Annotated in this window: 48 protein-coding genes, 1 tRNA gene and 3 pseudogenes (1 of these 52 running past the window's edge); 18 read left to right on the top strand and 34 right to left on the bottom strand. The window is 34.4% G+C overall.

Annotated features, from left to right (window positions below; genetic code table 11):
• From ACFX5E_RS12280 to ACFX5E_RS12250, 7 genes and pseudogenes are all read right to left on the bottom strand, one after another.
• On the bottom strand, positions 1-2,401 hold the 5' portion of the coding sequence (locus ACFX5E_RS12280) for a WD40/YVTN/BNR-like repeat-containing protein (RefSeq protein ID WP_379855436.1). It extends 680 nt beyond the left edge of the window; only the first 2,401 of its 3,081 coding nucleotides appear in the window; its start codon is at positions 2,399-2,401; its stop codon lies beyond the left edge, outside the window.
• Positions 2,402-2,553: 152 nt separating this feature from the next.
• A complete protein-coding gene (locus ACFX5E_RS12275) occupies positions 2,554-3,291 on the bottom strand; it encodes a LolA-like protein (RefSeq protein WP_379855435.1) in 738 nt (245 codons plus the stop codon).
• A 329-nt stretch (positions 3,292-3,620) separates the two neighbouring features.
• Entirely contained in the window at positions 3,621-5,405 is a 1,785-nt protein-coding gene (locus tag ACFX5E_RS12270) for a chloride channel protein (RefSeq protein WP_379855434.1), read from the bottom strand.
• 41 nt (positions 5,406-5,446) lie between these two features.
• Positions 5,447-6,115, bottom strand: a pseudogene (locus ACFX5E_RS12265) (DNA alkylation repair protein).
• Between the two features lie 4 nt (positions 6,116-6,119).
• Positions 6,120-7,805: a gamma-glutamyltransferase gene (gene ggt / locus ACFX5E_RS12260; RefSeq protein WP_379855433.1), complete on the bottom strand. Its 1,686-nt coding sequence runs from the start codon at positions 7,803-7,805 to the stop codon at positions 6,120-6,122.
• Between the two features lie 16 nt (positions 7,806-7,821).
• Positions 7,822-9,507, bottom strand: coding sequence for a gamma-glutamyltransferase (ggt, locus tag ACFX5E_RS12255; protein ID WP_379855432.1), 1,686 nt, complete (start codon positions 9,505-9,507; stop codon positions 7,822-7,824).
• The gene (locus ACFX5E_RS12250; RefSeq protein WP_379855431.1) at positions 9,504-10,088 is read right to left on the bottom strand and encodes an acyl carrier protein phosphodiesterase; all 585 of its coding nucleotides are present in this window, start codon (positions 10,086-10,088) and stop codon (positions 9,504-9,506) included. The genes ggt (ACFX5E_RS12255) and ACFX5E_RS12250 overlap by 4 nt, the downstream gene beginning before the upstream one ends.
• A 119-nt stretch (positions 10,089-10,207) precedes the next feature.
• On the opposite strand from ACFX5E_RS12250, the gene glmM reads away from it, so the two are divergent.
• The 4 genes from glmM (at position 10,208) to ACFX5E_RS12230 (ending at position 15,216) form a co-directional block, all read left to right on the top strand.
• Positions 10,208-11,596: a phosphoglucosamine mutase gene (glmM, locus tag ACFX5E_RS12245; protein WP_379855430.1), complete on the top strand. Its 1,389-nt coding sequence runs from the start codon at positions 10,208-10,210 to the stop codon at positions 11,594-11,596.
• Positions 11,597-11,999: 403 nt separating this feature from the next.
• Positions 12,000-12,773 (top strand): membrane metalloprotease, encoded by a 774-nt coding sequence (locus ACFX5E_RS12240; RefSeq protein WP_379855429.1) that lies wholly within the window; start codon positions 12,000-12,002, stop codon positions 12,771-12,773.
• A gap of 36 nt (positions 12,774-12,809) precedes the next feature.
• Entirely contained in the window at positions 12,810-13,391 is a 582-nt protein-coding gene (locus ACFX5E_RS12235; RefSeq protein ID WP_379855428.1) for a porin family protein, read from the top strand.
• A 337-nt stretch (positions 13,392-13,728) separates the two neighbouring features.
• Positions 13,729-15,216 (top strand): aminotransferase class V-fold PLP-dependent enzyme, encoded by a 1,488-nt coding sequence (locus ACFX5E_RS12230; protein WP_379855427.1) that lies wholly within the window; start codon positions 13,729-13,731, stop codon positions 15,214-15,216.
• A 95-nt stretch (positions 15,217-15,311) separates the two neighbouring features.
• Here ACFX5E_RS12230 and ACFX5E_RS12225 read toward each other — a convergent pair whose 3' ends face one another.
• Positions 15,312-16,181 (bottom strand): lysophospholipid acyltransferase family protein, encoded by an 870-nt coding sequence (locus ACFX5E_RS12225; protein ID WP_379855426.1) that lies wholly within the window; start codon positions 16,179-16,181, stop codon positions 15,312-15,314.
• A 116-nt stretch (positions 16,182-16,297) separates the two neighbouring features.
• Between ACFX5E_RS12225 and ACFX5E_RS12220 the strand changes: the two genes are divergently transcribed.
• Together ACFX5E_RS12220 and ACFX5E_RS12215 are read left to right on the top strand one after the other, a co-directional pair.
• A complete protein-coding gene (locus ACFX5E_RS12220; protein WP_379855425.1) occupies positions 16,298-16,936 on the top strand; it encodes a rhomboid family intramembrane serine protease in 639 nt (212 codons plus the stop codon).
• A gap of 57 nt (positions 16,937-16,993) precedes the next feature.
• On the top strand, positions 16,994-17,683 hold the full coding sequence (locus tag ACFX5E_RS12215; protein WP_379855424.1) for an SIMPL domain-containing protein: 690 nt from the start codon (positions 16,994-16,996) through the stop codon (positions 17,681-17,683).
• A 143-nt stretch (positions 17,684-17,826) separates the two neighbouring features.
• Here ACFX5E_RS12215 and ACFX5E_RS12210 read toward each other — a convergent pair.
• From ACFX5E_RS12210 to ACFX5E_RS12200, 3 genes and pseudogenes are all read right to left on the bottom strand, one after another.
• Positions 17,827-17,907 (bottom strand) — tRNA-Tyr (locus ACFX5E_RS12210).
• 173 nt (positions 17,908-18,080) lie between these two features.
• Positions 18,081-18,467 (bottom strand): annotated as a pseudogene (locus ACFX5E_RS12205) (peroxiredoxin family protein); the annotation flags it as partial.
• An 18-nt stretch (positions 18,468-18,485) separates the two neighbouring features.
• Positions 18,486-19,253, bottom strand: a complete 768-nt coding sequence (locus ACFX5E_RS12200; RefSeq protein ID WP_379855423.1) for a DUF4369 domain-containing protein — start codon at positions 19,251-19,253, stop codon at positions 18,486-18,488.
• A gap of 979 nt (positions 19,254-20,232) precedes the next feature.
• On the opposite strand from ACFX5E_RS12200, the pseudogene ACFX5E_RS12195 reads away from it, so the two are divergent.
• Positions 20,233-20,937, top strand: a pseudogene (locus ACFX5E_RS12195) (IS66 family transposase).
• Positions 20,938-21,187: 250 nt separating this feature from the next.
• Here the strand turns inward: ACFX5E_RS12195 and fumC are convergent.
• Entirely contained in the window at positions 21,188-22,585 is a 1,398-nt protein-coding gene (gene fumC / locus ACFX5E_RS12190) for a class II fumarate hydratase (RefSeq protein WP_379855422.1), read from the bottom strand.
• A 219-nt stretch (positions 22,586-22,804) separates the two neighbouring features.
• Between fumC and ACFX5E_RS12185 the strand changes: the two genes are divergently transcribed.
• A complete protein-coding gene (locus ACFX5E_RS12185) occupies positions 22,805-23,002 on the top strand; it encodes a hypothetical protein (protein ID WP_379855464.1) in 198 nt (65 codons plus the stop codon).
• 124 nt (positions 23,003-23,126) lie between these two features.
• On the opposite strand, the gene ACFX5E_RS12180 is transcribed toward ACFX5E_RS12185, so the two are convergent.
• A complete protein-coding gene (locus ACFX5E_RS12180; protein ID WP_379855421.1) occupies positions 23,127-25,589 on the bottom strand; it encodes a TonB-dependent receptor in 2,463 nt (820 codons plus the stop codon).
• Between the two features lie 74 nt (positions 25,590-25,663).
• Positions 25,664-26,026: an arsenate reductase family protein gene (locus ACFX5E_RS12175; RefSeq protein WP_379855420.1), complete on the bottom strand. Its 363-nt coding sequence runs from the start codon at positions 26,024-26,026 to the stop codon at positions 25,664-25,666.
• A gap of 96 nt (positions 26,027-26,122) precedes the next feature.
• On the opposite strand from ACFX5E_RS12175, the gene ACFX5E_RS12170 reads away from it, so the two are divergent.
• On the top strand, positions 26,123-27,037 hold the full coding sequence (locus ACFX5E_RS12170) for a CPBP family intramembrane glutamic endopeptidase (protein ID WP_379855419.1): 915 nt from the start codon (positions 26,123-26,125) through the stop codon (positions 27,035-27,037).
• Positions 27,038-27,076: 39 nt separating this feature from the next.
• Complete coding sequence (locus ACFX5E_RS12165) at positions 27,077-28,123, top strand: AMP-binding protein (RefSeq protein WP_379855418.1); 1,047 nt, start codon at positions 27,077-27,079, stop codon at positions 28,121-28,123.
• 60 nt (positions 28,124-28,183) lie between these two features.
• Here the strand turns inward: ACFX5E_RS12165 and ACFX5E_RS12160 are convergent, their stop codons facing one another.
• The 5 genes from ACFX5E_RS12160 to lpxD all read right to left on the bottom strand — a co-directional run bounded on the left by ACFX5E_RS12160 (position 28,184) and on the right by lpxD (position 34,009).
• Positions 28,184-28,606, bottom strand: coding sequence for a DoxX family protein (locus ACFX5E_RS12160; protein WP_379855417.1), 423 nt, complete (start codon positions 28,604-28,606; stop codon positions 28,184-28,186).
• 132 nt (positions 28,607-28,738) lie between these two features.
• On the bottom strand, positions 28,739-29,338 hold the full coding sequence (locus tag ACFX5E_RS12155; protein WP_379855416.1) for a hypothetical protein: 600 nt from the start codon (positions 29,336-29,338) through the stop codon (positions 28,739-28,741).
• Between the two features lie 243 nt (positions 29,339-29,581).
• Positions 29,582-31,156 (bottom strand): S41 family peptidase, encoded by a 1,575-nt coding sequence (locus tag ACFX5E_RS12150; RefSeq protein ID WP_379855415.1) that lies wholly within the window; start codon positions 31,154-31,156, stop codon positions 29,582-29,584.
• Between the two features lie 59 nt (positions 31,157-31,215).
• Complete coding sequence (locus tag ACFX5E_RS12145) at positions 31,216-32,844, bottom strand: acyl-CoA carboxylase subunit beta (protein WP_379855414.1); 1,629 nt, start codon at positions 32,842-32,844, stop codon at positions 31,216-31,218.
• 166 nt (positions 32,845-33,010) lie between these two features.
• On the bottom strand, positions 33,011-34,009 hold the full coding sequence (gene lpxD / locus ACFX5E_RS12140) for a UDP-3-O-(3-hydroxymyristoyl)glucosamine N-acyltransferase (RefSeq protein ID WP_379855413.1): 999 nt from the start codon (positions 34,007-34,009) through the stop codon (positions 33,011-33,013).
• A gap of 185 nt (positions 34,010-34,194) precedes the next feature.
• On the opposite strand from lpxD, the gene ACFX5E_RS12135 reads away from it, so the two are divergent.
• Positions 34,195-35,106, top strand: a complete 912-nt coding sequence (locus ACFX5E_RS12135) for a phospholipase A (protein ID WP_379855412.1) — start codon at positions 34,195-34,197, stop codon at positions 35,104-35,106.
• A 70-nt stretch (positions 35,107-35,176) separates the two neighbouring features.
• On the opposite strand, the gene ACFX5E_RS12130 is transcribed toward ACFX5E_RS12135, so the two are convergent.
• Together ACFX5E_RS12130 and prfB are read right to left on the bottom strand one after the other, a co-directional pair.
• Positions 35,177-35,875, bottom strand: coding sequence for an energy transducer TonB (locus ACFX5E_RS12130; RefSeq protein ID WP_379855411.1), 699 nt, complete (start codon positions 35,873-35,875; stop codon positions 35,177-35,179).
• Positions 35,876-35,968: 93 nt separating this feature from the next.
• A protein-coding gene (gene prfB / locus ACFX5E_RS12125) for a peptide chain release factor 2 (protein WP_379855410.1) occupies positions 35,969-37,064 on the bottom strand; the annotation gives its coding sequence in 2 pieces (ribosomal slippage) (positions 35,969-37,000 and positions 37,002-37,064; 1,095 coding nt in all).
• 89 nt (positions 37,065-37,153) lie between these two features.
• Between prfB and ACFX5E_RS12120 the strand changes: the two genes are divergently transcribed.
• Positions 37,154-38,179 (top strand): threonine aldolase family protein, encoded by a 1,026-nt coding sequence (locus ACFX5E_RS12120; RefSeq protein WP_379855409.1) that lies wholly within the window; start codon positions 37,154-37,156, stop codon positions 38,177-38,179.
• Positions 38,180-38,255: 76 nt separating this feature from the next.
• On the opposite strand, the gene ACFX5E_RS12115 is transcribed toward ACFX5E_RS12120, so the two are convergent.
• Positions 38,256-38,576 (bottom strand): YbaB/EbfC family nucleoid-associated protein, encoded by a 321-nt coding sequence (locus ACFX5E_RS12115; RefSeq protein ID WP_379855408.1) that lies wholly within the window; start codon positions 38,574-38,576, stop codon positions 38,256-38,258.
• A gap of 141 nt (positions 38,577-38,717) precedes the next feature.
• On the opposite strand from ACFX5E_RS12115, the gene ACFX5E_RS12110 reads away from it, so the two are divergent.
• Complete coding sequence (locus ACFX5E_RS12110) at positions 38,718-40,778, top strand: S9 family peptidase (protein WP_379855407.1); 2,061 nt, start codon at positions 38,718-38,720, stop codon at positions 40,776-40,778.
• A 70-nt stretch (positions 40,779-40,848) separates the two neighbouring features.
• Positions 40,849-41,889: a PLP-dependent cysteine synthase family protein gene (locus tag ACFX5E_RS12105; RefSeq protein ID WP_379855406.1), complete on the top strand. Its 1,041-nt coding sequence runs from the start codon at positions 40,849-40,851 to the stop codon at positions 41,887-41,889.
• A 73-nt stretch (positions 41,890-41,962) separates the two neighbouring features.
• Here ACFX5E_RS12105 and ACFX5E_RS12100 read toward each other — a convergent pair whose 3' ends face one another.
• From ACFX5E_RS12100 to ACFX5E_RS12075, 6 genes are all read right to left on the bottom strand, one after another.
• Complete coding sequence (locus tag ACFX5E_RS12100) at positions 41,963-44,035, bottom strand: hypothetical protein (protein ID WP_379855405.1); 2,073 nt, start codon at positions 44,033-44,035, stop codon at positions 41,963-41,965.
• A 260-nt stretch (positions 44,036-44,295) separates the two neighbouring features.
• Positions 44,296-45,153, bottom strand: coding sequence for an EamA family transporter (locus ACFX5E_RS12095; protein WP_379855404.1), 858 nt, complete (start codon positions 45,151-45,153; stop codon positions 44,296-44,298).
• Between the two features lie 81 nt (positions 45,154-45,234).
• A complete protein-coding gene (locus ACFX5E_RS12090) occupies positions 45,235-45,948 on the bottom strand; it encodes a YebC/PmpR family DNA-binding transcriptional regulator (RefSeq protein WP_379855403.1) in 714 nt (237 codons plus the stop codon).
• Positions 45,949-46,053: 105 nt separating this feature from the next.
• Complete coding sequence (locus ACFX5E_RS12085; protein ID WP_379855402.1) at positions 46,054-48,084, bottom strand: S41 family peptidase; 2,031 nt, start codon at positions 48,082-48,084, stop codon at positions 46,054-46,056.
• Positions 48,085-48,091: 7 nt separating this feature from the next.
• Positions 48,092-49,174: a glycine cleavage system aminomethyltransferase GcvT gene (gcvT, locus tag ACFX5E_RS12080; protein WP_379855401.1), complete on the bottom strand. Its 1,083-nt coding sequence runs from the start codon at positions 49,172-49,174 to the stop codon at positions 48,092-48,094.
• 331 nt (positions 49,175-49,505) lie between these two features.
• Complete coding sequence (locus ACFX5E_RS12075) at positions 49,506-51,041, bottom strand: S10 family peptidase (protein ID WP_379855400.1); 1,536 nt, start codon at positions 51,039-51,041, stop codon at positions 49,506-49,508.
• Positions 51,042-51,234: 193 nt separating this feature from the next.
• Here ACFX5E_RS12075 and ACFX5E_RS12070 point away from each other — a divergent pair, with 193 nt between their 5' ends.
• The 3 genes from ACFX5E_RS12070 (at position 51,235) to ACFX5E_RS12060 (ending at position 53,536) form a co-directional block, all read left to right on the top strand.
• A complete protein-coding gene (locus ACFX5E_RS12070) occupies positions 51,235-52,086 on the top strand; it encodes an NAD(P)H-hydrate dehydratase (protein WP_379855399.1) in 852 nt (283 codons plus the stop codon).
• A 294-nt stretch (positions 52,087-52,380) separates the two neighbouring features.
• Positions 52,381-53,175, top strand: coding sequence for a HipA family kinase (locus tag ACFX5E_RS12065; protein ID WP_379855398.1), 795 nt, complete (start codon positions 52,381-52,383; stop codon positions 53,173-53,175).
• Positions 53,153-53,536: a DUF3037 domain-containing protein gene (locus tag ACFX5E_RS12060; protein ID WP_379855397.1), complete on the top strand. Its 384-nt coding sequence runs from the start codon at positions 53,153-53,155 to the stop codon at positions 53,534-53,536. Before ACFX5E_RS12065 ends, ACFX5E_RS12060 begins: the two co-directional genes overlap by 23 nt.
• 209 nt (positions 53,537-53,745) lie before the next feature.
• Here ACFX5E_RS12060 and ACFX5E_RS12055 read toward each other — a convergent pair whose 3' ends face one another.
• The 3 genes from ACFX5E_RS12055 to ACFX5E_RS12045 all read right to left on the bottom strand — a co-directional run bounded on the left by ACFX5E_RS12055 (position 53,746) and on the right by ACFX5E_RS12045 (position 54,819).
• Entirely contained in the window at positions 53,746-54,045 is a 300-nt protein-coding gene (locus ACFX5E_RS12055; protein WP_379855461.1) for an SRPBCC family protein, read from the bottom strand.
• Positions 53,991-54,248, bottom strand: a complete 258-nt coding sequence (locus tag ACFX5E_RS12050; RefSeq protein ID WP_379855396.1) for an SRPBCC family protein — start codon at positions 54,246-54,248, stop codon at positions 53,991-53,993. Before ACFX5E_RS12050 ends, ACFX5E_RS12055 begins: the two co-directional genes overlap by 55 nt.
• A 61-nt stretch (positions 54,249-54,309) precedes the next feature.
• Positions 54,310-54,819, bottom strand: a complete 510-nt coding sequence (locus ACFX5E_RS12045) for a GNAT family N-acetyltransferase (RefSeq protein WP_379855395.1) — start codon at positions 54,817-54,819, stop codon at positions 54,310-54,312.
• Between the two features lie 250 nt (positions 54,820-55,069).
• Here ACFX5E_RS12045 and ACFX5E_RS12040 point away from each other — a divergent pair, with 250 nt between their 5' ends.
• Positions 55,070-55,609, top strand: a complete 540-nt coding sequence (locus ACFX5E_RS12040) for a lipid-binding SYLF domain-containing protein (protein WP_379855394.1) — start codon at positions 55,070-55,072, stop codon at positions 55,607-55,609.
• Between the two features lie 115 nt (positions 55,610-55,724).
• Here ACFX5E_RS12040 and ACFX5E_RS12035 read toward each other — a convergent pair whose 3' ends face one another.
• From ACFX5E_RS12035 to ACFX5E_RS12025, 3 genes are all read right to left on the bottom strand, one after another.
• Positions 55,725-56,108 carry a heavy-metal-associated domain-containing protein gene (locus ACFX5E_RS12035; RefSeq protein WP_379855393.1) on the bottom strand — a complete coding sequence of 128 codons (384 nt, stop codon included), beginning with the start codon at positions 56,106-56,108 and terminating at the stop codon, positions 55,725-55,727.
• Positions 56,109-56,227: 119 nt separating this feature from the next.
• On the bottom strand, positions 56,228-56,713 hold the full coding sequence (locus ACFX5E_RS12030) for a hypothetical protein (protein ID WP_379855391.1): 486 nt from the start codon (positions 56,711-56,713) through the stop codon (positions 56,228-56,230).
• Between the two features lie 151 nt (positions 56,714-56,864).
• Positions 56,865-57,419, bottom strand: coding sequence for a DUF2971 domain-containing protein (locus ACFX5E_RS12025; protein WP_379855390.1), 555 nt, complete (start codon positions 57,417-57,419; stop codon positions 56,865-56,867).
• Positions 57,420-57,671: the final 252 nt, after the last annotated feature.

Here is a 57,671-nt window from a genome sequence, read left to right as displayed (position 1 = left end):
TGTTACCATTTTCATCTTGAATTTCAAGATCCATTTTTCCTAAAGTATGACGTTTTTTTAGATAATAAATAATCTGGGCACTCGAAGATGGATTATTTCCAACAAATTCCAATTCGGTTGCCGTTGTTCCAAAATTTGACTGTTCTTCTATTACCGCTGGTTTTAAATCAAAGAAATGCAAGTCTTTATTTAATACTACTTGGTTGATTTGGCGTAGTGGACTAATATCATCCAGAATGATAATTCCTCTTCCGTGGGTAGCCATAACCAAATCATTGGTTTTCTTATTTAACTCCATGTAGTGAATCGCTACCGATGGCATTTTGTTTGTAAAATGCGACCAATTGCTTCCGCCATCAATAGTTATATATAATCCTTTTTCGGTTCCTAAAAATAATAAATTTTCATTTATATAGTCTTCTTGAATGTTACGTACAAATCCGTCCACATCAGCCGTGATTATTGATTTCCAGGTTTTACCAAAATCTGTTGTTTTATAGGTGTATGGAGTGTAATCGTTATTGGTATGTCCTTCGAAAACGGCATATGCTGTTCCTTCTCCAAAAACACTGGCTTCAATATGGTAACACCAAGTGTTTTTTGGCAATCCTGTGATATTAGCCACAACATTTGTCCATGTTTTTCCACCATCTTTTGTAACGTGAATATTGCCATCATCACTTCCTGCCCAAATGATATTTTCGTTTAGCGGTGATTCTGCAATGGTGAAAAGTGTACAATGATTTTCGGCTCCCGAGTTATCTTTGGATAAACCTCCCGAGTTTTCCTGATTCATTTTTTTAGGATCGTTTGTTGTTAAATCCGGTGAGATTTTTGTCCAAGTGCGCCCCATATCTTCGGATTTATGAACAAACTGACTTCCTATATAAAGGCGGTTTGTTTGCTTTTTGCTGACTTCCATAGGAGTATTCCAGTTGAAACGCAGTTTAGGATCTCCTTTTATGGCAAGTGGCTGTATAGTAATAAGTTCTTGACTGTCAATATTGAAACGCCAAACGCTTTCGGCTCCTTGCATTTCGCTGTAAATGATGTTTTTTGAAGGGTGTTTCACCACTCTAAAGCCATCTCCATAACCCACTCGAGTCCAGTCTCTTGCTTCAATACCACCCGGACTTTTAGAAGGGCCGTACCAAGAACCATTATCTTGTAATCCACCATATACATTATAAGGTTCATTATCGTCTATACTCACATGATAAAATTGGGAAACGGGTAAATTACTCACCATTTCCATGGTTGAGCCACCGTCCCAGCTTCTATATACACCGCCATCGGTTCCAGAATACATACGATTGCTGTCATTAATATCAAAAGTAACATCGTGAATGTCGCCATGCATATTTCCTAAACTCTTAAAAGTCTTTCCGCCATCTCGGCTAATAGAACCCATTAACCCACCTTTAACAACGATGTCAGCGTTTTTTGGATCTACCACAATTCTTGAAAAGTAAAAAGGACGTACCACCAAACCAAAATCACTGTTTAAATGTTTCCATGTTGTGCCTGCATCATCGGAACGATATAAGCCATTTTTATCACTTTTTTCAGTTTCAAGTACGGAATATAAAATATTTGAATTTGTAGGCGCAACGGCGATTGCGATTCTTCCTAATTTGCCCTGAGGGAAACCATTGTGGATTTTGTTCCATGTTTTTCCGCCATCAATCGATTTGTATAATGCAGATTGTGTCCCACCAGAACTAAATGACCATCCCGTTCTTCGGAATTCCCAAAAGCTGGCATACATGATGTTAGCATTTTTTGGATCCATAATTAGATCCGAACAACCTGTTTTTACATCAACGTAAAATTCTTTTTTCCAAGTGGTTCCGCCGTCTGTAGTTTTATAAATACCTCTTTCTTCGCTGTCTCCCCATAAGGCTCCTAATACACCCACCCATACCACATCACTGTTTTTTGGATCGATTACAATAGAGCTGATACGGTCAGATTTTGGCAATCCCATATTTTTCCAGTTCTGTCCTCCATCTGTAGATTTGTATATTCCGTCACCTACGGATACGCTGTTTCGTGTCCAGGTTTCACCAGTTCCTACCCAAATATTCTGATCAGGTTTTGATGGGTCAATGGCGATACAACCGATAGACTGAATGTGTTCATCGAAAATTGGAGCGAATGAGGCTCCGCCGTCATAACTTTTCCAGACACCACCACCAGCGGTAGCCGTATAGACTATTTTGTTATTGGTTGGATGCATTTCCAAGTCGGTAATACGACCGCTCATCAACGCCGGACCAAGATGTCTTGCGGAAATGTCACCAAATAATTCTTTTCCTTTAAGGATTACTTTTTCTTGTGCATTAATTGTTGATGACACAAAAAGAAGTAAAGTTGCTATTAATAGATTGGTTTTTTTCATACGTAGATAATATTTTTTTATAGGAATAGGTTATGCACCATGAAGAAAAATCGTTAGACACAATTTGTGTTTTAAGAAACATGGCTATTTCATAAAAAGAGTTTTAAAAAAATCCCCAACGCAGGTTGAGGATTGATTGTTATAGCTTGATATTATTGCGCTGGAAAAGCAAAAGCGCTGTCAGCAACAGTAGGGTTTAAAGTTACTTTTTTAATTTTCATATCTTGACCTCCCATATTCATGGCAAATGGAAAAAATACACCATCAACTTCTTGATAATCACTCATTGTTGAAACTGATTTTTGACCTTTCATTGGACCTTGTTTAATCTCTGTTTCTGTGGCTATTGGTAAATAATTTTCAGTGTCAAAATAGTAATAGGATATATCATCCATTTTTACACCTTCAACAGTGACTGGTTTTTTTGTGAATTTTATCTTGAAACATTCCGTACCTTCTTTAGTTTCTTTGCCTATAAATTCTGCTGCGTATCCTTTAGCTTTATAGTCTAACAATGCATCCGGAAAGTCGTTGTTGCTTAGAATAGCATTTGCCGTTGTCTCAGCATCATTTTTTTCCGCTTTCATCGTCATGAAATTAGTATTCCAAATGGTTTTACCGTCCGATGCCATTTGTGTGATTTCTTTTCCTTGTAAAGAAATTTTAACATACATCTTACCTCCAGCTAATTGTACCATTTCAACTGGAATTTCCATACCCTGAGCATTAATGGTCATTTCCATTTTAACACCTTTAAGGGGTTTTAATCTTTCTACACCACCAATAGTTGTAAAGTATTTAGAGATAACTTCATCTGCACTTTGTGCAAAAACAGAAGTACTTACAATAGAAAATAAGAATGCAACGATTGATAATTTTAATGTTTTCATAATTTTTTGTTTGGTTTATTGTGTTAGTATAAATTTATTTTAAAATGTTACAAGATGAAATGATATTCTTGTTAATTAATTTAGAGATTATAATTATGCCTAAAGATATTAAATAATAATGTATGAAAGAAAGAAAATATAATTAGAACATTATGAGATTGTTAGGGACTCAATCAACTATCATATTTCGTCGGAAAGTACATTTTTATTTAATCTTTCGATAGAAAACTTTAGAAGTTTATGTTAAATTAGGATATAAAAAAACGCCAACCTAAGTTAGCGTTTTCTATTCTGTATGTGGATCAATAATATCATTTTAATATTAAAATTTATTCAATAGTCATAGATTTTAATTTGGTTCTATAGGCCTCCAGAGCAACAGATTTAGAGATAAAACCATAGTATTTTCCGTCTTTTAGTACCGGAAGAAATACCACTTTTGCATTTTCAAATTTATTCATTACAATTTCCATACTATCATTAGGAGTAATGATTTCGATGGGTTGAATCATAATTTCTTTTATCAGCGTGTATTTTACTCGATAATGATTAAATATAATCTCTCTGATTGTATTAAAATGAACAATGCCAACCATTTTTTTGTCTTTATCAACTACAGCAAAAATAACCTGATTAGAATGTGAAATTAAATCAACTAACCGTTCTAAATTTTCGTCAGGGGAAACGGTTAAATAATCCGTTTGAATGATGGAATTAGTATCTAATGTCGTTAGAATGTTTGAGTCTTTGTTACTCGTAAACGCATGTCCTTTTGCCGCTAAACTCTTGACGTCCATGGAATGTTTTTCAAAACGTTTTGAAATTGCAAAACTGATAGAGGCAACAATCATAAGAGGAATCATCAAGTTATAACCTCCGGTAATTTCAGCAATCAAGAAGATGGCTGTCAATGGTGCATGAAACAATCCACTTAGAATTCCTGCCATCCCAACCATTGTAAAATTACTGATAGGTAACTTCGTCAATCCCGTTAGATTTAGAAATTTAGAAAAGAAAAACCCCACATATGAACCCAAAAATAGGGAAGGAGCGAAGTTTCCGCCATTACCACCACAACCTAAAGTAATTCCTGTTGCAAAAACTTTCAACATCATTGTTAAACCAACAAATATCAAAAGGGCCCAACTATTATTTCTAAAGCCGCTGAAAAGTGTATTTTCAAGTAATTGACCTGGATCACTTTCAGACAAAGTTTTAATACTCTCATAACCCTCTCCAAAAAGCGTGGGAAAAACAAAGATTATAATTGCCAATATCGAAGAGCCAAATAAGGCTTTTTTATAGGGAGATAATTTAAGTCGGCCAAAAAAATGTTCTACCCTTGCGAAGTTTCGGGAATAATAGACAGAGATAAATCCTGTAAATATACCCAGAAGGATGTAAAAAGGAATGTTGTGAAAATCAAATGTTTGTTGCTGTTTGAAAGACAATAAAATACTTTCATCTAAAACAATTACAGATACTAAGGCACCAGTAGCTGCAGCAATCATAATTGGAGTAAATGCTGAAATACTCACGTCAACAAGCAACACTTCAATTGCAAATAGTACACCGGCAATTGGAGCATTAAAAGCCGCAGCGACACCAGCCGCAACACCGCAACCAATAAGTAAGGTCCTGTCTTTATAACTTAATTTGTATCGCTGGGCATAATTAGATCCAAAAGCGGCACCAGTAATCACAATTGGGCTTTCTAAACCAGCTGAACCTCCTAAGCCAACGGTAAGCGAGCTCGTAATGATTTGAGCATACATCTGCTTTTTTGGAATGATACTCGCTTTTTTTGCAACAGTATATAAAATCTGTGAAGTTCCCTTCTCAATTGTGCCTCCCAGAACTTTTTTGACTACAAAAATAGTCAAGAGTATTCCAATTATTGGTAAAATACTATTGATGAAGCTTAATTTTAAAATACCATTAATATAAGTCGCAAAAGAGAACACCCAGTGAGCAAATGATTTTAAAACTATTACAGCAAAAGCGGATGAGATACCAACCAAAACAGCAGATAAAAATATAAACTGCTTTGGCGTTAAAATAGATTGTGCAAAAGCGATTACGATTTCTAATTTCGAGAGATATTTTTTGAACATTCTATTTTTTTAAAGAGTGCTAAAGTACAATTATTATAAGCTCAATTACTGTTTTTTAATGCTTCTTTTGTGCTCAAAGGCATTAAATTATTATTATAAACAAAATTTTTCACTTCTTCGGGATTTGACTTTGCATATTTTCTTAACGCCCAGCCAATAGCTTTTTGAATGAAAAATTCTTTAGACATTTTGTGTTTATTACATTCAACTTTTGATATGTCAAAGTTTGTCTTTTGTTTATAGTTTAATTGAAATAGAATTGCGCTTCGATTCAGCCATATACTTTCTGAATTTGAAAATCGCGCAATTACATTTTTGGTTTCTAACGGAAATTCCAAGAGATATTCACCCAAAATGTACTTTGCAATTGTATCCACACTGTCCCACCAAGCATTGTTGCTTATCAGTTTTTCAATCAGTTGAATATCTTCTTTTTTATAATTCCCCTTGAGTCCTTTTATTAAAATTTCAATGGCACAATAATGAAACTCTCGTTGTGATTTATAAAATAATTCTAATGCAATTTCTCTTGTATTTTCAGCAACCTCGTTTTTCTTTTATTTCCAAATTTCCTTGAAAATAAGTCTTCTGTCCTCGGTTTTTATTCCAAAAAAAGGAAAGTTGTTCTTCATGTATTTTGCCATCGCAAAAGCATTTTCGGCGTTACTGTTTTTTTTGAAAGCTAATTCCAGGGTGTTTATAAAACTCATCTGTCTAAAATCCAACTGCTTTATCATCTCCTCTGAAATCGGCTCCTCCTTCCAAAGTTTTATTTGGCAAAGCCAAAATCGCATCTACTTTACCAATCACTGGTGTTGTTTTTTCATTGATAAGATATCCTTTTGATTTCAAGGCTTCAAAGGTTTTACTATCGAAAGTGTTCGGTTCAAAAGTAATAAGATCAGGAAGCCATTGATGATGAAAACGAGGTGCATTTACCGCTTGCTGCATGCTTAAACGATACTCGTAAACATTTAATATTGTTTGTAAAACTGAAGTGATAATCGTTGACCCTCCCGGTGAACCCAAAACCATAAATAATTTTCCGTTTTTCTCGACAATTGTTGGAGTCATAGAACTCAACATTCGTTTTTGTGGTGCAATGCTGTTGGCTTCGTTTCCTACCAACCCAAACATATTTGGTTCACCTGGTTTGGCACTGAAATCATCCATTTCATTGTTTAGGAAAAAGCCCAATTCATCACAATAATATTTAGAACCATAACCGTCGTTTAATGTTGTAGTTGACGAAACTGCATTACCAAACTGATCCACAATAGAATAATGGGTAGTCTCCATACTCTCGTTATAATTTACTTTTCCTTCTTTTATTTCCGATGATAGAGTGGCTTTCTTGAAACTGAAATTTGACATTCTCTTTTTCAAATAGTCATCTGACATTAATTCCTTTAAGGGTATTTTTACAAAATCAGGATCACCCAGATAATAACTTCTGTCGGCATACGCCCTTCTTTCGGCTTCTACAATCACTTGAATGGCTTCTGTTGAATTATGTCCCATTTTAGCCAGATCAAAAGGCACTATCATTTTGAATATTTCAGCCAGACAAATTCCGCCGCTGCTTGGTGGAGGCATGGAGATTACCTTTAAATCCTTGTAGTCAAAAGTTAGTGGTGTTCTCCATTTAGCTTCGTATTTGGCCAAATCTTCCAAGGTGATTATCGCTCCTTTTTCCTGAAGATATTTTACTAATATTTCAGCAGTTTTCCCTTTGTAAAATTCATCTCTTCCATTTTTTGAAATCCTTTTTAAGGTAGCCGCTAATGCAGGATATTTTATAAAGTCATTTTCTTTAAAAACAGCAGAAAATAAAGAATTTGGCCCGTTTTTTTTCAATATTTCAGCTTTATAATCATTAAATCGAAGTTCTTGTTTTTTGGTAACAATGACACCTCTTTCTGCTAACTCAATTACGGGTTTCAATATTTCTTCGATAGGCAAGGAACCTAGTTTTCTATATACTTCAAATACACCTGCAATAGTTCCCGGTATCCCAATGGCGAGTGCTGTAGTTGTACTTTTTCCTTTTATAACATTTCCTTTTTCGTCAAGAAACATATCTTTCGTGGCTGCTAATGGCGCTTTTTCTCGGTAATCCAAAGAACCAATTTCGCCATTTGCTTTTCGATAGACCATGAAACCGCCTCCGCCAAGATTACCTGCAAACGGGTAAGCAACTGCAAGAGCCAATTCGGTTGCCACCATCGCATCAAAAGCATTACCGCCTTTTCTCATGATTTCGACACCTATTTTTGAAGCTTCTTCCCGTGCCGAAACTACCATTGCCTTATCAGCAAATAGTCCTGTGGGCTTTATCATTACATTTTGGGTTTTACAACCAATAGAAAAAACACTCAATAGAATAATAATTTTTTTCATTCGAAATAGTATAAATTTAAAAACCAACAGCTTTATTATCACCTCTTTTATCTGCGCCACCTTCCAGTTTGCCATTTGGAAGAACTAAAACAGCATCTACTTCACCAATGATTTCTTTGTTTTTTTCATTGATAATATATCCCTTTTTCTTCAAGTTGTTCAATAATTCTTTATCGAAAGAATTGGGTTCAAAAGTAACTTCATCAGGCAGCCATTGATGATGAAATCTAGGAGCATTTACTGCATCCTGCATGCTTAAGCCAAATTCATAAACATTCAATATCGTCTGTAAAACCGACGTAATAATCGTTGAACCTCCCGGAGTTCCTACAACCATGAAAAGTTTCCCTTCTTTCTCTACAATTGTTGGAGACATGGAACTCAGCATTCTTTTTTCGGGAGCGATGCTGTTAGCTTCGGTTCCTGTAAGTCCATATAAGTTTGGAACTCCGGGTTTAGCGCTAAAATCATCCATTTGATTGTTTAAAAAGAAACCCAATTCATCGCAATATATTTTAGAACCATAATTGTCATTTAATGTGGTGGTTACCGATACTGCATTCCCTTTTGAATCCACAATAGAATAATGGGTCGTTTGTTTGCTCTCATATCCTTTGATTTCCCCATTAGCGATATCCGAAGATTTTGAAGCTTTATCGAACGAAAAATCGCTCATTCTTTTTTCTAAATAGGCTGGATCGACTAATTCTTTTATCGGAAGCTTTACAAAATCAGGATCACCCAAGAAATAATTCCGATCAGCATACGCTCTTCGTTCCGCTTCCGTTATTACCTGAATCGTTTTTTGACTGTTATGACCCATTTGTGAAAGGTTGTAAGGCTCAATCATTTTCATAATTTGATTCAAACAAATCCCGCCGCTGCTTGGGGGAGACATAGAGGTAATCTTTAATTCTTTGTATTGAAATGTAATGGGAGCTCTCCATTTAGCCTGATATTTTTTTAGATCTTCCATTGTTACATTTCCGCCCTTTTTAGCCAAAAAAGCAACTAATTTTTGAGCAGTTTCTCCATTGTAAAATTCATCACGACCGTTTATGGCAATTCGTTTTAATGTTGCTGCCAATGCTGGATATTTGATAGTATCATTTTCCTTGTATTCTTTCGAAAACAAACTGTTACGCCCGTTAGCCTTGATGAAAGAAGCTCTGTAATCAGCTAAACTTTGCGCTTGAAATTTAGTGACAATAACACCTCTTTCTGCCAAAGCGATTATAGGTTTTAAAATTTCACTTATAGGTAAAGAACCATATTTTTTATGTACTTCAAATATTCCTGCAATTGTACCGGGTATTCCAGATGCCAAAGCAGTTTCTGTACTTTTACCTTCAATTACATTTCCATTTTTATCCAGATACATATCTTTGGTAGCGGCCAAAGGTGCTTTTTCTCTGTAATCTATAGCGCCTGTTTTGCCATTGGCTTTTCTGAAAACCATGAAACCACCTCCGCCAATATTTCCCGCCTGTGGATGTGAAACTGCTAAAGCCAGTTCAGTGGCTACCATAGCATCAAATGCATTTCCGCCCTTTTTCATGATTTCAACTCCTATCTGTGAAGCTTCCTCGCGAGCAGAAACCACCATCGCTTTTGAAGTTACTAAACCAGTTGGTTCAACAGTTTTTTCATTCGATTTGCAACCCAAAACAGTAAAGGCAAGGAGAAAAAGTATTTTTTTCATAAGGTCATTATTTTATCATTCGAAAATAGTATTAATTCTTTAAAAAACTCGGTAAACTCAGTTTCAAATTCTGAATAAAATTCCGAAAGTTCATTGGTGGCAAAACGCATTTTGGATTCATTATTAGTTCGATGATCCATTTGTGTCAAAATTCGATTGATTCCTTCCACTGTTTGATAACTCACCAGCCAATTATGTTCAATCATATAGGGCATAATTCCTTTGGTTCTTTCGGAAAGAATGTCATTATTATCATATAAAGATTGATAAAACCGATCTACAAAAATCTTTAGTTTCTCATCAGAATATTTGGCCCAGTTTTTTGCCAAAAAATGATCGTAGAAAACATCTACGATTACACCCGCATAATGATGGTAATTTTCATGCAGGCGTTTGGTGCTTTTTCTGAATGTGGGATGCGCATCCGTAAAAGTGTCAATCGCACGGTGAAGAATGATTCCTTTTTGAACATCAGTGGGATAACTTTCAAAATGTTTCCCCCGAATTCCATCGGCCATAAAATTGCCAATTTTTATTAAATCATTATCGCCAGAAAGGTATATGTGTGCTAGAAAATTCATTCGCCTAATTTAGGAATTTAAATGATGAATTTTGAATTCAAAATGACTTTTATAAACCGTCAATTATTATATTTGTGAGCAATTTAAAATTTATAATTCAAAAATTAAAATAATAATCAATGACTTTAATAAAATCAATATCAGGAATTCGTGGAACTATTGGCGGGAAAGTAGGGGATAATCTTACTCCGGTTGATGCGGTTAAATTTGCTTCGGCGTATGGAACTTGGTTGAAAAAATATATTGGTAAAGAAAAAATAACGGTAGTTGTAGGTCGTGACGCCCGTATTTCGGGACCAATGATTCACAATTTAGTAGTAAACACTTTAATTGGTTTAGGAATTGACGTGATTGATTTGGGGCTTTCAACAACACCAACTGTTGAAGTGGCTGTTCCTCTTGAAAAAGCGGAAGGTGGAATTATTCTTACTGCTTCCCACAATCCAAAACAATGGAATGCCTTGAAATTATTGAATGAAAAAGGAGAATTCTTAAACGGAGAAGAAGGCTTAAAAATTCTAGAAATTGCTGAAGAGGAAGCTTTCGATTTCTCGGATGTGGATGATTTGGGAGCCATTATGATTAATGATGCGTACATGGATATTCATATTGATGAAGTATTGAATTTGCCTTTGGTAGATGTTGATGCAGTGAAAGCGGCTAAATTCAAAGTGGTAGTTGATGGCGTAAATTCTTCGGGTGGAATTATTATACCAAGATTGTTAGAGTTAATGGGTGTTGAAGTGGTAGAATTATACTGTGAACCAAACGGTCATTTTCCTCATAACCCGGAACCTTTAAAAGAACATTTGACTGATATTTCGGAATTGGTTGTCAAAGAAAAAGCTGATTTAGGAATTGTCGTTGATCCTGATGTGGATCGCTTGGCTTTCATTTGCGAAGATGGAGAAATGTTTGGTGAAGAATATACATTAGTAGCTTGCGCCGATTATGTATTGAGTAAAACACCGGGAAATACCGTTTCTAATATGTCGTCTTCCCGTGCGTTACGCGATGTGACCAATGCACATAACGGAAATTACGAAGCCAGTGCCGTAGGTGAGGTTAACGTAGTCGAGTTGATGAAAAAAAATAATGCCGTAATTGGTGGCGAAGGAAACGGCGGAATCATTTATCCGGAACTGCATTACGGTCGTGATAGTTTGGTGGGAGTGGCGCTATTCTTAACGCATTTGGCCAACAAAAAAATGACAGTTTCTGCTTTGCGTGCTTCGTATCCGGAATATTATATGAGCAAAAACAAAATCGAATTGACGCCACAAATTGATGTGGATGCGATTCTTGTTGCCATGACGGAGAAATACAAAAATGAAGATATTACTACTATTGACGGAGTAAAAATTGACTTTGCTGAAAATTGGGTTCACCTAAGAAAATCGAACACAGAGCCAATTATTCGTATATATACGGAAGCGGCTTCACAAGAAAAAGCGGATGCTTTGGCATTACGAATCATTGACGAAATTAAAGCAGTAGCTGGAATTTAAAATCACTTTTCCTAACAGAATAAAACCCTTTCAAATTCTATTTTGAAAGGGTTTTGTTTTATCAAACTTGATTACTTATCGAAAATTAATTATTGCTTCATTCAATAAAAAATTGCTGGTTGGTGCTTATTTGCAAATGCTTTTTAGTCAGTAGATTAGAAATAATTCATTTAAAAAGTCTTTCATAATCATACTAATTCCTTTAAATAGAAGTTTGTCTAATAATGAAAACGAATAATTTTCTAATTTTTTGGGATTTAAATCCAACTGACACTTTATTTCGTAAATCAACAACGGATTTTTGATTCTATTATGTTGTCAAAAAAGTATAGCGTTAGCTGATGGAATTATTTGAGTTTTAAACTGAAGAATGAATTAATAATTAATAATTAAAAAATAAAAATTGAAAAAAATATTTGCAATACTAACAGTTGGTTTTTTCCTATTTGTATCCTGTTCAAAAGAAGATGATCCCATTGATAACTCAGTCACAGTAAATCCTAATACGAATAAACAGGCAACTGGAAGTTCATCTAATGATTTATTGTCTGATAAAACATTTAAAAGTACCATTATTGAAGTGGTATATGTAGCCGGTTTTGAACCAACAACTGCTACAATAAACAACTTCGTTGCATTTCTGGAAGCCAGAACCTATAAACCTGGAGGAATCAGTGTAATTAAAAGAGCAATTGCCTCACCTGGAAACGCTCCTTACACAATTGAAGAAATCGCAGCTATTGAAGATGCCAACAGAACAAAATACAATACTGCAAATCAAATCGCGATATGGGCATTTTTTGCTGATGGACAATCAACGAGTGACACCAGCACAAGTGTTATTTTAGGAACAGCTTATAGAAATACTTCATTTGTCATTTATGAACAAACAGTTCAAGGCTTAAGTGACAGCCCATTTGAACCCAACAGAACTTTATTAGAAACAACAGTAATCACCCATGAGTTTGGACATATTCTGGGCCTTACAAATCTTGGTGCAACATTACAAAGTAATCATGAAGATGCTGCACATCCAAAGCATTGTAATGTCGAAAGTTGCCTGATGTTTTGGTCATCAGAAACAGGTAAAGGTATTACTAATATGGTATCAGGAGGTACAGCACCACAACTGGATGCGCAATGTATTGCAGATCTTCGTGCCAATGGGGGAAAATAAAATCAATTTAATTTAATAATTCAAAACAATAATTTTATGAAAAAACAGAATTTAATAATCGCTTTATTTTTTGGGATGGTAGCATCAATAAGCGCACAAAATAGAACTACTCCTAAATCAAACGCAGGTATAAAAGGAGGTTATAATTTAGCTGCTGTAAATTATGATGGCGAAGGTGAAACAGGACAGCGTCATGGATTTCACATTGGTGTTTATGGAGAGGAATTTTTAAGCGAAAATTTTTCTATTCAACCAGAATTAATGTATTCTCAACAAGGATATGAGATAAAGAACAGTAGCGGGACCTTTACCCAAAAGCTGAATTATATCAATTTACCGGTAATGCTTAAAGCGTATCCGTCTAAAAACTTCTTTCTTGAAGCGGGTCCGCAAGTAGGATTGGCTATTTCTCATAAAGAAGAGTACGATGGTTTGTTTAGTAGTTCACAAGAATACGACCCTAATAATTTTGATTGGGGAATGAACTTTGGAGGAGGTTTTAAAACTAATTCAGGTGTAAGCTTGGGAGTTAGATACCACTTAGGTTTAGGTGATTTGTATGACCAAGGGAAAGCGCACAACAGAGTTTGGCAGTTTTCAGTAGGGTTTGATTTATAAACCCAACGGTTATAAAATAAAAAATCCTTTCAGAGTGTAAACTTTTGAAAGGATTTTGTTTTTAAGCTGAACTTGTTTTTAGTTTTTGGAGCGAATGATTGGGGCTTTTTCAGGAATAATGTTCCCGTTTTACGTTTCAATCTTTCTAGTCCTGAAACAAGTTCAGGACTAGAAAGGATTTTCACTGCAACCGGGGCTAAATTGGGAAAGATTGTTGTTTTTTTGGGCGCGGTTTAGAAATTCAAACTGTCCCGTTTCAAAAGCGGCCATCCAAATAAATTTCTAATTTCAGAAATTCCAAGAAAACCTATATCTTTGAACTCAAATTAAGAATACAATGAATACCACAGAAACTCCAACTCAATTAGAACAATACTTCCAACAGTTTCGCAAGAACATTATTGGAATCAATCAAAAATTTGAAACACCTTACGGGGAGCAACAAATTATTTATACGGATTGGACAGCCAGTGGTCGTTTGTATCGCCCTATTGAGGAAAAATTGATGAATGAATTTGGTCCTTTTGTTGCCAATACTCATACAGAAACTACTGTGTCCGGTACAGCAATGACTAAGGCATATCATCAGGCACGTCACATTATCAAACATCATGTCAATGCAAATAGTGACGATGTTTTAATAACCGATGGAACCGGAATGACAGGTGTTGTGAATAAATTCCAGCGTATTTTAGGATTAAAAGTCCCAGAAAATCTGAAAGATTTTATCACAATTCCAGTCGAAAAAAAGCCAGTTGTTTTTATTTCTCACATGGAACATCATTCCAATCAAACCTCTTGGTTAGAAACTATTGCTGATGTTGCCGTAATTCCGTCCACTGAAGATGGTTTGTTCAGTATTGAAAATTTAGAAATACTGCTTGAAAAATATAAGGACAGAAGTTTCAAAATTGCTTCAATTACTTCTTGCTCTAATGTTACCGGAATTAGAACGCCCTATCATGAAGCAGCAAAATTGATGCATCAACATAACGGACTTTGTTTTGTGGATTTTGCCTGTTCAGGACCTTATGTAAAAATAGACATGCATCCCGAAGATCCGGAAAGTTATCTGGACGCAATTTTCTTTTCCCCACACAAGTTTCTTGGCGGACCCGGGACTTGCGGTATTTTAGTATTCAATAAAAAATTATATCAGAATTTAGTGCCTGATTGTCCTGGAGGCGGAACCGTAAGTTGGACTAACCCTTGGGGAGAACACAAATACATAGATAATATTGAAGACAGGGAAGATGGTGGAACTCCAGGTTTTCTTCAAGTCATAAAAACCGCATTGGCTGTTCAGTTGAAAGAGCAAATGGGGATTGATAATATCCTGAAACGCGAGCACGAGATCGTGGATTATATTTTTGAATCATTAGGAAATATACCAAACATTAAAATTCTTGCCGGTCAACATCATGATAGGTTAGGGGTAATTTCTTTTTTTATTGAAAACCTGCATTTTAATTTGGGCGTAAAATTGCTGAATGATAAATTCGGAATTCAAACACGTGGCGGTTGCAGTTGCGCCGGAACTTACGGGCATTTTCTGTTGCATGTGGACCAGGAAACATCCCATAAATTGATTGACGAAATTACTTTGGGCGATTTAATCAGAAAACCGGGTTGGATCAGAATGTCGATTCATCCAACAACTACAAATGCTGAAATTGAATTCGTCTGTAACGGAATAAAAGCATTGGCAGAAAACCATAAAACTTGGGCTTTGGATTATGATTATAATCCTCTTACTAATGAATTTATAAACAAACAGGCAAAACCATTAGAAGATGAATTGGTAAAAAGCTGGTTTTTATTATAAGAGTTGAGGTTTTAAGAAACTAAAAAAAGCACATATTATAAACGCTATTGTTTATAATATGTGTTTTTTTTTTAACTGGAAACTGCGACTGAACACTATTTCCTGTGTTTCCATCTTTTATGGGTCCAGAAATAATATTGGGGTGCATCGTTAATTTGTTTTTCTACTTCTTTTATGAAGGTATGCGTAATTCCAAAATCCGGAACTGACTTAGGATTGTCTGTGATAGGGACGAAGGTCGCTTCATAATACCCTCTTTTGACCTTTTTTACTTTTACAAAAACGACACTCAAATCATATTTTTTTGCAATCATTTCGGCACCGGTATGCACCGGAACTTCAACACCCATAAAGGTGTCCCAATGAAATATTCTATCAAATTTTGGGGATTGATCACTGGCTAATCCATAAATACATAAAATTCCTTGTTTTTGGTTTTTTGCTATTAAAGGAATAGTTTCTCTAGTTACAACTAATTCAGCATCATATTTTGACCGAATATCTCTTATAAGTTTATCGAAATATTTATTGGCTATTTTTTTATATACTCCGATTCCGCGGAATGATGTTTTATCATTAAGCGTTATCAACCATTCCCAACTTGCATAATGGGAGGCTAATAATACAATACTTTTTCCTTTCTTTTCATATTCCTTAATAACTTCCAGATTTGTTATTACGAATCTCTTGTTCATTTCTTCCGATGAAATGGTCATGGTTTTTATCATTTCCATGAACATATCGCATAAATGCTGATACGATTTTTTCTCAATATCAAGACGCTCCTTAGGACTAAGATGAGGTAATGCTAAAGCTAAATTTTCTCTAACAGTTTTCTTTCGGTAACCAATAATATAATAGACTATGAAATAGACTATATCCGAGAGCAAATAAAAAATACGAAAAGGAAGAATGGAAACAATCCAAAGAAAAGGATAGGCTATTGTAAATATAAGAAATTGCATTCAGTAAATTTTTCTTGCAAATATAAGTCAAAAATGAATATCCATATAAATTTTGAACACTTACTAGTGAGATCTAAGAGAATCACTACATTTACAATTCACAATAAACAGACTTTATGAATGCCATTTTAATAGGAATAATAGTTGCCAATGTACTGATGAGTTATAAAGGTTTTAATGATCTTTCTTTTTTTAGAAAATATGAATTTCATGTGGGCAGTATTCGTGCAGGAGAGCAAATTCGAATGTTTTCATCAGGATTTCTTCATGCAGATTTCCCACATTTGATTTTTAATATGTTGACGCTATATTTTTTTGCACCGGTTGTTATTGATCATTTGGGGGATTTCTCTTTTGCTTTGATTTATATCGGGAGTTTGATTTTCGGAAGTTTATTGACCATGCTTTTGCATAAAAATGATTATAGCTATAGAGCAGTTGGAGCATCGGGAGCTGTGACTGGAGTTTTATATTCGGCCATTTTATTACAACCGGATATGATGTTGGGTATATTTTTCGTTATTCCTATACCCGCTTATCTTTTTGGAATTCTTTACCTGATGTATTCTATTTATGGTATGAAAGCCAAGAATGATAACATTGGTCATACCGCTCATTTTGGAGGTGCTATTGGAGGTTATGTGATTACATTGATAAAAGAGCCTCAATTGTTCGTAGATCACACCTTAATGGTAGTTTTATTAGCTATTCCTATAGTTATTCTTTTTGTGATGGAAAAGATGGGGAAACTATAAGTAATGGCACAGCTTTTGAAAGAATAGTAAAACAAAAAACAATTAAATAATATTAAGATGAAAAAAGCATTACTAGTTCTGTCGATTCTGTTTCTGACGGTATCCTATGGTCAAGAAATCAAACAAGTCCCTCAAATAAGTGTAAATGGAGAAGGCAAAGTAAAGGTTGTTCCGGATCAATCAACACTAGTTGTTACTATTGAAACAAAAGGTAATAATGCGAAAGACGTTAAAAAAGACAACGATCAAAAAATGGAAGCAGTTTTAAGGTTTGTCAAAAAAATGAACTTGGCTCCCGCTGATTATAAAACGCAACGTGTGTCTTTGAATCCTCAATACGATTATGAAAAAAAGAAACACAGTTATAATGCAACTCAAACCCTTGAGATCTTACTAAAAGATTTATCAAAATATGATGAATTAATGGAAGGATTGGTTGATCAGGGAATTAACCGAATAGATAATGTGATCTTTCAATCCTCAAAGTTGGCTCAATACCAATCTGAAGCAAGAAAACTAGCGATGAAAGAGGCAAAAATGAAAGCGGAGGACTATGTTGCTGTTCTTGGACAAAAAATAGGGCGCGCTATGACGATATCTGACAATTCACAGACTTATTATCCTCAACCCGTGTATATGGCCATGAAATCAATGGAAATGAGCGATACGAAAGCTCCAAGGGAAACGCTGGCAGTTGGCGAAATCAATATTACGGCCAATGTAACTGTAAGTTTTATTTTAGAATAAAAAATAATTCCAATAAATTGTAAAAGTCCCATCTCAGTAAAAATGAGATGGGACTTTTTTTTGGGATTATATTGAAATAAGGGCTTATTTGATTCATGTTTATTTTCACAAAAAAAACGTTTCAATTGCTTGAAACGTTTTAGTGGGGAGAGCAGGATTCGAACCTGCGAAGTTTACACAGCAGATTTACAGTCTGCCCTCGTTGGCCGCTTGAGTATCTCCCCAAGACTCAACAAGCATTGCTTATTGTGCTAACCGGGTGCAAATATAAAAACTGTTTCGAAGTTTCCAAACTATATTTACACTTAATTTTAGTATTATTTTTAAACCATTGGTATTGAATAAAATAAAAAAACCTCCACTAGGGAGATTTTTTAGTTTATTCTGTTAATTGGGCTTATTTAGCTAAAAGTTCGATAATTTTTGCTCTTAATTCGGCACCTCTTAGATCTTTTGCTACTACATTTCCTGATTCATCAAGAATAAAAGTGGCAGGAATAGATTCTACTTTATATTGTCTGGCTATTGGCTCGTCCCAAAATTTTAAATTTGAAACATGATTCCAAGTCAATTTATCTTTTGCGATAGCTTCTTTCCAAGCTTTCGCATCTTTATCTAAAGACACCCCAACGATATTAAGACCTTTTGAATGTAGGTCTTTATATATTGCTACAACATTTGGGTTTTCTTGACGACATGGACCACACCAGGAAGCCCAAAAATCAACTATTGTAACTTTTCCTAAACATTCTTTCAGGGATATTACTTTCCCTTCAGGATTAGGACCAGAAAAATCTGCTCTTCATTTAGCTTCAGCTGCTGGAGCTGGAGCAGGTGCTGGAGGAGTAGCTCCAACAGATGGTGATTTCATTTCAGTAAGTTTTGTTTTTACCGCTTTACCTGGTTTAGTATTTTTTAAAGACTCATCAAAGCTATTGTATATTTTTTCTGATTTTTTAACATCAGCACTTGGATCATTCAACATTCCTTGAATAATTAAGACAGAAATAAATGATTTTGGGTGAGTTTCTGCATAAGCTACATATTTAGCTTTTGAGGCTTCGCCAACTTCTTGTTGAATTTTGGCGAAATCTTTCATCAATCCATTGATTACAACAGTATCTTTAGCTTGCTGAGCAGCGTTCATCGCTTGCATGTTTTTCGTTTGGAAATCCATTAATTTCTTTTGAACTTGATTGATTTCCTTATTGAAAGTCACATACTCGTCATTATTATAGGTACCAGAAACTTTCGATTTTTGAATACTGTCTTTATTTACAATTATGGTAATATCTCCATTTTCTAAAATAAAAGGAATTTTATCTTGTGCACCCTCAATTTGTAATGTATGAAAAGAAGGCTCTAAAGATTTTCCTTTAATTTCAAATTTACCGTTTTCAATTTTTACAGTATCGATAGCAATCATTCCCATACCATTTTCATTCTGGGTTTCCATGATTACTGTTTTTCCATTTTCAAATCCTGCTGCAGTTCCAGAGATGGTGTATTTATCTTTAGTACAAGAAGTCAATAGCACAACAGCCGAAAGTAATAAAATTATTTTTTTCATTATTTATTAGTTAATTAAGTTAAGTCAGCAAAAGTATTTAAAAAAATAAATTATATACAATTTTAGTACTTAAATTTTTGTTATTGTTTTTTATTCTTAATAAGTATTTTGGGTCTTTAAAAAGGAATAATTAGACTTCACGAATTAAATTTAATTTGGCACTTTTATTAAATTGTTATTTTGTAACCATTCATCTTGTTTGAAAAAAAACATAGTTATGAACAATTTTGCCTTTCTGCTTTTGGAAAAACAGCTTTATTGTGAACAATTGTTGATTACTAATTAATAACTATTCGCTTGATTTTCTTTCCTTTCTGCGGGTGTTTGTTTCCTTTGCGTCAGACAAATAGAAATTGAACTCCGACAAAAAACGTGTTGCTAAATTAGAGACCAAAGTTACTCGATTAGAATCATTAGTTGAAAAATTACTTGATAAAATCGATGACTTAACGCATCGAAAAACAGCCGTAATAGGTCAGTTTCACCCTCTAAAGACGAAAATAGGCCTTTAAAAACCTAAAGTCTTCGCGCCAATCAAGGCAAAAAAGTAGGCGGACAACCCGGGCACGAAGGGAATACCTTGGAAATGATTGCCAACCCATATGTTATCATTGAACATCAACCAGAATTTTAAAATCATTGTGGTGATGATTTGTCTGATGAAACAGCAACATTTATGCTATGCAGACAAGTTGTTGACATACCACCGATTACTGCTGAATTTACTGAGCACTGTATATTTCAAAAAACTTGCCCTTGTGGACATCATACCAAAGCTTTGTTTCCTAGCGGAGTTAACTCGCCTATCAGTTATGGATCTAATATTCAAGCCACATTTGCTTATATGCACACTAGGCAATACTTGCCATTTGATAGAATGAGCGAGTTTTTCAGCGATGTTTGTAATTTAAAAATCTCACAAGGCACTCTTTGTACCTTACTCAAAGGCTTTGCCCAAAAAGCCTAACCGGCCTACGAGTTGATTGCTCAAAAAGTAGAAAATGAAAAAGTTGTTGGAGGTGATGAAACAGGTGCTAAAGTCAATGGGAAAAAGGAATGGTTCTGGACTTTTCAAAGTCAAGTTGCCACTTACATTACATTTTCAAACAATAGAGGAACTGCTACTGTAGACGAAAATTTCCCCAACGGTTTTACAAACTCCATACTCGTTCATGATTGCTGGCGGAGTTATTTTTAAATAAAATGCAAAACGCAACAGATATGCATCCCGCATTTACTTCGAGAACTTGTTTTTTTTGAAGAAGGTTATGAATCGCAATGGGCTATAAATTTTAAGGAATTGCTATATGAAGCAATCGAACTTAAACGGAATTTAACCCCAATTCAATATCTCAATCTAATACTTCAAAGGGATAAAATCATGGAACGATTGTCCATTTTGCTGCTAACTCCTGTTTCCAAAAACAGGAAGGATCTTTGTGCATTCCGCAAGCGAATACATAAATACAAGCAATATGTCTTTACTTTTTTATTCCACAACCAAGTCCCTCCGGACAACAATGCTTCTGAAAGAGCAATCCGAAATGTAAAAGTGAAACAAAAAGTATCCGGACAATTCAAAACCGAAAACGGGGCGCAATACTATGCGGTTATTCGTTCGGTAATAGATACCTGTACCAAAAACGGACAAAATATCTTTATCTTTTCCCTAAAGTTGCATTAATTAGTTGAATCTAGTCTATAAAAAACCCTTCAACATAATTTATGTTGAAGGGTTTTAATTTAGTGGACTGTTTATTACTTATGCCAAGCTACCTATTATGAATAAAATTTAGCTTTTTTGTCATTTCGAGGAAGGAGAAATGACATAACGAGAATAACTAATGAGATTTCTCCTCCGTCGAAATGACAAAATGAAATACATTGGTATTATAAAATGACAGTCCTATTAATTTATAACTCAAAATTCATAATTATTTCAAGCTTCCTACCATGTCTTCCGGTTTCACCCAAGCATCAAAATCTTCTGGCGTTACATAACCCAAACGAACGGCCTCTTCTTTTAGAGTTGTTCCGTTTTTATGAGCGGTTTGAGCAATTTCAGCCGATTTGTAATATCCAATTTTAGTATTCAGCGCCGTAACGAGCATCAATGAATTATCAACCAATTCTTTAATTCTTTTGTAGTTTGGTTCGATACCTTGTGCGCAATGTTCGTCAAAAGACATACAAGCGTCACCTAATAATCTCGCTGATTGCAGGAAGTTAGCCGCCATCAATGGCTTGAATACATTCAATTCATAATGACCTTGCATTCCACCAACTGTTATGGCAACATCGTTCCCCATAACTTGTGCGCAAACCATCGTTAAGGCTTCACATTGCGTAGGATTTACTTTTCCCGGCATAATGGAGGAACCCGGTTCGTTTTCTGGAATAATAATTTCACCAATTCCTGAACGTGGTCCTGAAGCCAGCATACGAACGTCATTTGCAATTTTATTTAATGAAACTGCCAATTGCTTTAAGGCGCCGTGAGTTTCTACAATTGCATCATGAGCGGCAAGTGCTTCAAATTTGTTTTCAGCAGTTACGAATGGATGTCCCGTAAATTCAGCAATATATGCCGCTACTTTTACATCGTATCCTTCAGGAGTATTTAATCCAGTTCCTACAGCTGTTCCGCCCAAAGCTACTTCAGATAAGTGTGCCAAAGTGTTTTTGACCGCTTTCAAACCGTAGTTCAATTGTGCTACATATCCTGAAATTTCTTGTCCTAATGTAAGTGGCGTAGCATCCATTAAGTGGGTACGACCAATCTTAACGACCGTATTAAATTCTAGCGCTTTAGCATGAAGTGTATCTCTTAATTTTTCAACACCCGGAATAGTAATTTCTACTACTGCTTTGTATGCGGCAATATGCATTCCTGTTGGGAAAGTATCATTAGAAGATTGTGATTTATTAACATCATCATTAGCTTTGATGAATTGTTCGCCTTCGCCAATGTTGAATCCTTTTAAGACTTGTGCACGATTAGCAACAACTTCATTTACGTTCATGTTGCTTTGCGTACCAGAACCTGTTTGCCAAATCACCAATGGAAATTCGTTGTCTAATTTACCAGCTAGGATTTCGTCACAAACTACAGCGATGGCATCTCTTTTTTCGATTGGTAAAACGCCTAAATCACAGTTTGCATAAGCGGCTGCTTTTTTTAGATAAGCAAATCCTTCAATAATTTCTTTTGGCATGGAAGCCGAAGCTCCGATTTTGAAATTGTTTCGGGAACGTTCTGTTTGTGCTCCCCAATATTTGTCTGCAGGAACCTGCACTTCACCCATCGTGTCTTTTTCTATTCTGAATTTCATTTCGTTGTTATTTATAAGTATTAAGTAGTTTATTCGATTTTTAGCCCCGATAAGAGTGAAAATCCTTTTATGCCGGTGTTCGGCATAAAAGATTGCAACGGATAGCGGGATTAGCTCCAAATTCTGAGCTCAAAAATACGGATAATTCCCTTTTTATAAAAATTGATTGATAGTTTTTGTTGTTTTTTATTGGTAAGAAAAGGAATTAAACCTACATTTGTGGCTACATTCAAAATTCCGGAAAACATGTTTGAATTTTCACAGTACTTAGGCTTTTTACTTTTCTTAACCGTTCTTACTATAGGATTCTGGTTGATGTTTTTTTTAGTTGGTTTCGTATCTTATTGGATAGGTGGAGCAACTTGGGAAGCGTATAAAGAGAAAAGAGCTAAAAAGAAGCAAGAACAATCAGTTTAATCTTTTTGTTAAATAAAAAAAGGACTCATTTATGGGCCCTTTTTTTTATGCTTATACTTTAGCAGTTTTATTGGATGAACTGATTTATAAAAAAAGGACCCATTTTCATGAGTCCATAATTTTGTTATCCTTGATAATCCCCTTCATTGTCATTTTGCATTTTACGTGGTTGCTTTTCTCTTTCGTTTTTTTGTTTGTTAAAACGATACGTAAATGAAAGTGTAAATTGTCTTTCTCTCCACTGCATTTCACCATAAGAATTAGCAAATTGAGGTAGGTAGGTTTCCATTATTCTTTTTCTCGAATTCAATACGTCACTGATATTGAATGAAAGTGTTCCCTTGTCTTTCATTATATCTTTGCTGAATGCTAAGTTTGCTGCAAAAACACCTAAACTTCTTCCTTGCGCATTATTTTGCGGACCGTTGTAAGTAGCATTTGTCTGCCAATCTATTTTGTATGGCAATGTAATTTTAGAGGTAACTCTAGTGAACCATGAAGTTGCCGTGTTGTCGAAATTTTGAGTTATTTCATTGTCATTGAAATCCGTGTAAACATAATTACCTTGTGTTTCATTTCTGAAGAAGTTGAAATTACCATTTAATTTCCACCATTTATATGGAGAATAATTTAACGTGAATTCAAAACCTGCTCTGTACTCTGTCGCTAAGTTAATAGGTGAGCTTATTGTTATCGGTATTCCGTTCACAAAATCCCCAGATTCTCTTCTTGCAAATTGAAATACATCAGTAGTTTTATTTACGTATAATGAAGTATTGAAAGTCAGTTTTTCCCATCTTTTGATGTATCCAAAGTCTAATGCATCAGTAAATGCCGGATCTAAATCAGGATTTCCAACAAAAATATTGATGTTACTTGATAAGTTGTTGAACGGGTTTAACATTCTTCCTCTTGGTCTTTGAATTCTTCGGCTGTAGCTTACAGAAGTACTACTTTTATCTGATAGTTCGTAAGTAAAGAAAGCACTTGGAAAAAAATTATTGTACTTTTTTGTATTGAAATCATTAGTTGCTAATTGATTGATATCAATATTAGAATCCTCAAAACGCAATCCGAAAAGCGCTGAAAATTTATTTATTTTCACTCCATATTGAGTGTAAATTGCGTTTACTTTCTCCTTGTATTCTAAAGTATTGGTGAAATTTTCATTGATCATCCCATCATTCTCAACTCTATAATCTGTAAGCAATTTTGAGAAATCACCACGGTAACCTGCTTCAAATTGACTTGCTTTTCCAAAAGGCAATACATAATCCAATTGAAGTAAATTTCTATTTTGAGTTTGATTGTTAATGGTATTGTCAAACTTTAAGACAGTCGTATTCGTTGCACGATCAGTTATTATAGCATCATTTAAATCTTCACTAGTAGAGAAAGAACCGTCAACAGTTAATTTATGACCGTCTTTTTTGAATTTTTTCGTGAAGTTTGTTGCAAATTCTACACTTTCGCTATCACTGCTTTCTTCATTGATTCTATTACGTCTGTAATCAAAACTTCCGTCTCCATTAATATTATCTTGAAAAACATTATCAATATTATTACCATTACTTTTTCTGTAATTGAATGTGTTTGTCCAGGCAGAGGTTTCGGTTAAGTACCATTCCATGCCAAAATTTCCATTGTATCCTTTATTTAATCTTTCATTTTTCCTGGATTCATTTACAGAGTTAATAATTTCATTATTATCGTTTAGATAATCCGTGTTGGTTATTGCATTTCCAGGATTGCTGCGATCGTTGTACCCTTGGGTAGTAAATAAGTTAAAGTTCTTTGACTTGTAATTTATTGTTCCGCTTAAACCATAATTTTCAGGATATCCCGCAGAGGCAATTAACGTCCCGTTTAATCCTTGGTTTTTACCTTTTTTCAAGATGATGTTCAATAATCCACCGCCACCTTCCGCGTCATATCGTGCAGATGGATTGGTAATTACTTCTACTTTTTCAATTGCATCGGCTGGAATCAATCGTAAAGCCTCAGCAATGTTTATTGCATTTGAAGGTCTTCCGTCAATAAGAACTCTTACATTTTCATTTCCACGAAGGCTTATGTTTCCTTCCACATCAACTGAAACAGAAGGAATATTGTCCAGAACATCACTTACAGTTCCACCTTTTACCATAAGGTCGCTGCCAACATTATATACTTTTTTGTCTAGTTTAATTTCAACGGTCGTTTTCTCAGATCGAATAACAACTTCATTTAATTGATTAGCATCTTCCTCTAAAGCGATTTGCCCTAGATTTGTACTTGTCTGAAGGCTTTTTTGTTTAATTTCATTCAATTTGAAAGATATGAACTCAATTTTTATATCATAAACACCTGGGATAACATCAATATCAAATTCTCCTTTTGCATTTGTAATTCCACCCGCAACAGGTTTTGGATTATTTGGATATTGAAAAGTAATAGTTGCGTATTCAAGCGGTTGTTTGCTTACTTTTTCGATTACTTTTCCAGTAATTTTAATTTTAGGTTTTGAATTGGGTCCTTGCTGCGCAAAATTTATTAGGCTAGTAAATAAGAATACAAAGGATAAGAGTTGTTTCAATTTTTTTGGCATTATAATAGTTTTAGATATGCGGTTTTAGATTGTAAAAAATGGGTTTGGTTTAAAAGCCAAATCACAAAAAAATGTTAATTAAATTTTGATGATATAATTATAAAATCAATTACGGAGTCTAATTCTCTTCCTATTATGGCTTTGTTTCCAATAATGACAATAGGTCTTTCGATAAGAATGGGATAAGTAACCATTGCTTGAATGATTTCATCATTGGTCATTTGTTTATTTTTGAAATTTTCTATCCAGATTTTCTCTTTTTGTCGGACCAATGAAATAGGTTCAAAATCTAATTTTTGAATAACATTTGCTAATTCATCAAAGGTAGGGCCGTTTTCGAGGTAGTTAATGACCTGATGTTCTTTATTGGATTCTTTTATCAGAAGTAAACAGTTTCTTGATTTTCCACATCGAGGATTATGGTATATTTGTATCATGTGATTGAGAAAAGAGAGTTTTAAATGCTCACTATCAGTGTAACAAAAGTAGAATTTGTTACTCTAATTTTAATAAAATATAAAAACAGGCAATATATGTTCATAGAACAAGGTTTCAAGTCAGAGAATAAATTTTGGAAATATATACTAGGTTCACTACTGATAATTGTTGCTTCTTTTTTAGGCCAATCTCCTTTATTAATTGCTTTATTGTATGACACTTTTGTCAATAAAAAGGCATATCCTTCTAATAATGATGATATTATGCGGTTTTTCGAGCCTAATATGACCTTGTTTTTGATATTGATTTCATTTGTTTTTGCGATGCTCGGGATTTTGTTCGTGGTGCGCTATTTGCATCATCAAACGATGCTTTCGATTACGACTTCAAGGGTTAAAATAGATTGGAAAAGAGTTCTTTTTTCATTTTCTATTTGGGCAATTTTTACGATTTTATCCACATTGGCTTTCTATTTTTCTAATCCAACTGATTTTGTGATCAATTTTAAACCTATTCCTTTTGCAATTTTGGTTTTATTAGGCACGGTCTTAATTCCAATTCAAACCAGTACGGAAGAATATATTTTTAGGGGTTATTTGATGCAAGGTTTTGCTAATCTCGCTAAAAACAAATGGTTTCCATTAATCATGACGTCTGTTATTTTTGGGGCCATGCATATTTCAAATCCAGAAGTAGCTAAAATGGGAAATATCATTTTAGTATATTATATAGGAACAGGATTGCTATTGGGAATAATCACTTTGATGGATGAAGGAATGGAATTAGCATTAGGATTTCATGCTGCTAACAATTTGGTAAGTGCTTTGCTGGTGACATCAGATTGGTCGGCCTTTCAAACGCATTCTATTTTCAAAGATATTTCTCAACCTTCAGCTGGTCTAGATGTTATATTTCCTGTTGTTGTCATTTACCCAATACTTTTATTTATCTTTAGTAAAAAATACAATTGGACGGATTGGAAAAAGAAGTTAACCGGAAAAATTGAGTAATATTCTTCTTTTAATGACTTAAATTCAAGCAAAAATAATATGAATACAATCACTTACAAAAACGTACACAATCATTTTAAACTGAATGGATTTCATTTGGATCGAAAAGATTTATGCAGAGTAGCCTATAGTTTTATAAAAGAAGGTGAAGACTATGAAAAGTCTGTCGGCGATTTTATATTGGACTGGTTTGACAATAAACCGTATATTGAACTTAATACATCCGGGACAACTGGTGCTCCAAAAATTATTAGAATTGAAAAACAAGCGATGGTAAATTCAGCCTTAGCGACAGGCGATTTTTTTAATTTGAGTCCTGGTGACAAAGCACTGCATTGTTTGCCGACTAAATATATTGCCGGAAAAATGATGTTTGTAAGGGGTTTTATTCTGGGACTTGATATGGATTTTGTAGCTCCCAGTTCACACCCGATGCTGCACAATGATACTAAGTACGATTTTGTTGCGATGGTTCCCTTACAAGCTCAAAATTCTTTGGCTGAACTGAAAAATGTTAAAAAAATGATTGTTGGCGGTGTTAAAATAAGTAAATCTTTAGAAAAAAGTCTTTCTAAGTTGAAAACGGAGACCTATGAGACTTATGGTATGACGGAGACAATCACTCATATTGCAGCCAAAAAAATAGGGGAGAAATTTTTCACTACTTTACCTAATATTAAAATTTCTCAGGACGATAGAAATTGTTTGGTGATTGATGCTCCAAATATTTCAAACGACAGTATTGTTACTAATGATTTAGTCGAATTAATAAATGAAAATCAATTTGGATATTTAGGTCGAATTGATAACGTAATCAATAGTGGCGGAATTAAATTGATTCCAGAACAAATTGAGGATAAATTATCCCATAAAATTCATTCAAGATTTTTTGTAACCGGAATTCAGGATCCTGTTTTGGGAGAAAAACTAATATTGGTTATCGAAGGCGAGAATCAGGCTTTAAATGAAAGTACTTTTGATGCATTAGATAAATACGAAAAACCAAAAGAAGTTTTTTATGTTTCAAAATTCATTGAAACACCTAATGGAAAAATAAAAAGAAAAGAAATTCAAGAAAGTCTTTAGACGAATTTTTTAAACTATAAAAAAAGCATCTTTAGTATCGAGATGCTTTTTTATGGTTTGTTATTTTTGCATTTTAAAATAGTAATCCGCTGAATGTTTTCCACTACCATAAAATAGGAAAAACACACAAATTGCTAATGTAACTAATGCTAAAAATAGATTTTGAGAATGCATTTCTCCCATAAAATTTATAATTACAGCAGCGATCAATACAGGTAACTGTGCAATTATTGCCCATCTGGTCAGTAAACCAAAAACAATCATTATTCCACCTACCATATGAGCTGGAGCAATATAATGGATAAGAAACATTCCCCCTCCAATTTTATCAATAGGGGATATTAAATCCGCCAGATATTGGATGTTGGTTATAAAAGAAATTCCTTTCATAAATAAAAAAATACCAAGTGCCATTCGTAACAAATCAATCGGTAAATAAGTGTGGGTATTAGCCCATTTATTTAATTCTTTTACGCTGTTCATAATACTTAGTTTTTAAAATGATACACTAAGTTACTAATTTTTAATAACATATGGAATTTTCTGTAAAAATAAAATGTAGTATTTTTTGCTTTAAAAATAAACGTTGAAAAGTGATATCATATCAGGGAAGTTTTATTTATAAAAACAGTAATTAAACTTGAGTCCAAGCGTATTTTCAGCATGACCATGAGCTATGAAGTTTGTTAAATTCAAAGATATATTCATTTTGTATTTAGGAATATATTTTCCTAAATACAGTCCAGAACAAGAACCGTAACGCGTGGGACCATTGAATTCATTAACAAAACCTAATCCAATTTTTGGGTCTTCGTCAGAAATTGCATAACCCACACCACTTTCGGCTCCTAAGAACCAATTTGATTTTAAGTTGACTTGTATATTAGGTTTAAGGGCAAACAGACTGAAATTTCGATATAGCGCCCTTTCTTTTACGGTACTTTCCGGAGGAACTTCCGGATGATTTTTTTTAGTGAATCGATAATCGTATTCAGCTCTAAGCCCAAACTCTGTTGTGGGTGTAATTTTCTCTGCAATCCTTAAATTGACACCAATTCCGAGCCGATGTGACCGATACATCTCTATATGAACTGGTAATGAGAGATTAATACCGGATTCTAATACAAATGAATTGTCTTGTTCTTTTTGTGCAAATGCAAACGAAACAAAGAATAACAATAGTAAAGTCATTATAGCATCTAAAATTTTTTTCATTTTTTTCTTCGAATTAAAATCTAACTAGTAGTAAAAAAAATATTTTATAAAAAAATAATGAGTAATGATAAGTTACAATTTGGGGTTTTGCATCTATAAATAGTAATCAAAGATACAAAGAATAATCTTCCAAAAGTACTGATAATCAGCTTTTTACGAAATACTTAGTTGTTGTATTAATCAAATAATTTTTAAAACTAAATTTTGAAAATCTTATAAGATTTTTTTAGATTTTTTATTAAGTTATTTTGTACTAGAAATAGTTGGTTTTATATCATTCAGAATCCAATCCATTTCCGGGTCGTTTCCTATAATTCGGTCTTGCAATGTTGGGATTATTGGTACATCAGGAAAAATACCTCTGCCGTTAATTTCTGTTTTATAATGAGGGGATATCAACATCAGACCTATCCGAATTTTTAATTCAGAGTTGGGTAATTTTACAAGTGGCATAAATCCGGCAACCGTTCCGTTATAGGCTCCTCCAGTTTCTTCCCCTACAAAAGTGGCTCTTTTTGAACCTTTTAAATTGGAGGAAATAATACTAGAAGCCGAAAAACTCATTCCGTTGATCAGAACATAAATGGTTCCTTTAAAAGAATTTTTATTTACTTTTTGAGGTTTTGTTTGAGTGGCATAAATATTTTTTCCATTCTTGTTCGCATGAACGCTCAAAAGTAAATAGGTGTAGACTATCGGAGAAAAAATAGTTTTTATAGTTTTTACGGCGAAAGAACCTCCATTAAAATAGGCCCCTCCGAATAAACTTGATTTTGATACCACTTCAGATTTATCCAAAAACACAAAAGTAGAGTCGGATAAATAAGAATATAAATTGTTGATTTCAGTTACACGACCGCCACCATTATCTCTTAAATCAAGTACAAATGTGATCGATTTATAGTTCTTAATTTTATTGAAGCTTTCTTTGTAAAAAGTTCGAAAATCCCCATTCTTAAATCCTCTAATTTTCATTACAGCAACACTGCTGTCTTTTTCTTCAAAATGCAAGTTTCGGTTGTAATTTTTCAAATCTGAATTATAACCATTAACTCTTTTCTTCTTTTTGAATGCTTTTGTTTTTGCTCTGTCAACCTCTGTTACCCTTTTTTTATCTTTCTTGTTTTGCTTATCAGTTTTGTCGTCTTTATGTCTTTTGATTGTAATTACTTTTAAACTGTCATTAAATTTAAAAGTAAATTTCAGGCTGTCTTTTACGCCATTTTGATTCGTGAAAAAGGTAGTAAATCTCTTGCCTGAACTTCGGGTTTTTAGAGTAGTATTATAACCATCGGAACTATAGAACTTATTGTATTCCTGAATTAAATCTATTGGTTTAGTTCCATTTACATCAATGACTTCGGTTCCTGGTTTTATTTTTTTGTCATACGATTTATTTTTTATTACATACAGTTTGTCATTAAAATAATCAAAATCAAATTGAGAAAATGGTCCAGTCCCTTTTTTAAGAAGTGCTTTGGTTTCCTTCTTTGTTTTTAATTTTGTAGCGGGATATACAAACGTATGACCTTGCCTTACAGCTGCAACCACAGGACTCAGTTTTTTGTAAAAATCGAGACTCGTCATTGGATTTCGAATAGTCATTTTTAAACTATCGAATTTGTAATCAAGGTCTTTTTTAGAGATATACCAGTATAAATTGGGATGTAACCGCTGTAATTTTTTATAAGTAAAATCAACATCAGATTTTAAATCTTTTTCAGAGATTAAATCGTTCAAATGTTCATTGTGTTTTTTTATGGAGGCACACTGACTAAAGAACAATAATGTAAAACCGAATAGAATTATTTTTCTCATTTTTTTAACTACGAATGTTTTTTACTGAACACTGATTACTGATTACTGAATACTGCAATTTAAACCTGAATTACTCCTAAGTTAAATTTCTTTTCAATAGGCGAGTGGTTTGCCGCTTCAATGCCCATAGAAATCCAAGTTCGGGTGTCTAAAGGATCAATAATGGCATCTGTCCAAAGTCTAGAAGCGGCATAATAGGGAGAAACCTGCTCGTCATATCTTGCTTTGATTTTGTCAAAAAGCGCTTTCTCTTTGGCCTCATCAACTATTTCGCCTTTTGCTTTAAGCGAAGAAGCTTCAATTTGTGCCAATACTTTTGCAGCCTGTGTACCGCCCATAACGGCTAATTCAGCACTTGGCCAGGCAAAAATTAATCTTGGGTCATATGCTTTTCCACACATGGCGTAATTTCCTGCGCCGTATGAATTCCCTACAATAACGGTGAATTTTGGAACAACTGAATTAGAAACGGCGTTAACCATTTTAGCACCATCTTTTATGATTCCGCCATGTTCTGATTTGGAACCCACCATAAAACCGGTAACATCTTGGACAAAAACTAAAGGTATTTTCTTTTGGTTGCAATTGGCGATAAAACGAGTGGCTTTATCCGCGCTATCCGAATAGATTACGCCTCCAAACTGCATTTCGCCATTTTTAGTTTTAACCACTTTTCGTTGGTTCGCAACAATTCCCACGGCCCAACCGTCAATTCTGGCATAACCAGTAATAATGGTTTGGCCGTAACCGTCCTTGTACGCTTCAAACTCAGAATTATCAACCAAACGATTGATGATTTCCATCATATCATATTGTTCATTTCTAGCTTTAGGTAAAATACCATAAATATCATTTTCGTCTAATGCTGGTTTTACCGCTTTTATTCGGCTGTAACCTGCTTTATCGAAATCACCAATTTTATCAACTATATTTTTTATTTTGTCTAATGCGTCTTTGTCATCTTTGGCTTTATAATCCGTAACGCCCGAAATTTCGCAATGTGTAGTTGCTCCGCCTAATGTTTCGTTATCGATGCTTTCGCCAATTGCTGCTTTGACTAAATAGCTTCCTGCCAGGAAAATACTTCCTGTTTTTTCGACAATCAAGGCTTCATCACTCATAATTGGCAGATAAGCTCCGCCAGCAACGCAACTTCCCATAACAGCAGCAATTTGAGTAATTCCCATGCTGCTCATTTGAGCATTATTTCTAAAAATGCGACCAAAATGTTCTTTGTCAGGGAAAATTTCATCTTGCAAAGGCAAATACACTCCGGCACTATCCACTAAATAGATAATTGGCAATCTATTTTCCATGGCGATTTCCTGTGCACGTAAGTTTTTCTTGGCGGTAATTGGAAACCAAGCACCTGCTTTTACAGTAGCATCATTGGCCACAACTATACATTGTTTTCCTCTGATATATCCTATTTTGACAACAACTCCGCCGGAAGGGCAGCCACCATGTTCAGCATACATTCCTTCACCAACAAATGCTCCGATCTCTATACTTTTCGCTTTGGGATCCAGTAAATAATCAATGCGTTCCCGAGCAGTCATTTTACCTTCGTTATGTAATTTTTGAATGCGTTTTTCACCGCCGCCCAATTTAACCAGGCTTAATTTTTGGCGTAATGCTGACAGTAAAAGTTTATTGTGGTCTTCGTTTTTATTGAAGTTCAAATCCATGATGAAATAGTTGTTAAATAATTAGTGCTAAATTAAAAAATTTATTGAGATAAATCTTTTAAACGCTGTTAGTTTAGAAAGAAAATCGAATGTATTATTGGTATTATAGCAAAAAAACAGAATTTAAGTTCTGTTTTTTTATGAATTTAACAATTAATAAAATTGATTATTTTTTTGAATCGGCAACCATTCTTTTTAAAATTGCCCATTGTTTTAAGGCATCACGTGCTTCGACAGCCGGATATCCCAACATGGTTTTTCCAGCAGGAATGTCTCCCGTAACACCGGAACCAGCACCTACAATGGCACCATCGCCAATTGTTGTGTGGTCTTTTATAGATGCGCTTCCTCCTATGATCACTCCATTTCCTAAAGTTACGGAACCAGCCAATCCGCTGTTTCCAGCCATAATACAAAATTTGCCTAATTTACTGTTATGACCAATCTGCACTAAATTATCAATTTTGCAACCATCACCTAAAATGGTAGAGCTGAATTTTCCTCGGTCAACGCAAGTATTAGCACCAATTTCAACACCATTGCCTATAATTACATTTCCAATTTGTGGGATTTTCACCAAACCTCTTTCAGGATCAGGGCGAAAACCAAAACCATCCGCACCAATAGTTGCATTGGGATGTATGATGCAATCGTTCCCTATGTGACAACGCTCTCGGATTACTGCTCCAGACCAAATTACAGTGTTTTTTCCTAGGGTACATTCATCGAGAATAGTAACATTTGGATATAGTGTTGTATTGTCTCCAATTACAACTTTAGGTCCTATATAACAACCTGCGCCAATTCGAACACCATTACAAATAATAGCGCTGTCATCTATAACTGCTGTCGGATGAATATCAATAGTAAATATTGGAGCTGGAGGTGCAAAAAGAGCTAAAACTTGTGACATGGCTAAGTCAGCATTTTTAACTTTTATAAAAGCCCGGTTTTCGCCTGGTTCTATTGATATGTCCTCGTTGACAACTGCAACGGCAGCCTTAGAAGTTGACCAATATTTTTCGTATTTTTTGTTTCCAATAAAAGAAATTTCGGATTCATTAGCCACTTCGAGTTGCTCCGGAGCAGTGATTTTTTGGGAAATTTTCCCGACAATAACCCCTTTTAAAATTTCATTTATTTCTTGGATTGAATAGGATTTCATTATGCGTAGATTGGATTTTGTTTATGGTATTTTTACCAAATAAAACGATTTCGAGCTGTAATTCCAAATCTTTCGGAATTCTTTAACACGTTGTAAGTGGTATTTATATAAGGAATAAAGAGAAATATGCAACAAATGACAGTTTTAAATAATTACTTTTACCCGTTAATATGCGATTATTGATTATGAAATTACCACAAATAAAGTTCTCTGTTTTTTTACTTTTATTTTCTTTTTTTACTGCAAATGCTCAGATACAAGCTTTGTTTAATAATAAAACCCAACTCCGAAACATGACGGAACGTTGGGAATTAGACACAACGGCAGTTAGAGGAACCTTTTTAGTTACGCCCTATAAACCTATGTATGTATTACCGGTTCACTGGACCAGTTCTCCTAATGAGCAGCCTATTTCCGGAAATGTAGATCCTGATTATATTGCACCCGCAGGAGTTGATTACAATAAGATTGAATCTAAATTTCAATTAAGTTTTAAGACTAAAGTTTTGCAAAACTTTTTTTGGGGACATGGTGATTTTTGGGTCGCTTATACGCAAATATCACATTGGCAGATTTATAATAATAATTTGTCGCGTCCTTTTAGAGAGGTAATTTATGAACCGGAACTGATTCTGAATTTCCCGGTTAAATTTAAACTTTTTGGATTAAATACCCGAATGATTGGTGTGGCAGTGAATCATCAATCAAACGGGAAAAGTGATCCTTATTCGCGAAGTTGGAACAGAATTATCCTTCATGCTGGCTTTGAATACAATCATTTGAGTATTTATATCAGGCCTTGGTTCATTTTGCCTGCAGCAAAAAACGACAACCCTGATATTGGAGAATATATAGGAAGAGGCGATCTGAATATTATTTATACTAGAAACGGTAATATTTTCTCTTTCGTTGGAACTCATAATTTGAATTTTAATTCAAAATCAAGAGGTAGTTCGGTATTTTCTTGGTCTTATCCCATAAAAAATAATCTGAAAGGTTTTCTTCAAGTTACTCATGGTTACGGAGAAACGCTGATAGATTACAATCATCTGCAGACAACCGTTGGTGTTGGTGTTTCTTTGATTGAATGGTTGTAAAAAAATAACTCATTTAATTATAGTAGCTAAAAGTAAATGAGCTAAACAGTTAATTTTTTTTTTGTAATCTTTAACTTATTGTAATTGGGATACTAAATTTTACACGGGCATCTTTGCCGTCAACTTTACCAGGAATCCATAATGGGCTAGTGAATAAAACTCTTAATGCTTCAACATTCATATCATAATTAAGCCCTTCTATGATTATGAAATCTTTTAAAGAGCCATCTATCTCAACAACAAAACTAACTTTTATTTGTCCTTTAGCACTATTTGGAGACTTAAAGTTTTTTCCAACATATTTATAAAACTCATTTATTCCTCCTGGGAATTCGGGTTTTACATAAAAAGGAAAAAAAGCAATTTCAGTTCCGTTTTCATCGAAACATGTACCATCAATAAATTCGCCGTTTTTATAATTTTCATTACGCTTTACTTGACCGCTTTCATAATATCGGGTTTGAACTCCCTCTTGTTTTCCTTTTGTATAAAGTAAAACAGATTCTTTATTTCCGTTTTTGTACCAATTTACGGATGTACCATTTAATATTTTTTTGCGAAAATTAGAGAATTGATCACTATTTCTAACCCTGCCATCTATATAATAAGTGATTCTTTGTGTTCCTTTTTCAATATCCTCATAAGTACTGTAGTAAGTTGCATCTTTGGCTGTAGGTAATTCTTTAAAGTGTTCGGTATAATATACTTTTTCCTGAGCAAAGAATTGTACGGAACAAAATAAGACGAATAATAAAAGTAAATTTTTCATGGGAAATCGATGATTTTGGAACAAAAGTAATAAAAAAAATCCTACAATATAAATTTTTTTATAGTGTAGGATTTTTTTTTAAATAAGGTAAATTTATTCTTCCTTTTGTCCCATCATCATCAGATAAGCTTTTAAGAATTCATCGATTTCTCCATTCATTACGCCATCAACATTGCTGGTTTCATGACCGGTTCTAACGTCTTTGACTAATTTATAGGGTTGCATCACATAATTCCTGATTTGCGAACCCCATTCGATTTTCATTTTCCCGGCTTCGATATCAGCGCGTTGTGCCTGTTTCTTTTTTAACTCAATTTCATATAATTGAGATCGTAACATTTGCATGGCACGTTGTCTGTTATCTTGTTGCGACCGTGTTTCAGAACATTGTATTTGAATTCCGGTTGGTTTATGAAATAACTGTACTTTGGTTTCTACTTTATTTACATTTTGACCTCCCGCACCACTGGATCGCGAAGTTGTAATTTCAATATCAGCAGGATTAATGTCAATTTCGATACTATCATCTACAAGCGGATATACATAAACCGATGCAAACGACGTATGACGCTTGGCGTTACTGTCAAATGGGGAAATTCGAACCAATCGATGTACACCGTTTTCGCCTTTTAAATATCCAAAAGAATAGTCTCCTTCAAATTCAAGCGTAACGGTTTTTATTCCTGCAGCCTCTCCTTTTTGGTAATTCAGTTCTTTTATCTTGTAGCCGTATTTTTCGCCCCACATCATGTACATGCGCATGAGCATTTCGGCCCAATCACAACTTTCCGTTCCACCGGCGCCTGCTGTAATTTGTACTACTGCACTCAAAGTATCACCTTCGTCCGAAAGCATGTTTTTGAACTCAATAGCTTCAATGTGGTCTTGGGTTTGCTTGTACTGCTCGTCTAATTCTTCTGTTGTAAGTTCCCCTTCTTTATAAAAGTCATAGGCGAGTTGCAACTCATCCGTCATTTCGACTGCTTTGTTGTAATCTTCAATCCATTTTTTTTTATTTCTAAGATTCTTTACAATGAGTTCGGCTTCTTTTGCGTTATTCCAAAAGTCGGGAGCAAAAGTCTTTTCTTCTTCGTTAGAAATTTCAATTAATTTGGCATCAACGTCAAAGATACCTCCTCAACGCACCAAGGCGCTCTACAATACCTTTAATTTGTTCGGTAGTTGTCATAAATTATGTAATTTTGTGGGACAAAAATAAGAAAATTTTGAGAAGAGACAAGTCGCGACTTGTCTGTAACATAAATATAAAGTAAATACATGGAAATAAATTTAGTTAGTGATACGATTACCAAGCCGTCATACGAAATGTTACAGTATATGTTTAATGCCCAAGTTGGCGATGACGTATATAAACAAGATCCCACAGTTATTGAACTGGAAGCCAAAGTTGCTGAAATGTTTGGAATGGAAGCAGGTCTTTTTTTTCCATCTGGAACGATGGCCAATCAAACGGCTATAAAATTACATACGCAGCCTGGAGAACAGTTAATAGCCGACAAATATGCTCATGTTTATCATTACGAAGGAGGAGGAGTTTCTTTTAACAGTGGGGTTTCCTGTTGTCTATTAGATGGAAATCGCGGAATGATTACAGCCCAGCAAGTTGCGGGAGCCATTAATGATCCGGAGTTTTATCACAGTCCGTTAACCAGTTTGGTATGTGTGGAGAATACAACCAATAAAGGCGGCGGTGCTTGTTATGAGGTCGAAGATTTAAAAAAAATAAAAAAGGTTTGCGATGCCAATAATTTGAAGTTTCATATGGATGGAGCCCGAATTTGGAATGCATTGGTAGCCAAAAAACAAGACCCAAAACAATTCGGTAAATTGTTTGACACTATTTCTGTTTGCTTGTCTAAAGGACTTGGAGCGCCTATCGGATCTGTTTTATTGGCTGATAAGAAAACAATTCACAGAGCTTTACGAATCAGAAAAATATTAGGAGGAGGAATGCGTCAGGTAGGCTATTTGGCAGCAGCCGGAATTTACGCTTTAGATCACAATATTGAACGTCTTAGCGAGGATCATCGTAGGGCTAAAGAAATAGCCGAAGTGTTGAAAAAAGTGAATTGGGTAGCATCGGTTGAACCTGTTGAAACCAATATTTTAATCTTTTCTTTGGCATTTAATGTCAGTGATACCGATTTGATAGAAACATTAAAACAAAAAAACATCGCCATAAGCTCGATGGGTCATGGAAAATTAAGAATCGTTACGCATCTTGATTATCGGGAAGTAATGCATACTTATGTTTTGGAAACTTTGGAAAAATTAACTTTCTAGTTTATAAAATTTGTTTAAAGTTTAAGGTTTAAAGTTTTTGCATTGTCAAAAACTTTAAACCTTAAACTTTATTTTTTTATTTGAACAAATTATCCATTCCTGGAATCATTGGCATATCCATTTTTGCAACAGCATCAAGTTCAGCTTCATTTGTTTTAGTCGCTTTTTCAATAGCTTTATTCAGAGTTAAAATCAAATAATCTTCCAGTTGGTCTTTGTCTTCCAATAAAGAATCGTCAATTGTGATTGATTTTATTTTTCTATTGGCAGTCAAAGTTACTTTCAATAAACCATCTGTACTTTGCTCATCGATAAGAACAGTATCCAAACGTTTTTTTGTATCCTCTATTTTTTGTTGGGTCTCTTTAAGTTTTCCCATCATTCCCATTAAATCCATTTTGATAAATTTTAAATTATTGAAATACGAAATTACTACATTTGAAGGAATAAGCAATGTTAAATTAGATCAAAAACGGAGGTGTTTTAAATCGGCTTTGTACTATTTTTGTAAAATCACATATTAAATAAACGTATAAAAATGTCAGAAAATATACAACCACCTGTTGCTAAAATAATTCCTAAAACGTTAGAAAATTTAGGACACTCCAGAATCGATAATTATTTTTGGATGAACGACAGAGAAAATCCTGAAGTCATCGATTATTTGAACAAGGAGAATAAATATTATCAAAAAATGACTGCGCATACCAAAGATTTCCAAAAAGAATTATTTGAGGAAATGAAAGGCAGAATCAAGGAAGACGACGAGTCAGTTCCTTATTTATACAATGGTTATTACTATATAACCCGTTTTGAAACTGGAAAAGATTATCCTATTTATTCTCGAAAAAAGGAAAGCCTTTCGGCAAAAGAGGAAATCATGTTTGATTGTAATGAAATGGCCAAAGGGCAATCGTATTTTCAATTGGGTGGTTTGAGTGTTAGTCCAGATAATAAATTAGCTATTTTTAGTTTTGATACCGTTGGCAGAAGAATATATACCATTCAGGTTAAGAGTTTAGAAACCAATGAGATTTTAGAGGATAAAATAGAAAAAGTGACCGGAAGTGCTGTTTGGGCAAATGACAATAAAACCATTTTTTATTCCAGTCAGGACGAAGTTACTTTGCGTTCGGACAAAATTTTCAAACATAAATTGGGTACAAAATCTTCTGAAGATGTTTTGGTTTATTTTGAAAAAGATGACACTTACAATGTAGAAATTGCAAAATCTAAATCTAGAAAATACCTAGCAATTGAATCGGGAAGTACATTAACGACTGAGTACAGAATTTTAAATGCAGATAATCCTGAAGGAAAATTTGAAATTTTTCAGAAACGAATTCGAGGAGTAGAATATAGTATTAATCATTATAAAGACAGTTTTTATATAATGACTAATGCAGATGAGGCCGAAAATTTCAAGTTGATGAAAACTCTTGAAACTGCGACTTCAAAAGAGAATTGGAAAGAAGTTATAGCGCATAGAGAAGATGTTTTATTAGAAGATATTGAAATTTTCGCTAATTATTTAGTCGTTGAAGAACGTTCGAATGGTTTGAACAAAATCCGAATTATGCCTTGGAGTGGGGAAGGGGAGTATTATTTGCCTTTCGAAAGCGAAACGTATACCGCATACACCACAACCAATGTTGATTTTGACACAGAAATTTTGAGGTATGGCTATCAATCAATGACCACACCCTCTTCGGTTATTGATTTTAATATGAAGACCAAAGAGAAAGAAATCAAAAAAGAACAGCAGGTTTTAGGAGGTAAGTTTGATAAAAATAATTATATAGAAGAACGAGTTTGGGCAACTGCAAAAGACGGAACCAAAATTCCAATTTCAATGGTGTACCGAAAAGAAGTAAAGAAAGACGGAAAAAATCCCCTGCTTCAATATGCTTATGGTTCTTATGGGCATTCTATGGATGCTACTTTTTCGTCGACGAGATTGACTTTGTTAGACAGAGGATTTATATATGCCATAGCTCACATTCGAGGCGGTGAAGATCTGGGAAGACAATGGTATGAGGACGGAAAGTTATTAAAAAAGAAAAATACATTCACGGACTTTATTGATTGTTCTAAGTTTTTAATTGAACAAAAATATACTTCACCAGAACATTTATATGCCGAAGGTGGCTCTGCGGGTGGATTATTAATGGGTGTAGTGGCAAATATGGCACCCCAATTGTATAATGGTGTCATAGCTCAGGTGGCTTTTGTGGATGTGATAACCACAATGCTTGATGATAGTATTCCACTTACAACAGGTGAATATGATGAATGGGGAAATCCGAATAAAAAGAAATATTATAATTATATGTTATCCTATTCGCCTTATGATAATGTGAAAAAACAAAATTATCCTAATATGTATGTTTCTACCGGTCTTCATGATTCGCAGGTGCAATATTGGGAACCCGCTAAATGGGTGGCTAAATTGAGAACTATGAAAACAAATGATACCGTTTTATATCTTGATACAAATATGGAAGCAGGTCATGGTGGTGCATCTGGACGATTTGAAGCCTTAAAGGAATTGGCCAAAGAATTTAGTTTTTTATTAGATTTAGAAGAAATTAAAAACTAATTCAAAAATTTTTGTTAAATTTGTCATGTTTCGAGGTTACGTAAAAAGAATCTTGAGTAACTATTTTTTTATGAAAGAAGAAATAAACGCTTATAATAACGTATTAGAATTAATAGGTAATACTCCACTTATTAAGCTAAATAGAGTCACCGAAGAGTTAAAAGGTAATTTCTACGCTAAAGTAGAAGCTTTTAATCCGGGACATTCTTCTAAAGACAGAATTGCTTTATACATAATTGAAGAGGCTGAAAAAAAAGGGATTTTATCTCCAGGCGATACCATAATTGAAACTACATCTGGGAATACCGGCTTTAGTTTAGCGATGGTAAGCATCGTAAAGGGCTATAATTGTATTCTTGCTGTTAGCTCAAAATCATCCAAAGATAAAATTGATATGCTTCGTAGTTTAGGAGCTAAAGTTTATGTTTGTCCAGCACATGTTTCGGCAGATGATGAGCGTTCGTACTATAATGTGGCCAAACGTTTGCATGAAGAAACGAAAGGTTCTGTATATATCAATCAATATTTTAATCAATTGAATATTGACGCACATTATAAATCTACCGGGCCAGAAATTTGGAAACAAACAAATGGTAAAATTACGCATCTTATCGCTTGTAGCGGAACGGGTGGTACTATATCAGGAACTGCAAAATACTTGAAAGAGCAAAATCCAAATATTAGAGTTTTAGGTGTAGATGCTTTTGGTTCAGTATTAAAAAAATACCATGAAACCGGAGAGTTTGACAATGATGAAATTTATCCTTACAGAATAGAGGGTTTGGGTAAAAACTTAATTCCATCTGCAACAGATTTTGATATTATCGATAAGTTCATGAAAGTTACCGATGAAGAAAGTGCTCATGCAGCCAGAGAGATTGTAAAAAAAGAAGGTTTATTTGTAGGATATACTTCAGGTGCGGTAATGCAGGCCATAAAACAATATGCAGAGGAAGGAGAATTTAACAAGGACAGTAATGTAATCGCTATTTTTCCAGATCATGGTTCTCGTTATATGAGTAAAGTGTTTAGTGATGACTGGATGAATGATCAAGGTTTCTTTGACAGCATCAATGAAGAAGAAGCTCAAAAAATAGAATTTATAAAATAAATTTAAAATTATAGATTTATAGTCCCATTTGCTGATGCAAATGGGACTTTTTTTTGACCACTGATAACACTATTTATTTCAGTAATTCAGGATTACTAAGTATTAATTCTATCTTTTTAATAGTGATTGTGATCTGACTCATTTGCAATTCTATATTTCTAAAAAAGAGACTAATATCTCTATTGACCCAACTTTCAGAAATAACTCTTGAACCCAAACTAATTCTTAAAATAGCACTTTCAATTTCATTAGTATATTTTACATGAACTGCTTGTCCAATATGACATTTTTGGGCAGCAAGTCGGATGATTTCTAAAGAGGAATCTTCAAACTGATCGGATAAATCGGAATTTAATAAAGTATACAATTTTTTGACTTTTTCAACAGATAAGACTTTATCATCTTTAAAAATAAAGAAGGGAAAAATGGTGCGGATATTTCTTATTCCAAACTCTTTACTGCTGTAACGCTTCGTTTTGGTTTCATCACCATAGATAGGCTGTAAAAAAGTGGCTTCTTTGATTGAGTCGTCAACAAAATTGCAAAACATCTCAATACCCATATTTCGGTATAAAATAGGTGTTTTGTAATACCTGTCCATTTCAACTATGGCGGCATTCCAGCGCATATAGGAACCATAGTTATAACCATCAGATAATTCATTTGAACAGAACCAAGAAGTAGGCCAATCGGAATGATTGTAATATTTAGTTAAACCTTTGGGCAATGTGTTTTTTGCAGAATGAATTAATTTATTGACACTTTTAGGCAGGATTAATGCGCCGCAATATGGAGGACCAGTGAAGAATTTACTCCCTGTTATGGTAACAATATATCCTTTATTTAAATAATTTTGTATGTCTTTTGGATCTAATCGAAGCTGTGAACCATCTACAATTATCTGAATTGATAAATCTTTAAGTGAATTTAGTTTTTTAATAAATTCATCACTAGGAGATTGATAACCTAATTTCGACTGATCCATAGTGTGCAACACTACGTGCCTGCCTAAATCTTTGGTTCTGGAAACGGCATTAAATACTTCTTCATCTAATTGAACAGAAGATTTCACCGCGCCATTTTCATCTCTAAAAGGGATTTCAATTAAATCAACATCTCTAAAACCTTCAATTTTATCGCCTTTTTTTATCGGATAATTCAAAGCTGTTGTATTTTCAAAATGATATCCTTTTAAGGCCGCAGCAACACCACTGCCAGTTTCATCAGCTGCAACTAGAATATGTGTAATTTCTTTATCGGAAATAATTTGCGTTATAGCTGCTATTTGAAGTGAAGAATCTGTTCCTGATGGGGAAAAAATTATTTCGCATTCCTCATTTAATTTGAATATTTTTCTAAGGTTGTTTTTTAGTAATGCAGAAAACTCCATAGTGGCATTTTTAAAACCATTTTTCAAACTGTTTCTAATTAATATACTTCTAATTTTATCTGTTTTATCGAAAGCAAAATTTGAAACGCTTGAGGCTGTCGAAGAGGCAAAAGTAAACGCATCAGGCCTCGGGAATGGGCGGCATCCGTACTTATTTAGCAAATGAATTTCGTCGATGTTCAATCTGAGATCTCCTCCAGACATCAATAAGTATTCTGTAGGTTTTGCCAGATTTTCAACAATTGGTTTCCAAGATTCTTTAAGTTCGTGGTCTAAATTCTTCAAGCCATGAAAAGATTGCAGCTCTTCGTAGTTTAAGGTATATTCAGTATTTAAATCGCTACTATTTTTAATTAAATTAATTAAAACATAATCAAGATTTTCTAATTTTTCTTTATCATCTTTAGGTAGTAAATTATAAAATATTCGAATCACTTCAAGTGCCGCGATATCACATAATTCAGTATCCTTTTTTTCATTAGTCAACGCTTTATACCATAGCTGCCATTCAATACCATATCTTAAATAAACTAAAGCTAATATGGGCTTGTCTAAAAAGGACGAACCAATTATAATTGATTTATTAGGTACAATTTTGAAAATAGTAGGCTCACTGGTTGAGGTGATAATATTGATGTTATTTATCTTCGGTACGGTATTAAATCTTTTTAAAATGCGAACTAAATAGTTTACATTTTCTTTTTCAAATAAACTTGTTCTTTTATATTGATTTTCAATTAGAATGTTGTTTGTCATAAATGTTATAATTTAAAGCGTTCCTTAGAACGATATTCTATATTAGGAATAGGTAACTAATTACCAAATTCAATCAGCGGCTATATTCTGTGAAAAACGGTCATAAAAAAATGATTTCCTCTTTTGTATTCTTAATGTTAATTAATAATGTTCTATTTATCAAATAATTATCCTGAAAATAGTTTAAAGTATCGCCGTTTTTTTTTGGGTTCGCATGTAATATACCAATTATATGTATGATTTAGCACAAAATTTTTTTATTAAGTGAGAACTTGAGAAAAGGTAATAAGTACAATAGCCACTATTGCTAATAGTAATCCAAAATAGTTGTAACGGCTAACTTTTTCTTTAAAAAAAACTATTCCTACGATGCTTCCTATAATAATTACGCCCATATTCATAGCAGCAAATACTGTCGATGGATTTTTAGCGAAAGCCTGATGTGCTTTAAGATAAAATAAAATATTTCCAAAATTAAACACTCCTACAAGCGCACCAAAAAGAAAATTGTTACTTTGAAATTGGGCTTTTTTAAACGCTATTTCGTAAAGAACTACTGCCAAAATTAAGATCAACGAAATTCCAAAAACAATAAATAGAGAAGTTGTAAAAGGTAGGCTTGTCGCCAAAGCGATTTGTTTGAACAAGATGTCTATTGCTCCAAAACCCACAAACACGACCGCTGGATAAATCCATTTGTTATTTAGATTGTCGGTTTTTTTTGAAAGTACTAATAACAAAGCGGGTAGGGCTATCAAAAAAGCAATCAGTTTGATGCTATTGAATTCTTCATTGAATAATAACCAAGCCGCGAGTATAGGAATAAAAAGGGAAAGGCGTTGTGCGGCATCTGTTTTTACAATTCCCATGTGCTTAATGGAAGCGGCTAAAAACAAAAATATAATTGGTAATAAAATCCCTAACGGAATATAAATACTCCAGGGAGCTGATGTATCAACTGCTCTTAAATCAGGGCTATAAAAGAAATAACAAAGCAATAGGGCAAACACATAATTCCATGAGACTATTTGGGTTGTATTTAAAGTGTATTTTCGGCCTACTTTGAAAATCACCCCTACAGTTACGCTACAGAGAATACTTAAAATAAGAAATAACATGGCTTAATTTTAAATGAATACAATGTGAGACAAAAAAAACTCCAGCCAGAGCTAGAGTTTTATATATAGTTGGAATGAAGTTTACGCCTCTTCCATAGTATGATAGACGTTCATCACGTCATCATCTTCTTCTAATTTTTCGATTAGTTTTTCTACATCGGCCATTTCAGCTTCCGTTAACGCTTTAGTGATTTGGGGTATTCTTTCAAAACCAGAAGAAAGGATTTCCAGACCTCTAGTTTCTAATTCTTTTTGTATCGTTCCAAAACTATTAAATGGAGCATAAATTAAAATACCATCTTCATCTTCAAAAACTTCTTCAGCACCAAAATCGATTAATTCTAATTCTAGTTCTTCTGGATCCATTCCATTTGCAGGAATTCTGAAGTTACAAGTATGGTCAAACATAAATTCTACTGAACCCTGAGTTCCCATTGTTCCATTACATTTGTTAAAATAACTTCTAACATTTGCAACAGTCCTATTATTGTTATCTGTAGCCGTTTCCACAAGAATTGCAATCCCATGCGGTGCATATCCTTCAAATAAAACTTCTTTATAGTTGGCTGTATCTTTATCGGTTGCTTTTTTTATAGCACGTTCCACATTTTCTTTAGGCATATTTGCAGCCTTTGAATTTTGGATAACTGCTCTTAATCTTGAATTAGCATCAGGATTTGGTCCGCCTTCTTTAACAGCCATGACGATATCCTTTCCAATTCTTGTAAATGCTTTAGCCATTGCTGACCAACGTTTCATTTTTCGACCTTTTCTAAACTCAAACGCTCTTCCCATTGCTAATTTTTTATTTTGAACTGCAAAAATACAGCTATTAGTTATTTTACCAAAATCAATTTAAATTCTTTTCGACAATTTAAGATGATTTGGGGTGTTATTTTTTTATTTTAAAGTATTAAAATCTTCAATTATAGTAATTGCTTCATTTAGATAATGATTTGTTTTCAAAGCATCTAATTGGAATTGATTATATGTTTTTTCCAAAGGATGAATAGCAAGAAGATATTTATTTAAATTCGAGTTATAAACATTCAAATCAATACTCTTCGAATTAAAAAGAATAATATCATCCCATAAGCTGGAGACTTTATTTTGTTCTTCAAAAACGGCATCAATAGTAACAGGCGTTGCTGTTTTCGGTTTGTTGACTAGAACATCTATCCGTTTATTTATCTTATTAATGGTATTGAAATAAGAATCGTTTACAATCCTTTGATTACTGTTTTTTGTTATTTGTTCAATCAAACTATTTTTAAAATACGTTTTGAATTTGATTGAAGTGTTAATACTGTCATTCTTTAAGGACGTTGGGAAATTGCTTTCTTTTTGGAATATTGTTTCATAAATTTCTGGAAGGAATACATTTGGAGATATACCTATACTCTGGTGGCTTTTTCCTGTAATTCTGTAAAATTTATTAACGGTTACTTTTACAAAATTTTCCTTGTCATTTACTTCCAAAGGAAGAATTGTTTGCATCGTCGCTTTTCCTAAAGTCCTACTTCCTATTAATAAAGCTCTATTGTAATACTGAAGCGTGGATGCGAAAAATTCACTCGCTGATGCTGAATTTCCATTTACAAGTATCACGATAGGATCTTTATAAAACATTCCTTTAAAAGGATCTTCTATTGTTGTTTGGGTTTTGTTTTTGTCTATAACAACGGAAATAGGACCACGGTCAACAAATATACCGGCAAGTTTTATAGCTTCTTCCATTGAACCTCCGCCATTATCAACTAAATCAATAACCAATCCTTTGATATTATCTTTTTGTAATTTAATTATTTCTTTTACAACATCCTGGGCGCAGCCTTTGTTGGTGTTGTCTTCAAAATCGGCATAAAAACTTGGAATTTTTATATACCCTATTTTGATCTCTTTTTCGATAATAAAACTGTAAACCGTGTTTTCTTCATCTTTGATCACTTGCTTTTCTATAAGGACATCAAAATTTTTTCCCGTCTTACGTTTCAGAGTCAACACGATGTTTTTATTAGCCTCTGACAGAATCATATTCGAAATTGACTCTAATGATGCGCAGGTAACCAATAATGTTTCCTTTTGATTTGAAATTGAAACAATTTGATCCCCTTTTTTAATTTTCCCAGTCAAAAACGCGGGACCGTTTGGATCTAAATCATCTACTATAATTTCACTTTTTTCATTTAAGCTTACGTTGAGTCCCAGTGATAAATGCTCTTTTGATAGAGAGGCTACAAAACTGGACTTAGAATCATCACTAAAATAAGAAGTGTGCGGATCGAAATAACTGCAAAAATCATTGTAAAGGTTTTCTTCGAAATCGGTGTCATTTTGCAAAATAGTATTTATCCTGCAAAGTTCATTTTGAATGATACTGTTTTTGGCTAAAGCTTCTATTGAGGTAAAATTAGCTTTAACAGAATCCAGATTTTTGCTGGTTTGCGAAATATCATCCAGAATTTGATATCTGATTTTTTTTCGCCAAACTTTCTCCACTTGGCTATCCAATAAATAAATAGGAAATGCTTTTTTATAAAACCGAATCGTATCTTTCAATTCATAATCGATTGGTTCTCGATTAATTTTTTCTAAAATTGCTTTGTTTCTCAAAAGGTCTTTTTTGTAAACGCTTGAGATTTCCATTAGAAAAGAACAATCGTTGCTTTTGATGAGATCGTCAATATTTAATCGGTATTTTTTAGAAAAGATATCGTATTCCGATTTTAGAAAAATGTTTCTGGACGGATCCATTTTATCAATAAAACTGTCAAAAACAAAAACCGATAAACTGTCGTCTACCGGTTTTGGATTAACATGCTCGCGTTGTATCAACGCATTTATTTTGGAAAGTTTTTCACAAGTGGTAGCGCTATTTTGACCAAATAGTGAAAATGTAGTCAAGAATATTACCAGTGAATATCTTTTCATTTAAAATTTATTTCTTGTAAAAAGGCAATTTTACCACTTTGGCAGGAACATCATTTTTACGAATTCTTATGAAAATATCGCTATCAACAGGACTATTTTCAACAGTTACATAACCCATACCAATTCCTTTATTCATAGATGGCGACATCGTTCCGGAAGTTACAATTCCAATTACATCTCCAGCAGCATTCACAATTTCATAATCATGTCTTGGCACCGCACGTTCTCGCATTTCAAAAGCAACCAGTTTTTTAGTAACTCCGGCTTCTTTTTGTTTTTTCAGATTTTCTGAATTGGTGAATTCTTTATTGAATTTTGTAATCCAACCCAAACCAGCTTCAAGAGGGGAAGTTGTGTCATTAATGTCATTTCCGTACAAGCAGAAACCCATTTCTAAACGCAACGTATCACGAGCAGCTAATCCAATTGGTTTAATACCAAATGCAGCACCCGCTTCAAAAACTTTATTCCAAATTTGTTCTACTTCCGAGTTTTTACAATAAATCTCAAAACCACCAGAACCGGTGTAACCCGTAGCTGAAATAATTACGTTTTCAATTCCGGCAAAATCACCCACTTCAAAATGGTAATAAGGAATAGCCGATAAGTCTAATGAAGACAAAGCTTGCATCGCTTCAACCGCTTTTGGTCCTTGAATCGCCAATAAAGAATAATCATCCGAAAGGTTTCTCATTTCCACGCCCAAATCATTATGAGCTGAAATCCAATTCCAATCTTTATCAATATTCGACGCATTTACCACTAATAAATACTGCTCTTCTTTCATTTTATAGACAATTAAATCATCTACAATTCCACCATCATTATTAGGTAAACAAGAGTATTGCGCTCTTCCGATAGTCAAAGTCGAAGCATCATTCGAAGTCACTTTCTGAATCAAAGCCAATGCATTTGGACCCGTAAGCAAGAATTCTCCCATGTGTGACACGTCAAAAACACCCACAGCATTTCTAACTGTTTCATGTTCCGCATTCACCCCTTCATATAAAATAGGCATATTGTATCCGGCAAACGGAAGCATTTTTGCTCCCAAACTTTCATGTATGTGCGTAAGCGCAGTGTTTTTCATTGTGTTTTTGTATAAAATTTGATGGCGCTAATTTATTGCTTTTATTTTGAGTGACAAGGGCGAGAGCTAGCAAAGTTTAAAGTTTCAAACGTTTTCGAAATAATACAGAATCTTCAACTAATAATTTTTTTTAGGAGCTATTTCCAGCTTTCCATTTCAAGTCCTCGTCGCGCCTAAAAAGGCTTGACTGTGGGCTTTCCATTTCACTCTGGGCTAGGGCATTTGTTTATCAATTCCTTTCTGTTTTTAAAAAATACATTACGTTTACTAAACTAAAAAAGACAAATCAAAAATAAATTTGATTTGTCTTTTTTAGCCAAAAGTGATATTCTTAATACTTTGCCGATTCTCCCGTTTTAGGCAATGAATTTTTGATAAAAACTCTAATATCTTCATTAGCCGTTTCTAAATCTTTTTTTCTTAAATACATCATGTGTCCGCTTCGGTAGCCTTTCCAGCTCATTCTGTCTTTTAGCTTTCCGCTGGGATCCATTTGCCATAAATTGTATTTCGAATTGAAATAATCACAGGCACCATCATAATAGCCAGATTGAACCATAACATTCAAATAAGGATTTTGTGCCATTGCCTGACGTAGATTTTCACCTGTTTCATCATTTGATTTATCCCAAGGATTCACGGAACCAAACATATTGTATTTAAAGTCGGTTTTATAATTCAAATCATTGCGAATATACATGTTGATTGCCGGAGTAAAGGAATGCAACCAGGAAGTAAGTTCAGCATTAAAATCAGGACCATCTCCTGCATCCTTTCGGTCAATTCCTTTGTAACGGGAATCCAGTCTGCCCACGGTAAAACCTTTATCGCGCAACAATTCTTTCCAGAAATAATTATAAGGAACGTCTAAATTGTTTTGCATAACGACTTTTTCCGAAATACCGGAATAACGTGCTATTTTTGCAGCTATTTCTTTCCTTTTCTGCTCATCAAGCGAACCGCCTTTGCTTAACGAAGGAAGAAGTTCGTTGATGGTAAAATCTTCCACTTCTGGCAGCATATTAGTCAAATCTTTATTCTGTAAATCGGGAGGTAACATTTTATGATACCATGCTGTAGCTGCGAAATACGGTAGTTTTAGCGCTCCATCAGCAGCCACGCCGCGAGTAATTCCTAATGTTGTAGGGGAAACTAATATAACGCCGTTAAGATACATCCACTGATTGTTTTGCAATTGTAGCGCCAATCCGGAAACACGGGTTGTACCGTAGCTTTCACCAATAAGATATTTAGGCGAAGCCCAACGGTTCGTGCGAGTCACAAATCCACCAATCCAATCGGCCAAGTATTTAATATCCGCATTTATACCGAAAAATTTAGTCGTTGGAATCTCTTTGCTTGTTGCTCTGGAATAAGCGGTGTTGACAGGATTTACAAAAACGATATCAGCAACATCCAAAATGGAATAAGGATTTTCTTTGATTCCATAAGGCTGCAAAGGATATCCTTCATCATCAATATTTAATAAACTAGGACCGGTGTACGCAATTTGCATCCAAACCGAAGCAGAACCGGGACCACCATTGAAAGAAATCACCAACGGGCGAGAAGCACGATCTTTAACGTCGGAACGTTCATAATACGTATAAAATAATCCTGCAATTGCTTTTCCATCTTCATCCCAAACCGGCATGGTACCTGTGGTTGCTTTGTATGGAACTCTTTGTCCTTTTATGGTCGTGGTGTGTTCAGTGACAACATTTTGATCAGGATTGAAAACAAGATTGGCAGCAGAATTATTCTCTTTTGCGACTGCTTTTGTTTCTTTAGGTGGAGTACCGGATTCTTGGGCATAAGAAGTATTTATAAGTCCGGCTAACAGTAATAAAAATAATGTTTTTTTCATTGGTTTATTTTAAATGGTAATTCTAGGATACTAAAGTATTCTTTTTTAAAAGAATAACAAAAAGTGTTGTACTTATTTATCCAATTCTGAAGCCAAATGGTATGAACCTTAAGTTTTATGGAATGGCAAATTGTAGAATTAGAATCATTAAATTCCGTTTATAATTCGTAATTTTAGACAAACAAATCCTACGATGAATCCTATTTGTATTGACAAAAACGAAATTCTAAAACGCTATAAACCCATTGATAAACACACGCACAAAGGTATCCAGGGACATGCTTTATTAATTGGCGGAAGCTATGGTAAAATGGGTGCGGCGTGTATTTCATCCAAAGCAGCTTTGAAAACCGGTTGCGGATTGGTGACGGCTTTTATTCCAAAATGCGGTTATGAAATTGTGCAAATCTCCATTCCTGAAGTGATGGTATTAACTGATGTTCAAGAAAAATTTATCTCAAATATCACTTTCGATATTGTACCGCAAGCCATAGGAATTGGACCGGGAATAGGGCAGGAACTAGCCACCCACAAAGCCTTTCATGAATTGCTGAAAACCAATAAAGTTCCATTAGTAATCGATGCCGATGCTTTGAATATTTTATCCCAAAATAAATCTTGGCTTTCTTTATTACTGCCCAAAACTATTCTCACGCCACATCCCAAAGAATTGGAACGATTAATTGGAAAATGGAATTCTGAAGAAGAGAAAATAACAAAAGCTATTTCCTTCTCAAAGAACTACCATTTGGTTATTGTAATGAAAGGCGCACCAACACATATTATCAATGGCGATATAATCTACGAAAACAGCACAGGAAATGCGGCTTTGGCCACCGCAGGAAGCGGCGATGTTTTGACCGGAATGATCACCAGTTTATTGGCGCAATCGTATGAACCGATAAATGCCGCAATTGTTGGCGTTTATCTTCACGGTCTAACTGCAGATATTGCTTTGCCTGAAACCGGTTATCAATCGTTTATCGCTTCAGATGTTATTGCGAATATTGGAAAAGCTTATTTGAGTATAGAAAATGAGGCTTAGTATTTTTATCCCATTCCCATTTGTCATTTCATTACTGGTTGTCATTTCATTTCCGTTTGTCATTCCGACGAAGGAGGAATCTCATTATAGTTTTAGGTAGTGGTTTCATTGTTAAATAGTACCGTTGCATTTATCTTGTTAAGGATTTACTTTGATGATAAAAATAGTATTTATGAGATTCCTCCTTCGTCGGAATGACAAAGTTTACCTAATCATTCTATAAAATTGTAATTAAATTCATCCTACTTATTTGTAAGTTTGTATTCAAGCAAAATAGCTTTATCCAATTTGATTATGGAAAAAATACCCCATCTTAGAACCGTAAATGTTACGCGATATATTACTCCGTTGCGGGAGGGCGGTTCTTTGCCTGCGCTCGCTGAAGCCGATGATGATTTTAAATATGTATTGAAATTCAAAGGTGCTGGACATGGCGTCAAAGCCTTAATCGCCGAATTAATTGGCGGTGAAATAGCCCGTGTTTTAAAACTAAAAATGCCGGAATTGGTTTATGCCAATCTCGACGAAGCATTCGGACGAACGGAAGCCGACGAAGAAATTCAGGATCTGCTTCAGGGTAGCCAGGGACTTAATTTGGCTTTGCACTATTTGTCAGGTGCGATCAATTACGATCCTGTTGTGACTGTTGTAGATGCAAAATTAGCTTCGCAAATTGTTTGGCTGGATGCCTTTATCACCAATGTCGACCGAACCTTCAGAAATACCAATATGTTGATTTGGCACAAGGAATTGTGGCTGATTGATCACGGCGCAAGTCTCTATTTTCATCATTCCTGGACCAATTGGAAAACGCATGCGCAAAGTCCTTTTGCACTGATAAAAGACCATGTATTGTTGCCTCAGGCTTCCCTATTGAGAGAAACCGACGTAATATTCAAAAAAATATTAACGGATGAAGTTTTACAATCCATTGTTAATTTAATTCCAGAAGAGTGGCTGCAATGGGAAGATTCTGATGAAACTCCCGAAGCCATCCGGGAAGTCTATTTCCAGTTTTTATCCATACGCTTAAACCATTCCGAAATTTTTATAAATGAAGCACAAAATGCAAGAGAAACACTTATATGAGTATGCCGTAATCCGGGTTGTACCAAGGGTAGAACGCGAAGAATTCCTCAATGTGGGTATTATTCTCTTTTGTAAAAAAGCCAAGTTTATAAAAGTGCTCTGTTCAATTAATGAAGCTAAACTCCAATTGTTTTCAGCCGATTTAGATTTGGAACAATTGCATTTAAATTTGCAGGCATTTGAGAAGGTGGGACATGGCGAGAAATCGGGAGGCCCAATCGCACAATTCGATATTCCGTCACGTTTCCGCTGGTTGACCGCTATTCGTAGTTCAGCGATTCAAACCTCAAGACCACATCCGGGTTTGTGCGATGATTTAGAACAAACAGCCCAACGCTTGTTGGAAGACATGGTGTTGTAAAAGGGATTTAAACTCAAAAATATTTTATTATCATTTGGGCGTAACCACAAACTTGAAATTTTCGGTCGTTCCTTCCTCATTTTCAAGTTTGGGGTCGGGCTTTTGGCTTTATCTTTATTTTTTAAAGAAAAAATAAAGGATACCGCCGCAATCCCTTACGCGAGCTGCCCGTAAAAAGAGAGGAATTATCGTAATCCGAACAATTACTCTTAGATTTTATTTTCTTGAAATAACGCTTCCAATTGCTCAAGACAAGCGGCAATACCTTGCTCAAAGCCCATTTTAACAATAGTTTCAATTTCTTTTTCACTGGAATAAAACATCTTGAATTCAACCAAAGTGCCTGATGCAGTTTGAGCAAAAACAATAGTTCCTTTAGAAACCGGCAGGGATGGGTTTATATTTCCGTCTTCATCACAAAAACCGTCTTTGATTTCAAAGCTTTTATGAGGCATTATGGCAATGTATTCCATCCGTCCCCAATGTTTCTCATTTTCAGGACTGACCATAGCATACAACCAATATCCGCTAACAGAAAAGTGCATTGTTTTGGTTTCGGCTTTCCACGGTCATGTGCCCACCATTGTTCCAATAAGTCACTTTCGGTATAGGCGCGCCACACTTTTTCAAGCGGGGCATTAAATGTTCTGGAAACCAGAATTGATTTTTCTTTTAAATCTTTTACAACTAATGTTTTACTATTATTTGCCATTTTATTTTGATTTAAAATTTGTTTATTGTCAGTTAATCATTTTAGTAAATGGATTATGAAATTACGCTATTTTTTTCTCTAATACAATAAATTCCAATGGTTCTTCTGAGATTGGAATATGAACATCGCTTACCGGAAAAGGTTCCCTTTCTCCCGTGTCTGCATAACCGTTGCGTTTGTACCATTCGATCAATTCTTCCCGGACGGAAATCACCGTCATTACAATTTTGGGCAATCCTAATGCCGAAGCATGAATTTCAGCCTGCTGCAATAATTTTTTTCCAATTCCGCTATTTTGCAACTCAGGCGAAACCGTCAGCATTCCTAAATATAATTGATGCTCTTTTTCAACCAACAATACACAACCTATAATCTGGTTGTTTTGGGTAAATTTTAGAATTGTATTTTTCGGGTTTTGAATGGTTTCATTCAATTCTTGTTCAGTGGTTCGAAGTCCTTCTAAAAGATTGGCTTCGGTGGTCCATCCTTTTTTAGAAGATTCACCCCGATAAGCTGAATTGATTAATTTATTTAAGTTTGAAACGTCTTCTAGTGTTGCTTTTGTAATCATGCGTACTATTGTTGTGTTTTTGTATTTGTGTTTTTCAAAGGTAGAAAAAAGGAGAACAAAATTGCATTTCGTTCTAGTTCTTGTTTGTGTCTGATTATTGGAAGATCGGACGGCATTTAGGCGATATAATTACGCTATAAATTGATTAAAAAAATGTATTATATTGATAATCAAGTTAATTTATTTTTAAATAAGAATTTTTTTTTATCTTTGAACAAGGAAAATTTACAACAATTTAATATATATAGTTATGAAAAATTTAAATATTATTTGGGTGATAGTGATGGCTTGTGTAATAAACATAACGCCTATATTCGGACAAACAAAAGTTAAAAAGAATAAAATTATTGCTGACAGCAATATAGCTAAGGCTGAGTTCATAGAAAAAGACGCTCTTATGAAAGGGATTTTTGAAAAAGCGTATGGCTATGTCATCTTTCCCAATGTTGGCAAGGGAGGATTCGGTATCGGGGGAGCTGCTGGTAACGGGACTGTCTATGAACATAACAAGATAGTTGGAATGGCAAAGTTGACGCAAGTTAGCATAGGGTTCCAGGCAGGTGCGCAAGCGTACCGCGAGGTAATATTTTTTGAGTCAAAAAAGGATTTGGACCGGTTTAAAGAAAGCCGATTCGAGTTTTCGGCCCAAGCCTCAGCAGTAGCGGCAACAGAAGGTGCCGCAGCAAATGTAAAATATACGGATGGCGTTATGGTCTTCACCATGCTGAAGGGTGGACTCATGTACGAAGCAGCTGTTGGTGGACAGAAGTTTAAGTTTAACCGATTGTAACGTACTTTTTAGCTAACGCAAACGTCTCGCTCGTGCCAGTTTAATTTGAATTATAATATTTATTTCTTCTTATTAGCGGACACGTTCGGGCGCTCGCTTTAGCGTAGGTCAGGCTTTATATTTTTTTGCAACAGTCATCAAGTTTTTCATAAGATGCAACCTCTGCTTTTATTTCATCGGCATCATAACCCAGTTTTGAAATTCCTTTTTTAATTGTCTGCAAATCTGTTTTTTGTCCGTTGTAGTAAACCGTTATCGTTCTCTTTTTTTCGTCAAGCTCATACATTTTTACGCCTTTTATTTTCAGCATATTAGTTTGAAAATTTTTACCACAAGTTTCGCATTCTTTGCAATGGTCGCAGTAGATAGAAGTTTTTATAACAACTTTTTCGTTTTTCTTTGCTTGTTGCGCATTAGATACTTGGACAGAAAATAATATCGTAAATAACACGATACTATTGAAAGAAAAGATTCTATTTATCATTTTTAGGTATTTCATTTTATATTTTTTTTAGTTTGTGTTGATTAATCGTAAGTTACTATGACTGGTCTTTCGATCCGTTTGAGTGCGTAAATTGTATTTTCCACAAAAATTACTTATTTAGGAATCAATATACATCATTTCTTTTTCGTCTCTATTAAAATGTATTTTTTGAATACGTATTTCCACGGCACGAAAAGTATTGGTATGATAATTCCGGAGAACATATAAGCCATCCCTTCTGCTGGTGAACCTTTGAGCGTGCCTGCGGACCATAAAGGATAAGCGACAACAATAAGCCAAAGTCCTTTATAGAAAATCATAAAAAGCATAATGGGTAACATTCGTAACGTATGGAATACTCCTAAAATTGCCAGCGTTGAGTAAGCTGCCCAAGTGCACCAAGCAACTGCTCTTGTTGGATCCCAAGCACCTTCATGGGTAAGAATAACGGTCCAGGAATCTGTGGCAACAAAAATAAACATTAACGCGAAAAACAACCGCATCACATAAATATTGATTCTGCGAACGCCTTCGTATTTTTCGTAGTCAGAAAGAAATATGTTTTTGATAGGGAACTTTGATCGTTTTAGCTGCTGTGGTACTTGCTCTGTTGTGTTCATCGTTTTTCTATTTGGTTTTTATTGTAGAGCCAAGGTATAAAAAAAGCTACATCCTTTTGAGTCAGTAGCTTATTTTGTTTTAGTATTTCAGTATTCTTGGGTAATTTTATTTGCTAACTCGAGGATTGTGTATATCTAAACTTATTGGTTATTATCCAATTCCGACACTATTTTCTGCTACAATACTGGATCGTTTATCATTAATAAAAATTTCAAAACTCCTTGTACTCAAGCAAGCATAATATATTTCTATTTTTTGATCTCTTGATTCATTAGCTTGAGCTATTAGTTCCAAGATTTTAGTTTTATTCCAAATCGATGCATTATGCCCAATAATAATTGCTTTTAAACTTTGAGTTCTAAATGTATTTCCAACATTTTTTTTCCTTATCACTCTGACTTCTTTTTCATATACCCAATTTAATGATTTTGTCATTAGAACTCTAAACAATTCTCTATTCCAATCTTCTAAAGTCGTGTTTCCTTCCCTGTAATTTATTTCTGGTAAATGGCTAGAATAAATTACATCTCCAAAGTGAGCTGTAAGTCCATCAAATGTTGTTAATTCTAATTCATCAAAACAATAGCAAACCCCATGATGCTTATCAGCGTAGTGACTCCACATCAATGGTTCATTTGGTGTTCTGCTAAAACAGATGATTTCAGCATTATTTAAAAAATCGTTTTTTTTATGATGAAATATCATGCTTTTCTATTTCCTATCATCTTTTGTATTTCCAGTCATGCTAATACCCGTTATACTAGCAATTTCAAAAGGGTCATTTAAAGTGGATACTTTGCTAAATCCTAAGGTGTTATGAATTAAGGTATCTTTTAGATGACTAGATTCAACTAATTAATGCAACTTTAGGGAAAAGATAAAGATATTTTTTCAAAAGAAAGGACTTTAAAGTCCTCTCTCTCGAATGGAATAAATGTTCTTTATTTGCTCCTGACC

The sequence above is a fragment of the Flavobacterium xylosi genome (genome assembly GCF_042787345.1).
Classification (GTDB): domain Bacteria; phylum Bacteroidota; class Bacteroidia; order Flavobacteriales; family Flavobacteriaceae; genus Flavobacterium; species Flavobacterium xylosi.
Note: the sequence above shows the minus strand (reverse complement) of the source record. Positions and strands in the feature narration are given on the sequence as shown.

Bases quoted from the DNA above. Each gene is read 5' to 3' on its own strand.
- ACFX5E_RS12275 (WP_379855435.1), bottom strand. From the start codon at position 3,291: ATGAAAACATTAAAATTATCAATCGTTGCATTCTTATTTTCTATTGTA.
- ACFX5E_RS12270 (WP_379855434.1), bottom strand. From the start codon at position 5,405: ATGTTCAAAAAATATCTCTCGAAATTAGAAATCGTAATCGCTTTTGCA.
- ggt (WP_379855433.1), bottom strand. From the start codon at position 7,805: ATGAAAAAAATTATTATTCTATTGAGTGTTTTTTCTATTGGTTGTAAA.
- ggt (WP_379855432.1), bottom strand. From the start codon at position 9,507: ATGAAAAAAATACTTTTTCTCCTTGCCTTTACTGTTTTGGGTTGCAAA.
- ACFX5E_RS12250 (WP_379855431.1), bottom strand. From the start codon at position 10,088: ATGAATTTTCTAGCACACATATACCTTTCTGGCGATAATGATTTAATA.
- glmM (WP_379855430.1), top strand. From the start codon at position 10,208: ATGACTTTAATAAAATCAATATCAGGAATTCGTGGAACTATTGGCGGG.
- ACFX5E_RS12235 (WP_379855428.1), top strand. From the start codon at position 12,810: ATGAAAAAACAGAATTTAATAATCGCTTTATTTTTTGGGATGGTAGCA.
- ACFX5E_RS12230 (WP_379855427.1), top strand. From the start codon at position 13,729: ATGAATACCACAGAAACTCCAACTCAATTAGAACAATACTTCCAACAG.
- ACFX5E_RS12225 (WP_379855426.1), bottom strand. From the start codon at position 16,181: ATGCAATTTCTTATATTTACAATAGCCTATCCTTTTCTTTGGATTGTT.
- ACFX5E_RS12220 (WP_379855425.1), top strand. From the start codon at position 16,298: ATGAATGCCATTTTAATAGGAATAATAGTTGCCAATGTACTGATGAGT.
- ACFX5E_RS12215 (WP_379855424.1), top strand. From the start codon at position 16,994: ATGAAAAAAGCATTACTAGTTCTGTCGATTCTGTTTCTGACGGTATCC.
- ACFX5E_RS12200 (WP_379855423.1), bottom strand. From the start codon at position 19,253: ATGAAAAAAATAATTTTATTACTTTCGGCTGTTGTGCTATTGACTTCT.
- fumC (WP_379855422.1), bottom strand. From the start codon at position 22,585: ATGAAATTCAGAATAGAAAAAGACACGATGGGTGAAGTGCAGGTTCCT.
- ACFX5E_RS12180 (WP_379855421.1), bottom strand. From the start codon at position 25,589: ATGCCAAAAAAATTGAAACAACTCTTATCCTTTGTATTCTTATTTACT.
- ACFX5E_RS12175 (WP_379855420.1), bottom strand. From the start codon at position 26,026: ATGATACAAATATACCATAATCCTCGATGTGGAAAATCAAGAAACTGT.
- ACFX5E_RS12170 (WP_379855419.1), top strand. From the start codon at position 26,123: ATGTTCATAGAACAAGGTTTCAAGTCAGAGAATAAATTTTGGAAATAT.
- ACFX5E_RS12165 (WP_379855418.1), top strand. From the start codon at position 27,077: ATGAATACAATCACTTACAAAAACGTACACAATCATTTTAAACTGAAT.
- ACFX5E_RS12160 (WP_379855417.1), bottom strand. From the start codon at position 28,606: ATGAACAGCGTAAAAGAATTAAATAAATGGGCTAATACCCACACTTAT.
- ACFX5E_RS12155 (WP_379855416.1), bottom strand. From the start codon at position 29,338: ATGAAAAAAATTTTAGATGCTATAATGACTTTACTATTGTTATTCTTT.
- ACFX5E_RS12150 (WP_379855415.1), bottom strand. From the start codon at position 31,156: ATGAGAAAAATAATTCTATTCGGTTTTACATTATTGTTCTTTAGTCAG.
- ACFX5E_RS12145 (WP_379855414.1), bottom strand. From the start codon at position 32,844: ATGGATTTGAACTTCAATAAAAACGAAGACCACAATAAACTTTTACTG.
- lpxD (WP_379855413.1), bottom strand. From the start codon at position 34,009: ATGAAATCCTATTCAATCCAAGAAATAAATGAAATTTTAAAAGGGGTT.
- ACFX5E_RS12135 (WP_379855412.1), top strand. From the start codon at position 34,195: ATGAAATTACCACAAATAAAGTTCTCTGTTTTTTTACTTTTATTTTCT.
- ACFX5E_RS12130 (WP_379855411.1), bottom strand. From the start codon at position 35,875: ATGAAAAATTTACTTTTATTATTCGTCTTATTTTGTTCCGTACAATTC.
- ACFX5E_RS12120 (WP_379855409.1), top strand. From the start codon at position 37,154: ATGGAAATAAATTTAGTTAGTGATACGATTACCAAGCCGTCATACGAA.
- ACFX5E_RS12115 (WP_379855408.1), bottom strand. From the start codon at position 38,576: ATGGATTTAATGGGAATGATGGGAAAACTTAAAGAGACCCAACAAAAA.
- ACFX5E_RS12110 (WP_379855407.1), top strand. From the start codon at position 38,718: ATGTCAGAAAATATACAACCACCTGTTGCTAAAATAATTCCTAAAACG.
- ACFX5E_RS12105 (WP_379855406.1), top strand. From the start codon at position 40,849: ATGAAAGAAGAAATAAACGCTTATAATAACGTATTAGAATTAATAGGT.
- ACFX5E_RS12100 (WP_379855405.1), bottom strand. From the start codon at position 44,035: ATGACAAACAACATTCTAATTGAAAATCAATATAAAAGAACAAGTTTA.
- ACFX5E_RS12095 (WP_379855404.1), bottom strand. From the start codon at position 45,153: ATGTTATTTCTTATTTTAAGTATTCTCTGTAGCGTAACTGTAGGGGTG.
- ACFX5E_RS12090 (WP_379855403.1), bottom strand. From the start codon at position 45,948: ATGGGAAGAGCGTTTGAGTTTAGAAAAGGTCGAAAAATGAAACGTTGG.
- ACFX5E_RS12085 (WP_379855402.1), bottom strand. From the start codon at position 48,084: ATGAAAAGATATTCACTGGTAATATTCTTGACTACATTTTCACTATTT.
- gcvT (WP_379855401.1), bottom strand. From the start codon at position 49,174: ATGAAAAACACTGCGCTTACGCACATACATGAAAGTTTGGGAGCAAAA.
- ACFX5E_RS12075 (WP_379855400.1), bottom strand. From the start codon at position 51,041: ATGAAAAAAACATTATTTTTATTACTGTTAGCCGGACTTATAAATACT.
- ACFX5E_RS12070 (WP_379855399.1), top strand. From the start codon at position 51,235: ATGAATCCTATTTGTATTGACAAAAACGAAATTCTAAAACGCTATAAA.
- ACFX5E_RS12065 (WP_379855398.1), top strand. From the start codon at position 52,381: ATGGAAAAAATACCCCATCTTAGAACCGTAAATGTTACGCGATATATT.
- ACFX5E_RS12060 (WP_379855397.1), top strand. From the start codon at position 53,153: ATGCAAGAGAAACACTTATATGAGTATGCCGTAATCCGGGTTGTACCA.
- ACFX5E_RS12055 (WP_379855461.1), bottom strand. From the start codon at position 54,045: ATGGTCAGTCCTGAAAATGAGAAACATTGGGGACGGATGGAATACATT.
- ACFX5E_RS12050 (WP_379855396.1), bottom strand. From the start codon at position 54,248: ATGGCAAATAATAGTAAAACATTAGTTGTAAAAGATTTAAAAGAAAAA.
- ACFX5E_RS12045 (WP_379855395.1), bottom strand. From the start codon at position 54,819: ATGATTACAAAAGCAACACTAGAAGACGTTTCAAACTTAAATAAATTA.
- ACFX5E_RS12040 (WP_379855394.1), top strand. From the start codon at position 55,070: ATGAAAAATTTAAATATTATTTGGGTGATAGTGATGGCTTGTGTAATA.
- ACFX5E_RS12035 (WP_379855393.1), bottom strand. From the start codon at position 56,108: ATGAAATACCTAAAAATGATAAATAGAATCTTTTCTTTCAATAGTATC.
- ACFX5E_RS12030 (WP_379855391.1), bottom strand. From the start codon at position 56,713: ATGAACACAACAGAGCAAGTACCACAGCAGCTAAAACGATCAAAGTTC.
- ACFX5E_RS12025 (WP_379855390.1), bottom strand. From the start codon at position 57,419: ATGATATTTCATCATAAAAAAAACGATTTTTTAAATAATGCTGAAATC.